We start from the raw sequence: 55,015 nt of genomic DNA, 5'->3' as shown, positions 1-55,015 counted from the left end.
AACAGGGTTGCCGCCGTGATGCCACCGAAGGGACCGATCATGTTCCAGTAGGCGGGCGTGGTGCGTCCGTGGAACAGATTGTCGCCCGCCGGCTCCAGCGCGATCGCGTGGTCGAAGGAATGGACGGTCTGGCTGGCTGGCGTGGCTGACATGTTGGGACCAAAAAAGTACGATCGTTCGATAATACTGCAAACGATGGACGGATGCTGGTGCCGCCGTCGAACTTCTCCTCCAGTCCGTTGGCTTCAGCCCTGCGTCCGCGCGTGCCGGAACGGATTCCAGCCCAGCTGGTTGCCGATCACTGCCAGCAGGATCAGCGCCATGCCGGCCACTTGCAGCGGCGTGAGCACGACCCCGAACACCAGCACGTCGATCACGATGGCCACCAGCGGGTACACGAAGGACAGCGTGGCGATCGACAGCACGTTAAGGCGCTGGAAGGCGCCGTACAGCAACGTGTACATCACGCCGGTATGTACCAGGCCCAGCGCCAGCAACGCCCCCCAGGTGCGCCCGCCAAACGTCTCCACGGCCGGGTGCGCAAGCGGGAACAGCAGGACCACCCCCATCACCATCTGCAAACCCGCGATCTGCCCTGCCGGAATGCCCTTGAGGCGGCGCGTGGCCATGGTGGTGACGGCGTACAGCAAGGCCGCCAGCATCGCCAGCGCCACCCCGTACAGCATGCCGCCGCTGGCGCCGCCGTGCTCCAGCCCGGTGATCAGCACCACCCCGCCAAAGGCCAGCACCAGCCAGGCAAGCCGCCCCGGGGCGATGGCCTCGCGCTGGAACGCCGCCGCAAGCAGCAGCAGGAAAAATGGCTGGGTGTGATAGACAACCGTGGACACCGATATGCCRCTATACGAATAGGCGGAGAACAGGGCCAGCCAGTTGAGGATCAGCGTGACACCGCCGAGCGCCAGCCAGCCCCAGTCCCGGCTGCGCATGGGCTGCCAGCCGCGGCGCAGGGCCAGCGTGCCCAGCAGGGCGGCGCCGCCGAAGATGCAGCGGAAAAACACAACGTCCAGCGGTGACTGTCCGCTGGTCACGACGAACCAGCCGATGGTGCCCGACAGCGTCATGGCGGCCACCATGCGCCACGCGCCGCCGCGCCGGACCGGTTCCGTGGCCGGTGACGCCGATGCGCCGGCCGGCGAAGCGGCGGCGGTGCCGGATTGATCGATGTTCATGGGAGTCTCCTGCGTACTTCGTGCCAATGGCCGCTATTGTTCCACCATGCAGGCAGGTCAACAATCCGCCCGATAAGCAATTACCATTTGACCTGTAGTCACAAATTCAGGAGACAGGCCATGCCAATCGCACAGCTGAACGCCATGGCGGTATTCGCCAGGGTGGTGGAATGCGGCAGCTTCTCCGCCGCCGCCCGCGAGCTAGGCATGACGCCTTCGGCCGTCAGCCGCCATGTGACACGGCTGGAGGCGGCCATCGGCGGCAGCCTGTTGCAGCGGACCACGCGCGCCTTCGCCCTGACCGAACTGGGACAAGCGGTGCACGCCGCCTGCGCGCGCATGGTGGCGGCCGCGCAGGAGGTGAACACGCTGGCAGGCGACCACGCCGGCACGCCGCACGGCCTGCTGCGGATCAGCGCGCCGGTGGTGTTCGGGCAGGCCTGGCTGGCGCCGCGGCTGCCGGCCCTGCTGGACAGCTATCCCGGGCTGGATCTGCAACTGACGCTGGCCGACCGCATGGTGGACCTGGTGGAAGAAGGCGTCGACGTGGCCATCCGCATTGCGCGCGAACTGGCGCCGGGGCTGGCGGCGCGGCCGATCCGCGCGGTGCGCTACCGGCTGGTGGCCGCCCCGGACTGGCTGGCCCGGCATGGCACGCCCACCGAGCCGGCGGCGCTGGCCGGGCATCGCTGCCTCTACCTGGGCTATGGCGCCTTTGGCGAACGCTGGAGCCTGCGGCACAAGCAGGACGGACAGACAGTGACGCTGCGCATCCCGCCGCGGGTCACGCTCAACAACAGCGCGGCGATTGTCGCCATGGCACAGGCCGGCGGCGGCATCGGACTGGTGCCCGACTTCTCCCCCGTGGCCGCGCTGGCGTCAGGCAGCCTGGTGCCGGTGCTGGACGACTGGGAAATCCTGGAGCCTTACGTGGGCACCGCTTTTGCGGTCTATACGCCGACGCGCCACCTTGCCCCCAAGGTCCGCGCCTTCATCGATCACCTTGTGATGCAGGCCGCCCTGGAGCAGGGCGCGGCGTGCGCCTAGACGAAGCTTCGCCGCGCCCTGTCCGCTCACGCTCAGGTGGAACAGACGCGGTACACCGCCAGACTGCCGCGCCAGTTCGTCCCCCAGTTGACGGTCACACCCTCGTGCATCACCACGCGGTCAAGGATGCGCAGCCCCACCTTGGACGCCAGCGACTCGAAGTCGCTGATGGTCAGGACCCGCACGTTGGGCGTGTTGTACCACTGGTAAGGCAGCGCCTCCGACACCGGCATGCGCCCGCGGAACACAGACAGCCGGTGCGGCCAGTAGCCGAAGTTGGGGAAGGACACGATGCATTCGCGCCCCACCCGCAGCGTCTCGCGCAAGACCTGCGCGGTGTTGTGGATGGTCTGCAGCGTCTGCGACAGGATCACCGTATCGAAGCTCTTGTCCTCGAACAGCGCCAGGCCGCCTTCCAGGTTCTGCTGAATCACGTGCACGCCCTTCTGCGCGCACGCCAGCACGCCGTCGTCCTGGATCTCGATGCCGTAGGCCTGCACGTCGAGCTCATCCTGCAGCACGCGCAGCAGGCTGCCGTCGCCGCAGCCCAGGTCGAGCACGGTGGAGTTGGGTTCGATCCAGCGCGCGATGGCGCGGAAGTCTGGGCGCAGCGCCAGGATATTGGGGTTGGCCGCGGCATTCATGCGCCTATCTCCTCGGCGATGCGTTCGTAGTAGGCGCGCATCAGGTTGTGATAGCGCGGGTCGTCGAGCAGGAAGGCGTCGTGGCCGTGCGGTGCGTCGATCTCCGCGTAGCTGACCGGACGCTTGTTGTCGAGCAAGGCCTTGACCAGCTCGCGGCTGCGATTCGGCGCGAAGCGCCAGTCGGTGGTGAAACTGGCCACCAGGAAGCTGGCCTGCGTGTGCGACACCGCGCGCGTGAGATCGCCGCCGAAGGCCAGCGCCGGATCGAAGTAATCGAGCGCGCGCGTGATCAGCAGGTAGGTGTTGGCATCGAAGTACTCGGCGAACTTGTCGCCMTGGTAGCGCAGGTAGCTCTCCACCTGGAACTCGACATCGAAGGAGAAGCGGATATCGTCGGTCTTCAGCTCGCGGCCGAATTTCTCCGCCATGTCCTCGTCGGACAAATACGTGATATGGCCGATCATGCGTGCCACGCGCAGGCCGCGTTTTGGCTTGACGCCGTGCGCGTAGTAATTGCCGCCGTGGAAGTCGGGGTCCGACAGGATGGCGCTGCGCGCCACCTCGTTGAAGGCGATGTTCTGCGCCGACAGCTTGGGCGTGGAAGCCACCACGATGCAATGGCGCAGCCGCTCCGGATACATCAGGCTCCAGGCCACCGCCTGCATGCCGCCGAGGCTGCCACCCATCACCGCGGCAAACTGGCTGATGCCGAACCTGTCCGCCACGCGCGCCTGGGCGTTGACCCAGTCTTCCACCGTGACCACCGGGAAGGTGGCGCCGTAGGGCTGGCCGGTGGCGGGATTGGGGCTCATCGGCCCGGTCGAGCCGAAGCACGAGCCGAGGTTGTTGACGCCGATGACGAAGAAGCGGTTGGTGTCGAGCGGCTTGCCGGGCCCGACCATGTTGTCCCACCAGCCCACGTCGCGCAGGTCGTGCGCGTACACGCCGGCCACGTGGTGCGAGGCATTGAGCGCATGGCACACCAGCACGGCGTTGGAACGCGCGGCGTTGAGCGTGCCGTAGGTCTCGACCATCAGGTCGTAGTCGGCGATCGAGGTGCCGTTGCGCAGCTTCAACGGCTCGGGAAAATGCATGCACTGCGGCTCGACAATGCCGACCGAGTCGGACGGCAGGGCCAGCGCGGCAAGAGGCGGAGCTACGTCTGTCATGGAATAGGCCCGTTGGCAAACGGGCGTAAAAAAACCCGACCGGCATTGCGTGGACGTTGCGTGCACATGACATCAAACATGGCATCAACGATGGCGCAGCCAAATCGGGTTTTGCACGGGTCTTGCGTCCCGCGTGCCGGTGCCTTGCGTGGCAGGGTACCGACCCACCTCTTTAGCCGCATTTATATTGGCTGCCGGTTTCCCCCGAATCAGTGACTTCAGGAGTTACCATGCCGCCGCGCGCCCGCAAGCCAGTCATCAAATCGGCGCGACCCGCTTATTATAGAGCAAACCAACGCGGCGGCGGCGCGCCACCGCAACCAACCCAGAACCGAGCCCGAACCGAGCCCAGCCTTGACGAAATCACCCAGCATCCTGGTCATTGAAGACGAATCCGCGATCGCGGACACCATCCTCTATGCGCTCGCGACAGACGGCATGGCGGTGGAGCATTGCGCGCTCGGCGGCGCGGCGCTGGAACGCCTGCGCGCGCAGGCGCCGGACCTGGTGATCCTGGACGTGGGCCTGCCCGACATCAACGGCTTCGAAGTCTGCCGCACCTTGCGCACCTTCTCCGATGTGCCGGTGATCTTCCTCACCGCGCGCAACGAGGAAATCGACCGCATCGTCGGGCTGGAGATCGGCGCCGACGATTACGTCGTGAAGCCGTTCTCGCCGCGCGAACTGGCGGCGCGGGTGCGGGTGATCCTGCGGCGCACCGGCATGCGCGCCGCGCAGGCCCCCCCCGCGCAGGAAGCCGCTCCGCCCGATGGCTTCACGCTCGACGCCGACGGCGCGCGCCTGGCCTGGCGCGGGCAGTGGCTCGACCTCACACGCTACGAATACCGGCTGCTCGCCTTGCTGCTGCAGCATCCCGGGCGCATCTATTCGCGCGCGCAGCTGATGGACCTGGTCTGGCATGACGCGGTCGACACCATCGACCGCACCGTCGACACCCATATCAAGACCGTGCGTGCCAAGCTGCGCGCGCTCGACGCGGAGTGCGACCCGATCCGGACCCATCGCGGCATGGGCTATTCGCTCGCACGCTGAACGGCGCCTTCCCTCCCCCTCTCACCTACGGCCACGCATGCATATCGGGCTTCGCATCTTCTTCGGCTTCTTCCTGATCGTCGGGCTGGCGGCATTCCTCACGCTGCGGGTGTTCGTGCAGGAGGTCAAGCCGGGGGTGCGGCAAGCCATGGAGGACACGCTGGTCGATACCGCGCATGTCCTGGCGGTGCTGGCCGCCGACGACATGAAGAACGGCCGCATCGCCAACGGCGCCTTCGCCCGCCGGCTGGCGCGGCTGCGCGAGGACAAAGTCGATGCCAGTGTGTGGGGCATGCACAAGGATGCGGTGGGCTACCGCATCTACATCACCGACGAACGCGGCATCGTGCGCTTCGATTCCGGCGAGGCGGCCGTGGGCGCCGACTACTCGCGCTGGAACGATGTCTACCGCACGCTGCGGGGCGAGTACGGCGCGCGCAGCACGCGCGCCAATCCGGACGACGACGCCAGCACGGTGATGCACGTGGCCGCGCCGATCCGCGACGGCAACAAGACCATCGGCGTGCTGACCGTGGCCAAGCCCAACGTGACCATGGCGCCTTTCATCGAGCGCAGCCAGCGCAAGATCCTGCTCAACGGCCTGTTGCTGATGGGCGGCGCGTTCGTGATCGGCCTGGGCTGCACGCTGTGGCTGGTGCACGGCCTGCGCCGCCTGCAGCGCTACGCGCGCGCGGTGGCTGCCGGCGAGCGCGCCGAGATGCCGCTGCGCGGCGCCAGCGAGCTGGCCGAGCTGGGGCGCTCGGTGGAAAGCATGCGCCTGCGGCTGGAGAACAAGCAATACGTCGAGCACTACATCCACACGCTCACGCATGAAATGAAGAGCCCGCTGGCGGCCATCAGCGGCGCGGCCGAACTGCTGCAGGAGGACATGCCCGCCGCCGACCGCAGCCGCTTCGTCGCCAACATCCGGCGCCAGGCGCAGCGGCTGGAGGAAATGATCCGCAAGCTGCTGGCGCTGGCGGCGCTGGAGCAGCGGCAGAGCCTGGAGACGCACGAGCCGGTTGCGCTGCTGGCGTTGATCGAGCAGTTGCTGCACGAGCTGGAGCCGCGCGCGCGCCAGCGCGGGCTGGCCCTGCGCCTGCTGCCGCCGGCCCATCCCGCGCCGGCGGTGAAAGGCGACCGGTTCCTGCTGCACCAGGCGCTGGCCAACCTGCTGGAAAACGCGCTCGATTTCGCCCCGCCGGCGAGCGTGGTGGAAATCGCCGTGGAGCGCCGCGACGGCCCGCCCAATACGATCGCCGTGCGCGTCACCGATCACGGCCCGGGCATTCCCGACTATGCATTGCCGCGCCTGTTCGAGCGCTTCTATTCGCTGCCGCGCCCTGGCGGCCAGGACAAGAGCACCGGGCTCGGCCTGTGCTTCGTGCGCGAGATCGCCACGCTGCATCGTGGCGAGATCGTGCTGGCCAATCGCGCGGAAGGCGGGGCCTGCGCCACRCTGACCTTGCCGGCCGCGTAGCGGCTTCACACTCGCCACACAATCGCTTCACGCAGGCTTCCTTGGCGGCTCACACGGGAGTCCTAAGCTCGCGGCATCGTCACTCCCGCGCGCCTGCCGCCATGAACCGAATCCTGTTTTTCAAATCCTCCATCACCGCGCTGCTGATCCTGCTGATCCTGATCCCGCTGCATCTCGTCGGCAACGCGGTGCAAGATCGCAAGCATTACCGCGAAGAGGCAGTACGCAGTGTCTGGCAAAGCTACGCCGGCCCGCAGACCCTGACCGGCCCGGTACTGGTGCTGCCGTACAAGGAAATCCTGCGCGTGGCGGACAACAGCGACCCCAAGCGGCCCAATGCCACCATGCTGCAGGCCGAGGTCGGGCAGGTGCTGGTGTTCCCCGCCACGCTGCGGGTCAAGGGCGAGGTGACGCCAAGCGAGCGCTATCGCGGCATCCACAAGGTACTGGTGTACGAGATGCAGAGCCGCTGGCAGGGCACCATCGCGCTGCCCGACCCGGGCGAGCTGCCGCGCTCGGTCGGCCATGTGGGCTTCGAGGTGGGGCAGCCCTACATCGCGATCGGCATCAGCGACACGCGCGGCCTGATGGCGGCGCCCACGTTCGAACTCGACGGCAAGGCGCTGAAACTGGAGCAAGGCGTGCGGCTGAAGAGCCTGACGCAAGGCCTGCATGCGGAGATCGACCTGCCGTCGGCCAAAGCCGCGAAACCGGGCCTCGACGGCAGGTCCGCGCAGGCGCAGCGCGTGGTGCCGTTCTCGCTGACCTTGCCGCTGCTGGGCGCGCAGTCGCTGGCCTTTACGCCGGTGGCCGACCAGAACGACATCTCGATCGACTCCGCCTGGCCGCATCCGAGTTTCGATGGCGATTTCCTGCCGCGCACCCGCAGCGTGAACGCGCAAGGCTTCCACAGCAACTGGAGCGTGACCTCCTACAACACCAAGGTCCGCAACTAGCTCGCCGGTCCGGGCGACGGCACGCTCGAATCGGTTTCCGTGACGCTGATCGATCCGGTCAACATCTACCTGCAGGCTGAACGCGCGGTGAAGTACGGCGCCATGTTCGTGCTGCTGACCTTCGCCGGCTTCTTTATGTTCGAGCTGGTCAGGCGCCTGCGCATCCATCCCATCCAGTACCTGCTGGTGGGCCTGGCGCTGGCGGTGTTCTTCCTGCTGCTGCTGAGCCTGTCCGAGCATATCGCCTTCGCGCTGGCCTACCTGGCGGCCAGTGCCGCGTGCATCGGGCTGCTGGGCTTCTACCTCTCGTTCGTGCTGCAGAGCTGGCAGCGCGGGCTGGCCTTCGCCACGCTGCTGACCGTGCTGTACGGCGCGCTCTATGGCCTGCTGCTGTCGGAGGACAACGCGCTGATGCTGGGCTCGCTGCTGCTGTTCGTGATCCTCGCCGCCATCATGGTGATGACCCGGCGCATCGACTGGTATGCGGCGGGCGCCGCCTGGCAGCCGCAGCGCGACAAGCCCGCCGCGGCCGTGGCCGCCGAAACCGCCGTGCAAGCCTGAGCGGGGGAGAACGCCATGCCCACCTACCTCCATTGCGCCCCGCCGCTCGCCCTGGCCGCCGCGCTGGGCCGGCGCAGGGTGCCGGCAAGCCTGATGCTGGCCGGCGTCGCGGCCAGCGTGCTGCCCGACGTCGACATGCTCAGCGTCTGGTATGCCGGGGTGCGCTACAGCAGCGTGCTGGGCCATCGGGGCCTGACGCACTCGATCGGCTTCGCGCTGGCGCTCGGCCTCGTGGCGGCGCTGGCGGCAAGGCGCTGCGGCTGGCGGCGCGGCATCGCCTTCCTGTTCGTGGCCTTGAGCACCGTGTCGCACCCCCTGCTGGACCTGCTGACCGACCGCGGCATCGGCACGGCGCTGTTCTATCCGCTGGCGGACCAGCGCGTGACGCTGCCGTGGCGGCCGCTGCCGCTGACCGGCGCCGGGCTGTTCGGCGCAACGCGCTTCTGGCTGGAATGCCTGTGGATCGGCTTGCCGCTGATGACGCTGGCGGCGACCGGTGTTGCGCTGCGCCAGTGGATCGAGCGCGACAAGCCGACCCGGCATCGTGCGCCCGCGCGCGCCTGTGCGGATTGAGGCCGACATGATCACCGCTACGAAACGCATGCCCGATCCGTTCCGCCTGCACAGCGGCCGGAACGCCGCATCCAACCGGCTCGACCGCCTGCTCACCGCGCCCCGCCCCGGACTGGCGCTGGCCGGCGCGCGCCGCGGACTTTGCGAGTTTCTCGCTTTCGGCGTCAAGGAAGCGCGATCGTGCCTGTTCGCGGGACTGTTCTTCCTGGCGGTCTTCGCCGTGCCGCGCGGCGGCTGGATGGGCATCCCGCGCTACGACCTGCTGCTGGCGGCGGCAGTCGCGATCCAGGCGGCGATGGTGTGGGCACGGCTGGAGACGATGGACGAACTCAGGGCCATCAGCCTGTTCCACGTGGTGGGCTTTGCGCTGGAAGTTTTCAAGACATCGGGCGGCATCCAGTCGTGGAGCTATCCTGACTTCGCCTACACCAAGGTGCTGGGCGTGCCGCTGTTTTCAGGCTTCATGTACGCGGCAGTGGGAAGCTACATCATCCAGGCCTGGCGCATCCTGGACGTGCGCGTGCGGCACCATCCGCCGTACTGGATGGCCGGCCTGATGGCGGCGCTGGTGTACGCGAACTTCTTCACGCACCACTATATCGGCGACTACCGCTGGTACCTGGCCTGCGGCATTGCCGGGCTGTATGCGCGCAGCACGGTGCGCTTCCGCCCGCTGGACCGGGAGCGCGAGATGCCGCTGCTGCTGGCGTTCGTGCTGATCGGCCTGTTCGTCTGGATCGCGGAAAACATCAGCACGTTCTTCGCGGTGTGGCGCTACCCCAACCAGCTAGGCGCGTGGTCGGCGGTGCATGTGGGCAAATGGAGTTCGTGGTCGCTGCTGATCGTGATGACGTTCACCATCGTGGCCAACCTGAAGCACATCAAGGCCAGCATTCATGTGCCCGCGGCCTGAAGCAGAGGCAGAGGAGGCCCCGGGCGGGGCCGCCCGCGGCGCCTAGCCCAGCAGCACGCGCAGTTGCGCGTCCGCATTCTCGCTCGGGAGCTTGCGGAAGCCGCTCTTGGCGTAGCGATGCCAGTGGCCCTGCACGGTCGCCATGATCAGCGCCGCGCGCACCGGCACGTCGGCGTCGGGCGGGAACGCGCCCTGGGTGATGGCAACCTTGAGGCACTGCCGCAGCGAGGCCTCGATGCGGTCCACCACCTGGTTGATGCGCTCCTGCAGGCGATCGTGCTCACCCACCAGCGCTTCGCCGGTCAGCACGCGGGTCATGCCTGGATTCTTCTCGGCGAAGGACAGCAGCATGCGCACCACGGCATGCGCCTGGCGCAGCCCATGTTCTTCCTGGGTGGTGATCTGGTTGATCAGGCCGAAGACGGTCTGCTCGATAAAGCCGATCAGGCCCTCGAACATCTGCGCCTTGCTGGCGAAATGGCGGTACAGCGCCGCCTCGGAAACACTGAGCTTGGCGGCCAGCGCCGCGGTGGTGACTTTTTCCCCGCGCGGCACTTCCAGCATTCCGGCCAGCGTCTGCAGGATCTGCACCCGCCGCTCGCCCGGACGCGGGCGTTTGCGTGCCGGCGCCCCGTCCGCGCCTGCGCCCTGCCCGGCCGCGGCCGGAGCCGCACCCGATGGGCGCCCGTTACTGTGCATCATGACCCTATTCTCCGAATTCGTCGTTGGAGTTGATGCATGGATTGTACTTTTACGTTCACATAACCGGGGCGATTTACGATGCGCGCCCGCACGCGCGGCGCCGATGCCGGCAGCGCTTGCGGCGCCGTCTTGCCTTGCGGCCGCGACGGCGGGTCCTGCGTCTCGGCCGCCACCAGCGTCACCGAATGCTCTTGCGCGGCGTGCCCGGCATGCTGCCTGTCCTCGGCGTCCAGCGTGCTGCGCAGCACGGCGTCGCCGCTGACGCCGTCCGCCGCCACGCTGGCTGGCATCGGCACATCGTGCGGGCGCGATGGCGCCAGCGTGCGCAGGTAGCCCGTCACCCAGGCGGTGCGAATGCCCGTGCCGGCATAACGCTTGAGGTGGGACAGCGTGTCTTCCACCAGCACCGCCCGGTGCGGCGCCACGCCTTGCTGGGCCAGCAGGCGGCGCAACATGCGGCGGTCCGGCTTGGGCCGCAGGTGTCCATGCACCCACATGTCCTCAATGGCGACGACGCGCTCGAAACAATGCTGGATACCGGCCACCTGCATGACGGCGCGCGCATATTGCGCCGGTGCGTTGGTCACCAAGATCTTGCGCCCCGGCAAGCGGCGCAGGTGGCCGGCCAGGCCCCGCTGCACGCGCACCATTTCCGCCAGTTCGGGGAAATCATGCGCGGCGCGCAGGAAGTCGGCCGGATCCACGCCGTGGTGGCGGATCATGCCGAGCAGGGTCGCGCCATAGCGCTGCCAGTACTTCACCCTTACCTCGCTGGCGGTGGCCTCGTCGCTGCCCAGCACGCGGGCGACATACGCCGTCATCAACTGGTTGATGGCGGGAAAGATCGCGTGCGACGCGTCGTGCAGCGTGTTGTCGAGGTCGAACAGCCAGACCGTGCGGCCGGAATTGTCGCCCGCGGGGCGGCGTCGGCGCGCACCGCGCAGGCTGCGGCGCAAGGGCGGGGAAGTAGATGGCACGCGGGAAGGAAAGAGGGGGTGAGGCGGCAGCGCGCGGCGCGCGCTGCCGGGAGATGCGTTCTAGTGCGAACGGATCATGGTACCGAACGCTTGTTCGGTCAGGATTTCGAGCAACAGCGAGTGTTCGATGCGGCCATCGATGATGTGCACCGAATTGACGCCGCTCTTGGCCGCGTCCAGCGCCGACGAGATCTTCGGCAGCATGCCGCCGGAGATGGTGCCGTCGGCGAACAGTTCCTCGATCTCGCGCGCCGAGAGGTCGGTCAGCAGGTTGCCGGCCTTGTCCATCACGCCCGGGATGTTGGTCATCATCACCAGCTTCTCGGCCTTGAGGATCTCGGCCATCTTGCCGGCCACCACATCGGCGTTGATGTTGTAGGCCTGGCCGTCGTCGGAGAAACCGATCGGCGAGATCACCGGGATGAAGGCATCGTCCTGCAGCGCCTTGACCACGGCCGGGTTGATCGCTTCGATGTCGCCCACGTAGCCGATATCGATGAAGGCGCCGGGATTCTCGCGGTCCGGCATCTTCAGGCGCTTGGCGCGGATCAGGCCGCCGTCCTTGCCGGTCAGGCCCACGGCCTGGCCGCCGTACTGGTTGATCAGCATGACGATGTCCTGCTGCACTTCGCCGCCCAGCACCCATTCGACCACTTCCATGGTCTCTTCATCGGTGACGCGCATGCCCTGGATGAAGGTGCCGACCTTGCCGACTTTCTTCAGGGCTTCGTCGATCTGCGGGCCACCACCGTGGACCACGACCGGATTCATGCCGACCAGCTTGAGCAGGATCACGTCGCGCGCGAAGCCGTGCTTGAGCTTTTCCTCGGTCATCGCGTTGCCGCCGTACTTGACGACGATGGTCTTGCCGTGAAACTTGCGGATATAGGGCAGCGCCTCGGCGAGGATTTCGGCCTTGAGGGCTGGGGCAATTGCGGCCACCGCGGTAGCGGCAGGCCCAGGGGTGTCGGCGTTCATGGCAAGGGACATCCGTGAGATTCAACAGGTATCATGGCAATTCTGACCGGCGGTGGACAACGGGTTCCAGGCATTCCAGACCCCGCATTGACCACATCCGGCCGCGGCAGGCGCCGATTTTACAAGAAACCGCGCCGCACGCGTGCAGACGCTGGTGCGGCAGTGGCTCAAAACCGGTGCATGCGTACTGCGGCGCACCATGGCGTCCTATCCACGCAACAGTCGGCTGACAGTTTCCCACCACCGGACAGCGGCAAGAAAAATGAGCCTGCACCCCGACGATCTTAACGCCCTGCGCCCCCATCTGCTGCGCTTCGCGCGGCTGCAACTGCGTGACCAGGCGCTGGCCGAGGATACCGTCTCCGACACCCTGGTGGCCGCGCTGGAGCACCCGGAGCGCTTCAGCGGCCAGTCCGCGCTGAAGACCTACCTGATCGGCATCCTCAAGCACAAGATCATCGATACGCTGCGCAGCGGCCGGCGCGAAGTGCGCCTGGCGCTCGGCGGCGACGAGGACGGCGAAGCCCAGTCGGATATCGACGCGTTCGACGCCCTGTTCGCCAAGAACGGGCACTACCATACGCCGCCTTCCGACTGGGGCAACCCCGACCGGACGCTGGAGCGTCGCGAGTTCTTCGAGATCCTGCAGCTTTGCGTGGACAAGCTGCCAGCCAAGATTGGCCGGATTTTCATGATGCGGGAATGGCTGGAACTGGAAACCGAAGAAATCTGTCAGGAACTGGAGATCACGACGACCAATGCATGGGTCATGCTGTACCGCGCCCGCATGCGCCTGCGCGAGTGCCTGGAACTGAACTGGTTCGGGCAAAAGGCGTGACCGCCTGTCCGACCAAAGGAAGCCATGTCTGATACGCCACCACGAGACTCCCTGCTGCCGAACTGCCGCGAGATCCACCGCCTGACCATGGAAGGCATGGACCGCCCGCTCAGCTGGATCGAACGCGTGCGCATGCGCGGCCACTTGGCCATTTGCGACGCCTGCACCAATTTTTCGGCCCAGATGCGGCTGATGCGCGCCGCCATGAGCCGGCTGGGCCTGGACGACGAGCCGCCCAAGGACAATCCGTGAGCGATCCGGCCACGGTGCTGACGGGACAATTGCGCCCGGTCGAGCATTGCAGCGCTTGCGGCGCCGGCTTTGTGTGCGGCTACGCCGCCGGCCTGCCGGAATGCTGGTGCGCCAGCCAGCCGCTCTTGCCCGCCCGGCGCATCGTGCCGGGCCAGCACTGCCTGTGCCCGGCGTGCCTGGGCCGCCGCCGCGAGGAGGCCGGTGGGCCGGCCTGATTAGCTGGCTGCTGGCGCCGGGCTGGCCGCGCCGGTCCCGGCGAACTGCACCACCACCACGCCCAGCACCACCAGCAAGGCGCCGGCCAGACGTCCCGGCGTCACCGCGCGCACCGCGAAGCCGGCCAGGCCGAACTGGTCCAGCAGCAAGGCCCCCGCCATTTGGCCCGCCACCACCGCCGCGATAAAGCCGCCGGCGCCCAGGCGCGGGGCCAGCAGCAGCGCCGCCGAGATATAGAACACGCCCGCCACGCCGCCTGCCCACGTCCAGGCTGGCCCGCGCGCCGCCAGCGCCAGCGCCGGCATGGGCGCCTTGAGCAGCAACAGCAGCGGCAGCACCACCATCAGGCTGACCAGCAGCGAGGCCACGGCCGCCCACAGCGGGTGGCCCAGGCTACGCCCGAGCACGGCATTGGCGCCCGCCTGGAAGGGGATCACCGCCCCGGATGCGATGGCCACCAGTACGGGGATAAGGCCGGTCAGCGCCGGCGAAAAGTTACTGATTCCTGGCATCGGGGCATCTCCATACGGACAAATATGATGCCCCCAGTGTGAAATATTGCGCCGCGAATTTCCAATTCTCGTTTCATAGCGTTAATATGCGCCGCATGAATGATCTACGCGGTATCGACCTGAACCTGCTGGTGGTGCTGGAAGCCCTGCTGGCCGAACGACATATTTCGCGCGCGGCGCTGCGGCTGCACCTGAGCCAGCCCGCCGTCAGCCATGCGCTGGGCCGCCTGCGCCAGTTGCTGGACGACCCGCTGCTGGTGCGCGGCCAGGGTGGCCTGGTGCCCAGCGCGCGCGCCCACGAACTGGCGGGGCCGCTGGCCGAGGCGCTGGCGCAGGTGCGCATCCTGCTCGGGCCGTCCGGCTTCCAGCCCGCCACGGCGCGCCGCAGCTTCCGCCTGGCCATGTCCGACTACGGCGCCATGGCGCTGCTGCCCGGCCTGCTGCGCGCGGTGCGCAAGATCGCGCCGGGGATCGACCTGGTGGTCAGCCAGGCCAGCCGCGAGGCCATGACGGCCAAGGTGGCCGACGCAGAGATCGACCTGGCGCTGGGCGTGTTCGCGCAGACGCCGGAAGGCGTGCGCAGTACCGAACTGTTCGAAGAAACCTATGGCTGCATGGTGGACGCGGCCACGGTGCGCGGCCTGGGCAAGCTGGATCAGGTCGCCTACCTGGCCCGCTCGCATGTGCTGGTGGCAGCCCACAGCGAGCGGGTGGATGCCATCGATGCCGCCGTGGCCAAGGTCGGCGGGCGGCGCAAGATCGCCTGCGTGTTGCCCCACTGGAGCGTGGCACCAGCGTTGATTGCCGGCACCAACCTGGTCCTGACCACGGCGCGCCGCAGCCTGGCCGCGTTCGAGGAAGACCCGCGCTTCGCGGTGTTCGATCCGCCCTTCCCTTTGCCGGGCTTTGTCTTCAGCCTGATCTGGCACGACCGCACCGACGCCGATCCCGGCCATAGCTGGTTGCGCGAGCGCGTCATGGCGGTGGCCGCAGGGGACGAACCCGACGACGCGATCAGCCTGCGCAGCTAGGCAGCAGCCGGGCTGCCTGGCTGCCCGTAGCGCTTCAGTGCTTGTGATCGCCGTGCGAGCCGGCGGCCGGCGCTGCGGCAGCAAGGTCGCGCACTTCGGCGTCGACCTTCTGCTCGATCACCTTGCCGCCTTGTTCGATCTTGAGCGTAAGCGGCACGGTATCGCCCTTCTTCAGCGGCGCCTTGAGACCCATCAGCATCACGTGATAGCCGCCCGGCTTGAGTTCGACATCCTGCATGCGCGGCAGGTCAAGCGCGCCGATGGCGCGCATGCGCATCACGTTGCCATCCATCTTCATCTCATGGACCTCGGCCGTGGCGGCCGCCGGCGTGCTCACGCCGACCAGCTTGGCGGGCTCGTGGGCATGCAGGGTCATGAAGACGCCGGTGGCGGTCTGCGCCGGCACGGTGCCGCGCGCCCAGGCGTTGCTGACGTCGACCTGGGCGAAAGCGGCGTTCGAGCACAGCGCGGCGAGCAGGGCGGCGGGCACCGCGGCGAGGAATCTGGCTTGCATTGGGATCATCTCCACTGAACTTCACAAAGGAATCATTAGACCATGTCGTCCATGGCGGCGCGAGCCAGGCGGCAAGCCCCGCAGCTAACCGGCCAGTCTGGCAGCGCCTGCGCCGCCGACCAATGCGGCACGGTGTCGCACAGGGCGGGCCCGGCCCTTGTCGTTGTTAAACTCGCGGCATGGATACCACCGCAGCCGTGCCGCCAGATACGGCCACCTCCCACGCCGGTCCCGCCACGAGCCACACTGCGGGCTTTGCCCCGGTGCGCCACAACCTCATGAGCCTGCGCCGCCTGTTCTGGCTGCGCTGGGCGCTGATGGGCGGGCAGTCGGTGCTGCTGGTGTCTTGCGAGGCGGTGGCCGGCGTGATCCTGCCATACAGCCCGCTGCTGGCGATCCTCTCCCTGCAAGCGGTGTTCAACCTGCTGACGGGCCTGCGCATGCGCATGCATGGCGGCCGCGGCACCATGCCCAGCGACGCAGAGCTGATGGGCCAGCTGATGGTCGACCTGACGGCGCTGTCGGCCAACCTGTTTTTCACCGGCGGTGCTACCAATCCCTTTGTGTCGTTCTACCTGCCGGGCCTGGCGATCGCGGCCGCCATCCTGCCGTGGCGCAACGTGATCGCGCTCGCGGTCTACGCGATGGCCTGCTACAGCCTGATGCTGATCGAGTATGTGCCGCTGAACCTGCGCAACCCGGACAATGCCGTCAACTACCACCTGGCGGGCATGTGGCTCAACTTCGTCGCCAGCGCGACCATGATCGCGGTGTTCGTGGCACGGTTGTCCGGCGTGCTGCGCCAGCGCGATGCCGAACTCAACCTGGCGCGCGAGCAGTTGCTGCGCGATGCGCGCGTCGAAGCGCTGAACGACCAGGCCGCCGCGGTCGCCCACGAGATTGGCACGCCGCTGGCCACGCTGGCGGTCATCGCCGGCGAGTTGCGCGCCGATGCCGCGGACCCGCGCCTGGGCGGCACGCGAGTGTCCGCCTACCTGCCGGACCTGCAGACCATGGAACAGCAGCTGGAGCTGTGCAAATCGATCCTGGCGCGCCTGCGCGACGACCACGAGACCGCGGCGCCGCAGCGCATCGATGCGTGGCTGGACGGTTACGTCGAGCGCTGGCAGTTGCGCCACCCGCATGCCCGCCTCGAAGCCAATGCCATCGGCGAGACAGCCGCGCTGTCGGTCGAGGCCGCGCGCGTCGGGCAGATTCTGACCATCCTCCTGGACAACGCCGCGCGCAGCCAGCTGGCCGCGGGGCACGAGCAGATTCCGCTGCGCCTGGCCATCTCCCTGGAGAACCACGGCGCGCTGCCTACGCTGACGTTCCGCGTGACCGACCGCGGCCTCGGCATCCCACCGTCGCAACGCGCCCGGCTTGGCGAAGCCCCGGTGGCCAGCATGCACGGCGGCCAGGGCATCGGCGTGTACCTGGCGCAAAGTGCCGCCCAGCAAATGGGAGGGCGGCTGGCCTGGCACGACCATCACGAAGGCGGCACCGTGGCCGAACTGCGCCTGCCCACCCCCTCTGCGGCGTCCTTCCCGGATGCCGCTCCGTTCGCCTCACCCCTGACAACGAATCCGCGATGACCGACGCCCTCAATAATCCCGCCGCCGACGGCGCGCCCTTCCTGGTCGTCGACGACGATGCCGTCTTCGCCGGCGCGCTGGCGCGCGCGCTGACGCGCCGCGGTTATGCGGTGCAGATCGCGCACAACCGCCAGCAGGCGCTGGCACTCGCCGCGCAAACGCCGTTTGCCTATATCACCCTGGACCTGCACCTGAGCGCGCCGCCGGAAGCCGGCAGCACCGCGCCGGCGGAGTCCGGCCTGCAACTGGTCGCCCCGCTGCGGGCCGCCTTGCCCGATGCGCGCATCCTGGTGCTGACCGGCTACGCCAGCATCGCCACGGCGGTGGCGGCGGTCAAGCATGGGGCTGACGAATACCTGGCCAAGCCGGCCAATGTGGATTCGATCCTGACGGCGCTGATGGCCGGGGTATCGGAAGACGCGGCCGAAGCCGCCATGGAGGAGCCGGTGCCGCTATCGGTGGCACGGCTGGAGTGGGAGCATATCCAGCGGGTGCTGGCCGAGCACGACGGCAATATTTCCGCCACCGCGCGCGCGCTCAATATGCACCGGCGCACACTGCAGCGCAAACTGGGCAAGCGGCCAGTGTCGCGCTAACGTCCGCTAGCGCCCGCGCTCAGAGGCGCAACTGCACGTAGTCCCAGTCCAGATCGTCCTCCCGGCCGGCGGCTTGCTCGGCCAGGCGCAGGGCGTCGCTGGCATGGCGATCGGCACGCGAGCCCAGGTCGCCGGCCTGCACCGCCAGTTCCACCGCGGCTTGCGGGGCGGCGCGAGTGTGCACGGCACGCTTGAGCGCCACGGACGCGCCCGACTGGCGCAGCGCGGGCGCCGCCTCCGGGCGCGCGCACAGGAACACGGTTGCAGCGGCGAGGCCGCACAGCACCCCGAACGAAGACAGTAGCTCGCGTTTCATTTCGGTTCTCCTGCCTGGTTGGTTTGTGAGTGGGTGGATGCGAGCCGGTGAGCGGCGGTGGCGGCGAATTCTCGAATCCGCTTGGGAGCGGTCGGGATTCCGTGACTCGCGGAACCGGCGCCGCGCCGCTAAAAACCCGCCGGACATGCATCGCGGCGGGTGGTAACCGGCCGGCTGCGATCATTGGACCGAGCCGGCCGCCACTTTGGCATTGCATCGCTGTGCGCACCAGTGCGCTTACGAATGCTTACCTGCTTTACTTTTGTCTTTTTATCTTTACTTTTTTAAGCTTTACCAGCGTGTGTCACGCTCCCACGCCTTCAGCTCATCTTCCACGCGCTCCTTCGTATAGCCGTAGCGCTCCTGAATCCGGCCGGCAAGCTGATCCCGCTTGCCCTGGATCTGAGTAAGGTCGTCGTCGGTGAGCTGGCCCCACTTTTCCTTCACCTTACCCTTGGCCTGATCCCACTTTCCTGCGATCTGATCCCAATTCATGGTCGACTCCTGGTTCGTGTTTGCTGCGATCAGCCCGCAGACGGGCTGATTGGGTATTTCGTGCGTGGCTATGACTTACTTGGCGTACTTGGCCTTCACGTTGGCCTGGCACTTGTCCTTGGCATCGCCGGACATGGCATCGCACTTTTCCTTGTCAGCCTTGTAGGCAGCTTCCACGGTGTCCTTCCTGGCATCGGCGCGCGCTTCGGCGACGTCGGTGCTGGTGCCGGTGGCGGCAGCCTTCTCGACCTTGGCCACACCGAGGGCTTGCTCGTGGGCCACCTTGGCTTCCTTCACGCATACGTCCTTGTCATTGCCCTTGCGGTCGTCGCACTTTTCCTTGGCCACGCTGTAGTCGCCATCCGCCTTGACCTTGTCCGCCTTGGCGCGCGCCTTTTCCGTGCCATCGCGGGCGGCCTCCGCGTTGGCCTTGGCCACGTCTTCGTCGCGCTTGGCTTCCTTCACGCAAACGTCCTTGGCGTTGTCCTTGAGGCTGTCGCACTGGGCGCGTGCAGCCTTGTAGTTGGCGTTAGCGGTTTTCACGGCCGCGTCGTAGTCCGCTTTGGAACCTGCTGGTGCGGCATGCGCCAGCGTGAAGGCGGCAGGGCCGGCAAACATCATCGAACACACTGCTGCGCTCAGCCATTTCTTCATCATGTCGTGCTCCTTTTCAGTGGCGGAATATTGTGGAGAGCGGCCTCGTCGCCAGGCACCTGCCTGGTGCGATCCGCGTTTGCCCACACCGTAGATACAGAGTACGTACAGGCCCTTCCCGCAATCAGGCGTCACGCTCCGAAAGCCGCGTAAGACAAATCCGACATGATTCCCGGGGCACGCAGCCCTGCGGCGCTCCGCCGCAGCGCCGAGGAGCGCCATCGGCGCTAGACTGGCGCGCTTCCCAGGAGAATCCACATGACCGCATCCCGCCTGCTGCCCGCAGTAACCATCGCGCTGGCCTCGCTCGGCGCAAGCTGGGCCCCCGCAGCGCTCGCGCACATCGTGTTCGGGCAGAAGACCGCCACCGCCGGCAGCTACTTCAAGGGTGCGCTGATGGTGGGCCACGGCTGCAACGGCAGCGCCACGCGCGCCATTACCGTGACTATCCCGGAAGGCGTGCAAGGCGCCCATCCGCAACCCAAGGCAGGCTGGCAACTGGAAGTGAAGCGCGCGCCGCTGGCCAAGCCCTATACCTCGCACGGCAAGACCGTGAGCGAGGACGTGCGCACGCTGCGGTGGTTCGCCGGCTCGCTGGCCGACGCGCATTTCGATGAATTCGTGATGTTGATGAAGCTGCCGGAGCAGGCTGGCAAGCTGTATTTTCCGGTGGTGCAGGAGTGCGAGGACGGCCGCACCGAGTGGACACAGATCCCCGCCGACGGCCAGAGCCTGCGTGAGCTGAAAACGCCTGCGGCGGAACTGGAACTGACCGCGCCGACGCCGGCGGGGCATGTGCACGCGCATTGAACGGGCGCAGCAAACGACAAAAAGGGCGCACCGTGATGCGCCCTTTTTGATCCTGACTGCTATCGACTACAGCACGTAGCGCGACAGGTCTTCGTTGCCGGCGAGATCGCCCAGGCGTTCGTCCACATAGGCCGCATCGATGGTGACCGTCTCGCCCGAGGACCTGGTGGCGTGGAAGGACAGGTCCTCCAGCAGCCGCTCCATGACCGTGTACAAGCGGCGCGCGCCGATGTTCTCGACCTTCTCGTTGACCGAGAAAGCAATCTCGGCCAGGCGGCGGATGCCGTCCGGCGCGAACACCAGCTGGACCTGCTCGGTGTTCAGCAGCGCCTGATATTGCTTGGTCAGGCTGGCGTCGGTCTGGGTCAGGATGGCTTCGAAGTCGGCAACCGACAGCGATTCCAGCTCGACCCGGATCGGGAAGCGGCCCTGCAACTCGGGGATCAGGTCGCTGGGCTTGGACAGGTGGAAAGCACCCGAGGCAATGAACAGGATGTGGTCGGTCTTGATCATGCCGTACTTGGTGTTGACCGTCGTGCCCTCGACCAGCGGCAGCAGATCGCGCTGCACGCCCTGGCGCGACACCTCGCCGCCGCCCACTTCGCTGCGGCTGGCGATCTTGTCGATCTCGTCCAGGAACACGATGCCGTTCTGCTCCACATTGGCAACCGCCTTGTGCTTGACCTCTTCGTCATTGAGCAGCTTGGCGGCTTCCTCGTCGATCAGCAGCTTGAAGGCCTCGTGCACCTTCATCTTGCGGCGCGCCTTCTTGCCCTGGCCCAGGCCCGCGAACATGGTGCGAATCTGCTCGGTCATGTCTTCCATGCCCGGAGGGCCCATGATATCCATATTGGGCGAGCCGGCGGAAACCTCGAGCTCGATCTCCTTGTCGTCGAGCTGGCCTTCGCGCAATTTCTTGCGGAACACCTGGCGGGTGTTGGAATCCTTTTCCTCGGGCTGGTTGAAGCCGATATCGCGCGGCGGCGGCAGCAGTATGTCGAGCAGGCGGTCCTCGGCGGCTTCCTCGGCCTTGGTGCGCACCTTTTTCATTTCGGATTCGCGGGCCTGCTTGACCGCCATCTCGGCGAGGTCGCGCACGATGGTGTCGACGTCGCGGCCCACGTAGCCCACCTCGGTAAACTTGGTGGCCTCGATCTTGATGAACGGCGCATCGGCCAGCYKSGCCAGGCGGCGCGCRATCTCGGTCTTGCCGACGCCSGTCGGTCCGATCATCAGGATGTTCTTGGGCGTGATTTCCTGACGCAGGGGCTCTTCCACCTGCTGCCGGCGCCAGCGGTTGCGCAGCGCGACCGCTACCGCCTTCTTGGCCTTGTTCTGGCCGATGATGTGCTTATCGAGTTCGGAAACGATTTCCGACGGGGTCATGGTATGCGACATGGTATCCGTTCAGTGGAAGACGGGCCGGAGCGCGGCGGCCCCCGGTCCCAGGCGGCCGCGCGTCGAGGGACTACGCGGCCGTCCGACGCTCATTCCAGCGTCTCGATGACGAAATTGGTGTTGGTGTAGATGCAGAGTTCGCCGGCGATGCCCAGCGACTTTTCCACAATGTCCTTGGGCGAAAGCTCGGTGTTCTCCACCAGCGCCTTGGCCGCCGACTGCGCGTAGGCGCCGCCCGAGCCGATCGCGGCCACGCCACCCTCGGGGTCGAGCACGTCTCCGTTACCGGTGATCACCAGGGTGGTGTCGCGGTCGGCCGTGATCAGCATGGCTTCGAGCCGGCGCAGCGCGCGGTCCGAGCGCCAGTCCTTGGCGAGGTCAACGGCGGCGCGGGTCAGGTTGCCCTGGTACTTCTCCAGCTTGGCCTCGAAGCGATCGAGCAGCGAGAAGGCATCCGCGGTGCTGCCGGCAAAGCCGACCAGTACCTTGCCGTTATAGATGCGCCGCACCTTGCGTGCGGTGCCCTTCATCACAATATTGCCAAGAGTGACCTGGCCGTCACCGCCGACTGCAACCTGGTTGCCGCGCCGGACGCTGACGATGGTAGTGCCGTGATACTGTTCCATGGTGGCTTCGCGAGAATATGTCTTGGACGTAGGTGGCGACGGGTGCGGGCGAATTCAAGGGCCACCGCGCCGGCCATCCCTGGCGCCCCCCGCCGGACCGAAAGCAACCAGATCAATATAGACGAGGAGGCCACAGCAAGCGCGGGGGCGCGGCGGGCCGTGGGATGAAAAACAAAAAGGCCACGCATCGCGCGTGGCCTTTTCTGCATCCGGGCTCGCGCCCCGCGGGTGGCGGCGATCAGTCCGCGTAGACGCCGGCCTTCTTGATCACCGGGCTCCACTTGCCGATTTCCGCCGACAGGAAGGCCTTCAGCGAATCCGGCGTGGCGCGCTGGGCGGGCACTGCCTCCGCACCCAGCTCGGCCATCTTGGCCCGGAAGGTCGGGTCCGTCACGGCCTTCTGCAGTGCGGCGGAGAGCTTGTCCACCACCGGCTTGGGCGTGCCCTTGGGCGCGTACATGGCGTGCCAGATCTTCACTTCGACACCAGGCAGGCCCTGCTCGGCGGCCGTCGGGATGTCCTTGAAGGCTTCCACGCGGCGGCTCTGCATGGCGGCGTACGGCTTGAGCGCGCCCGCCTTGAGCTGGCCGGCGATATTGGTGGTCTGGTCGCACATCAGGTTGACCTGGCCGCCCAGGATATCGGTCAGCGCCGGCGCCGTGCCTTTGTAGGGCACCGTGGTCAGGTCGGTCTGGATCGCGCTCAGGAAGAGCAGGCCGCACAGGTGCGAGGCAGAGCCGATGCCGGCGTTGGCCATCGACAGCTTGCTGGCATTGGCCTTGATATAGGGCAGCAGTTCCTTGAAGCTGGCGGGCGGCAGGTTCTTGTTGCCGATCATCACCATCGGCACGTCGGCGATCTCGCCCACGGTTTCGAAGTCCTTGAGCGGATCGAAGCCGAGGTTGCGGTACAGCGCCGGCGCGGTGGACATGCCGATATGGTGGATCAGGATGGTGTAGCCATCACCCTTGGCCTGCGCAACCTTCTTGGCGCCGATGGTGCCACCCGCGCCGCCCAGGTTCTCGATCACCATCGTGGTACCCAGGTGCTTGGACATGATCATGACCAGCTCGCGCGACACCTTGTCGGTCGGGCCGCCCGCGGCGAACGGCACCACCACCGAGACCGGCTTGCCGCCCGGGAACTCCTGTGCCTGCGCGCCCGCATGCATCCCCATCACGCCGACCGTCAGCGCGGCAGCCACAAACTGTGCAACTCGTTTCATGCTTTCTCCTGGATACCCTTCTGTTCCCGTACCGGCACTGCCCCGGCCGGAGTGGCGCGCCCTGTCGGGCGCGGCCGCCCCTGCGCCGCCGGCCCGATCGGGGCGGCGGCGCCGACCATGACGCGGGCGCAGCGCATACGGCCGGCGCGGCTTGGGCCGCGCGACCGGAGCGCAATGCTATCAATGTCGAAAAATGGCAAATATCCGGAAATACCCGCTAAGACATTTCTTCGCCGCGACACACCAAATGTATTCAATGCGCTACAGACAAGTCTTGAGCTGGCTCAACAGAGGCTCAACAGAAGAAGGCGAGCATTTCCTCCTGCAGCACCCCGGGCGCTTCCTCGGGAATGTAGTGCCCGCACGGGACCGCGCGGCCGCTGACATCGCTCGCCACCTCCTGCCACAGCGACAGCGGCTCGAAGCAGCGCGCCACCACGCCGTGCTCGCCCCACAGCACGCGCAGCGGGCAATCGATCTGGCGGCCATCCGCGCGGTCGGCGCGGTCGTGATCCTGGTCGATGGTGGCGGCCGCACGGTAGTCCTCGCACATGGCGTGCACATGGGCCGGATCGCGCATGGCGGCTGTGTAGGCGGCCATCGCGTCAGGCACGAAGGGACTCAGGCCGGCGTGGCGCAGGCCCATCAGCTTGTTAAGGTAGAACTCCGGCTCGGCATTGATCAGCGTCTCCGGGAACGGCGCCGGCTGGATCAGGAAGAACCAGTGCCAATAGGCGGCGGCAAACGCCATGCTGGTGCGTTCGTACATGGCCAGCGTAGGGGCGATGTCGAGCAGCATGGCGCGCGAAATCCGGCCGGGGTGGTCCACGCACAAGCGGTGCGCCACGCGGGCGCCGCGGTCATGGGCGCATAGCGCGAAGGCGTTAAAGCCCAGGCGCGCCATCACCTCCACCTGGTCCTGTGCCATCGCGCGCTTGCTGTAGTTCTCGTGGCCGGTGTTGCCCGGCGGCGCACTGCTGTTGCCATAGCCGCGCAGGTCGGTGGCAATGACGGTGAAACGGTYGGCCAGCGCCGGCGCCACCTTGTGCCAGATCAGGTGGCTCTGCGGATGCCCGTGCAGCAGCAGCAGGGGTGGGCCCGAGCCGCCCCGCACGCCGGCGATGGCGACCTCGCCGAGCTGCATGCGGAAAGGCTCGAAATTGGGAAACAGCAGGGCGCTGGCATCGTTCTGCATTCGGGTCTCCTCGGATTCTCCGGAACTGCGGCCGGTCTGCGGCGCCCATGCTTGCCCTTGCGCCTCGCGTGCCGCCTGCTGGCGATGATAGACGCAAAGCAGGCGGGCGGCGGCAAAGGCATCAAGCAGCACCGAGTTGACGCAACTGAATTGCATCACCTGGGACGCTATGGTTAAATCGGTCCATGAGCAGCAGCCCCTCCCCTACCCAGGACATGCCTTCCTCCGCCATGACACCCGCGCCGGGCACCCTGGACGCCGCCCACGAGCGCCTGCGCGAGCTGGGCGCCCGTGTGACCCAGCCGCGCCTTGGCATCCTGGCCTGCCTGATGGAAAGCCATGAGCCGCTGACCCACCAGGCCGTGATCGATCGCATGCCGGCCGACGGCGAAGCGATCGACCGCGTTACCGTCTACCGCGTGCTCGACTGGCTGGTCGAGCAGGGACTGGCCCAGAAGCGGGCCGGCCACGACCGCGTATTCCGCTTCAGCCTGGTCGAGCACGAGGCAGCCCGCGCGCAAGTGCACCGGCAGCACAGCCATTTCCACTGCAACCGCTGCGACCGCACCTTCTGCCTGGACGGCGTCAGCGCGCCGGCACAGGCCGCGCCCAAGGTGCCCAGCGGCTTTGCCGTGGAGCACGTGGAACTCACCGTCAACGGCGTTTGCGCCGAATGCGGCGCACGCACCCATGGCCGGCAAGGCTGAGCGAGGGGGCTGCTTGCCCGCCCCACACAAGAACGAAGTTATCCTGGCCACACTTGCCCGCGCAYACGACAGGCCAAGCGGCATCCCTTCCCGGAGAAAACAATGTCCAAACTGACCCCGGTCACCATCCTGACCGGCTTCCTCGGCAGCGGCAAGACCACCCTGCTCAAGCGCATCCTGAATGAGCAGCACGGCATGAAGATCGCCGTGATCGAAAACGAGTTCGGCGAAGAAAACATCGACAATGAGATCCTGGTGCAGGATGGCCGCGAGCAGATCGTGCAGATGAGCAACGGCTGCATCTGCTGCACCATCCGCGGCGACCTGGTGGCGGCGCTGTCGCAACTGATGACCCGGCGCGATGCGGGCGAGATCGATTTCGACCGGGTAGTGATCGAAACCACCGGCGTGGCCAACCCCGGCCCGGTGGCCCAGACGTTCTTCATGGACGACGAGATCGCCCAGCGCTACCTGCTCGACGCCGTGATCACCCTGGTGGACGCCAAGCACGCCAACCAGCAACTCGACAAACAGGAAGAGGCGCAGCGCCAGGTCGGCTTTGCCGACGCCATCTTCATCACCAAGGCGGACCTGGTGGCGGAAGACGACATCGGCGACCTGCGCCACCGCCTGCTGCACATGAACCCGCGCGCGCCCGTGCGCACGGCGCATTTCGGCGAAGCGCCGATCGACACCATTTTCGACCTGCGCGGCTTCAACCTGAACGAAAAACTGGAAATCGACCCGGATTTCCTGCGCGCCGAGGCCGAAGAGCACGATCACGACCATGGGCACGAGCACGCCCACGGCGAGCATTGCGGCGACAACTGCGGCCATGACCACCACGATCACGGCCACAAGCACGACCACCACCACCATCACCATCACACCGATCGCATCGGCTCTTTCGTCTTCCGTAGCGAAAAACCCTTCAACTACGGCAAGCTGGAGGAATTCCTGTCCGGCATCCTGTCGGTCTACGGGGAAAAACTGCTGCGCTACAAGGGCGTGCTCTATATGGACGCGGTGGACCGGAAAGTGGTCTTCCAGGGCGTGCACCAGTTGATGGGCAGCGATATCGGCGCCAAATGGGGCGATGAAACCCCCGGCACCAAAATGGTCTTCATTGGCGTGGACCTGCCCAAGGACGCCATCCTGAAGGGCCTGGCCACCTGCCTGGCCTGAGCCCGCCGGACCCCGCAGCCCGCCCTGGCGCCCCCCTCCACCGGAGGGAGGCGGGGATATCAGGGAAAACTCCCCGCTTTTCTCCCATATCTCCAAATTTTTTGTTCAAGTACAATAGGCTGGATTTAGTGCGGGTAACGTAGCCTTTTGTCTTTTGGTCATGGCGCCCGCAATGCAGGGCGGCGGTCGTCGTCAGCATGAGGCGGGCTGCCGGCAGGTGCGGTCGCAGTGCTTGATGCGGAGACCGCCCTCCGCTTGGGGCACCCGTCACGCGCCGTCATCGATCGACGCGAGAGAGAGGTGTCCCATGGTAGCCGCAACGAAAACGAAAGAAAGCCGCAGCAAAAGCAGCAGCGCTGCGGCCGAGACGCTGAAGGCGCAGTCCATGGAGGCTGCGCCTGCTCCCCGCGGCAGTACGGCGCACGCCGGTGCGGGCGAGGCCAAGGGAGGCACGCAAAGCAGCAAGACTGCAGCCAGCCAGAGCGAAACGTCCGCACCGCGCAAGCGGCCGGACACTGCACCCGAGCGGACCAAGACGCCGCCGGTCGCACCAACAAGAGAATCAGCAGCAACCATGAGCAGCAATAAACTTCTGACTGAAGCTGAAATCCTGAAGATGGGCGACAAGGATTACATGAACGAGGCGCAACTCGCCTTCTTCAAACATCGCCTTGAGCAGCTGCGCGACGATATCCTGAAGAACGCCGATCAGACCACCGAGCATCTGCGCGAAACGGTCATCGTGCCGGATCCGGCCGACCGCGCCACCATCGAGGAAGAGCATGCGCTGGAACTGCGCACGCGCGACCGCGAGCGCAAGTTGCTCAAGAAGGTGGAGCAATCGCTGGCCCGCATCGAATCCGGCGACTACGGCTGGTGCGAGGAAACCGGCGAGCCGATCGGCGTGCCACGCCTGCTGGCGCGCCCCACCGCCACGCTCTCGCTGGAAGCCCAGCAGCGCCGCGAACTGCGCCAGAAGCTGTTCGGCGACTGATCCGCGGCCTGCCCGCGCTGCCCGACGGCCCGGTTCTCCGGGCCGTTTTGCTTGGGCACATGCCACTGGCCGGGCACGGCGCCCTTTCGTCTTTCGCCTTTGTGGTGTCACAGTCACGGGCCTATCATTAGGAACGGCGGGATTCTTGCGGCCAACGCGCCTTGAATTGCCTGCTTTCCCGACCGCTTTCTGATACAGTCGCAACTTTGTTGCAATAACGCGTGCCGCCCTGCCCCGGCGCGCCTAGATGCCATGGCCGATCGCCTGCCCGTCACCGTGCTGTCCGGATTCCTCGGTGCCGGCAAGACTACCCTGCTCAATCATGTACTGGCCAACCGCGAAGGCAAGCGGGTGGCCGTGATCGTCAACGACCTGGCCGATGTCAACATCGATGCCCGGCTGCTTGGCGACGGCATGCTGGCGCAGGCCGGCGAGCGCCTGATCGAACTGACCAACGGCTGCATCTGCTGCACGCTGCGCGAGGACTTGCTGACCGAGATCGGCAACCTGGCGCGCGAGGGCCGCTTCGATTACCTGCTGGTGGAGTCGACGGGCGTGGCCGAGCCGCTGCCCATCGCCGAAACCTTCACCTTCGAGGACGAGCACGGCGTGGCGCTGGACAGCATCGCCCGCCTCGACACCATGGTGACGGTGGTCGATGCCGCCCACTTCCTGCAGGATTTCAACGAAGCCGATTTTCTCCAGGACCGTGGCCAGGCCCGCGACGAGGACGACGACCGCACGGTGGTCGACCTGCTGATCGAGCAGGTCGAGTTCTGCGACGTGATCGTGCTCAACAAGCTCGACCTCGTCAGCGAGACCGAGCGCGAGCGCCTCGCCGGCATCCTGCATTCGCTCAACCCGCGCGCCAGCATCGTACCGGCGAGCTTCGGCGAAGTGCCGCTGGACAGCATTCTCGACACTGGCCGCTTCGACTTCGATGCCGCCGCCGCGGCACCGGGCTGGCTGGCCGAACTGCGCGGCGAGCACGTGCCGGAGAGCGAAGCCTACGGCATCGGCAGCTTTGTCTACCGCCGCCGCCGCCCCTTCCATCCGCAGCGCTTTGCCGACCTGATCCATACCGAGTGGCTGCGCGAGCATGGCACAGTGCTGCGCTCCAAGGGCTTCTTCTGGCTGGCCACGCGCATGCACGCGGCCGGCACCTGGGGCCAGGCCGGCGGCGTATGCCGCCACGGCGGCGCCGGCGCCTGGTGGGCCGCGCTGGACCCGGCCGAATGGCCGGAGGACGAAGCAGGCCGCGCCGAACTGCTAGCCGACATGACGGTGGACGGCAAACCCGGCCCTTATGGCGATCGCCGGCAGGAACTGGTGCTGATCGGCCAGGATCTGGACCGCCCCGCGCTCGAGGCCCTGCTCGATGCCTGCCTGCTGACCGATGCCGAAATGGCGGACGGCCCCGACGCCTGGGCGCAGTATGCCGACCCGTTCCCGAGCTGGGATGACGGCCTGGAGGGCGAGGGCGACGATCACGAGCATGGTGAGGACTGCGGTTGCGATGACCACGGTCATCACCACATGCACGTTCACGGCGGGCATGGACACTAACCCCCCGCCGCTCTGGCAACGCCTGCAGCGCCGCCGCGCCCGCGGCCTCGGCCTGTGGCCGGCGCTATGGCTGGCGCTGTGCCTCTTGCTGGCCCAGCATGCCGGCCTGACGCACCGCATCCATCACGGCGGGCTGCTCAGCCCGCCACAGCAGGCGAACACCAGTAACGGCGAGTTTGACGCTGGCCACGACGGAGCCGCCGTCACGGCCTCCGGCACCGACGCGATCCAGGCCGCCGACCCCGGCCAGCCCTTCTCGCTGAAGCTGGCGGGGCACTTCTGCGTCTTGTTCGATGGCGCCACAGTGGCCGCCAGCCATTGCGGCACGCCGGTCATGCCGGCGCTCACGCACCTGCAATCGCCGGTTCCGTTCAGCGTCGGCTGGCGCCGGCCTGACCTGCGGCATCCCCAGCCTTTCCGCTCGCGCGCACCTCCGGCCGTTCACGCTCAAGCCTGAACCCCGGGCGGCGGCCACCCTGCCGCTGCTCGCCGCCTGACGCAACGCGCCACGCTTCCGAACCGCCCTGCCCGCCGCCGCCCAGCGCATTTCGCGCCGGGCGGTGCATGGCCGGCGCTCGCATGCCAGCGCCCAGCGTTCGATAGCATCCAAGAACACCGCGAGCCATGTCTTTCCGCCTCCAACAAGAACACCGCGTGCGGCGCACGCCGCTCGCCGCCATTGCGGCCCTGATCGCCTCCGCCTCCGTTTCCACCGGCGCCTTCGCGCAAGGCGCTCCCGCCGCTCCGGCACCTGCCGCCGCCCCCGCCAGCGAGGCAACGCCGGCGCCCTCGGCCACCCTGCGCGAGGTGGTCGTCACCGCCAACCCGCTGGGCAGCGAGCTCACCGACCTGGTGGCGCCGGTCTCCTCCCTCGGCGGCGATGCCCTCACCGTGCGCCAGGGCAGCACGCTGGGCGACACCCTGGACAAGCTGCCGGGCGTGTCCTCCAGCTACTTCGGCCCCAATGCCAGCCGCCCGATCATTCGTGGCCTGGACGGCGACCGCATCAAGGTGCTGCAGAACGGCGGCAGCACCATCGACGCTTCCACGCTGTCCAACGACCACGCCGTGGCGCTCGACCCGCTGGTGGCCGAGCGCATCGAGGTGGTGCGCGGCCCGGCCGCGCTGATGTACGGCGGCAACGCCATCGGCGGCGTGGTCAACGTCATCGACAACCGCATTCCCAAGGAGCCGATCGAGGGCATCGGCGGCGCGGTCGAAGCCAGCGCCACCGCCGGCGGCGACGTCGCGCGCAACTCCAGTGGCCTGATCGAGGCCGGCAACGGCCAGATCGCCATCCACGCCGATGCCTTCGTGCGCAAGACCAGCGACCTGCACATTCCCGGCTACGCCCGCAGCGCCGCCCTGCGCAACAGCCAGCCGCTTCCGGACGGCGAAAGCGAAGCCTACGGCCGCCTGCCCAACACCAGTTCGCAGCAGCAAGGCGGCTCGCTGGGCGGCTCCTACACCTGGGCCGACGGCTTCGTCGGCGCCAACTACAGCGAGTACCACAACGCATACGGCACGCCGGCCGAGAGCGACGTACGCCTCCAGATGCACCAGCAACGTTTCGCGCTGGAGGGCGAGGCTCGCAACCTGACGGCCAATACCGGCGGCTTTATCGAATCGGTCAAGGGCAAGTTCAGCTATACCGACTACGAGCACAAGGAAATCGAGGGGGGCCAGACCGGCACCATCTTCAAGAACAATGGCTGGGATGCGCGCTTCGAGGCCAAGCACGCGCGTATCGGCAACATGACGGGCGTGATCGGCACCCAGTTCGGTTCGACCCGCTTCTCGGCGCTCGGCGAGGAGGCCTTCGTGCCGACCACCGATACCGACAATGCCGCGCTGTTCGTCTTCGAGGAAATGCCGCTGACCGCCGACGGCGACCTCAAGCTCAACCTGGGCGGCCGCATGGACCACACCAGCCTGAAGTCTTACGCCAACGGCAACGACCGCTTCGCCGACGCCAGCCGCAGCTTCAACGCCGGCAGCGCCTCGGCCGGCCTGCTCTACAAGCTGGCGCCGGCCTGGTCGCTGACCAGCAATCTGGCCTACACGGAGCGCGCTCCCACCTTCTACGAGCTGTACGCCAATGGCCCCCACCTGGCCACCGGCTCATGGGAGCAAGGCGACCCCAACGCCGCCAAGGAGCGCGCCACCTCGCTGGACCTGGGCGTGCGCTTCAAGTCCGGTCCGCACAGCGCCGGCATCTCCGGCTACTACAGCCGGTTCTCGAACTACCTGGCACTCACCAACACCGGCACGGCACGCGACGCGGAAGGCGATTTCGTGACCCCAGGCAGCGCCGGCGCGCTGCCTGTGATGCAGTACATGGGCGTGCCGGCCACGATGTATGGCTTCGAGGCCGAAGGCAAGGCGCGCGTGGCGCAGAAGCTGCTGACCGGCAGCGACACCCTCGACCTGGAAACCCGCGCCGATTACGTGCGCGGCGAGAACCGCAGCACCGGCCAGCCGCTGCCGCGGCTGGCGCCGCTGCGCCTGGGCGGCTCCCTGGTCTATGGCGCCGGCCCCTGGGGCGCGCGCGCCGACGTGACCTACGCGGCCCGGCAAACCCGTGTGCCGGCCAATGACACGCCCACCGATGCCTACACCCTGCTCGGCGTGTCCATCACCTACAAGTTCAAGGTGGCGGGCTCCCAGACCCTGGTCTACCTGCGCGGCGATAACCTGACCAACCAGGATGCGCGCATGGCCACCTCGATCCTGCGCGACATTGCGCCGCTGCCGGGGCGTAGCGTCAAGCTGGGCGTGCGCACGACGTTCTGAGCACGGCCCGGGGCGCGAACGGGGGTGCAGCCCCCGCTCCGGGCCTCAGGCAATCCCGTTGCGGCCGTGCCGCGCGAATCCTTCGCGCGCGCCGAGCCGCTCGAAGTAGGCCGCCACCGCGGGGAAGGCGGGGTGCGCCAGCGGCGTGGCATACCAGCGGTTCACCGACAAGCCGATCGGGATGTCCGCGAGCGTGAAGCGCTCGCCGGCGACATAGGCGCCGGTGTCTGCAAGCTGCCGCTCCAGGATGCCGATATGCCTTGACCAACTGGCGACGGAGACGGCGATCTCCCGCTCGTCCCGGTGCAACGGCGATTGCCGAACCAGCGCCATGAAAGCGTAGCGCCACGCATTGTTCAGCTCCGTCGCCTGCCAGTCCATCCATTGATCCACCCGGGCGCGCTCCCGCGCGGTGCCTGGGTAAAGGGTGCCATCGCCGTAGCGCGACGCCAGGTAGCGGATGATGGAGTTCGACTCCCACAGCACGAAGCCATCGTCGTCGATCACCGGCACCATGGCGTTCGGATTCAGCACGAGGAATTCCGCGCTATCCGTCGCGCGATAGCCTGAACCCCAGTCCTCGCGCACGAACGGCAAGCCGAGTTCGTCGCAGCACCAGAGCACTTTGCGGACATTGATGGAGGAGGCTTTTCCGAGAATTTTCAGCATGGATGGRCGGCGCCGCTGGCGGAGTGGATGCGGCGTCCACTATACGGCGCGACTGTCAGGCCGCACAGGAACAGTTGCGCTGTTTCACGGCGAGCCACTCCGCCCGTTCGTGCCACACAGCAGGGAAAACACGCGGCAAAACGGCACGCCGGCTGTGCATGGCCGCATCGTGCCGGTGCATCCGGCGCTGCGGGTCTGCCCGCCTTGACATGGATGTCTGCGACTCCCGACAATCCCTGCACAGCATCTTGCGCATCTTGCGCATCACGCCGACCAGGGACTCATCGATGACCATCATCCGCCGCGCCCTCGGCGCCGCAGCGCTTGCCACGAGCCTTGCCTGCGCCGCCCTCTCCCCGACCGTTTTTGCCGCGGGCCTCACCATCGGCCTGTCCGGGGACATCACCTCGCTGGATCCGCATTATCACAACGTCACGCCCAACGCGAACGTGGCCGAGCATATGTTCGAAGCCCTGATTGCCAAGGACGAGAAGATGCGCTTCAAGCCGGCGCTGGCGCTATCGTGGAAGCCGGTCGACGACACCACCTGGGAGATCAAGCTGCGCCCCGGCGTGAAGTTCCACGACGGCAGCGAGTTCACCTCGGCCGATGTGGTCTACTCGCTGAACCGCCCCGCCACGGTCAAGAACAGCCCCTCGCCATACACCATCTACACCAAGGGCTTCAAGGACATCGTCGCGGTCGACAAGCTGACCGTGCGCATCACCACCCACGGCCCCTACCCGCTGGTGCCCAATGACCTGTCCACCATCTACATGGTGTCGAAGAAGGTCGCCGAGAACGCCACCAGCGAAGACTTCAACAGCGGCCGCGCGATGGTGGGCACCGGCCCCTACAAGTTCGCCAGCTTCCGCAAGGGCGACCGCGTGGAACTGACCCGCAACGAAGCCTACTGGGGCAACAAGCCGGAGTGGGACACGGTCTCGCTGCGCATCCTCACCAACGATGCGCCGCGCGTCGCAGCATTGCTTGCCGGCGACGTGCAGGTCATCGAGAACGTGCCCACGTCGGATATCCGCAAGCTCTCGGCCGATCCCGGCGTGAGCGTGTTCAAGGTGTCCACCTTCCGCATGATGTACCTGCACCTCGACACCAATCGCGATGTCACCCCCTTCGTCACCGACAAGGCCGGCAAGCCGCTGGCGAAGAACCCGCTGAAAGACCCGCGCGTACGCGCCGCGATCTCGCACGCCATCTCCCGCCAGGCCATCGTCGACCGCGTGATGGAAGGCGCCGCCGAACCCACTGGCCAGCTGGTCAACGCCACGCTCTTCGGCTATGTGCCGGGCCTCAGGCCCGATACCTTCGATGCGGCTGGCGCCAGGAAGCTGCTGGCCGAAGCCGGCTACCCGGACGGCTTCCAGCTCACGCTGCATGCGCCCAACAACCGCTACGTCAACGACGAACAGGTCGCGCAGGCCATCGCCTCCATGCTGTCGCGCATCGGCATCCAGGCAAAGGTGGAGGCCATGCCGTCCGCCACCTTCTTCACGCGCGCCAACAAGCTGGAGTTTTCCTTCTTGCTGGCCGGATGGGGTGCGGATACCGGTGAAGCGGGATCGTCGCTGAAGTCGCTGCTGGCAACCTATGACCCGGCCAAGGGCTGGGGCGCATCCAACCGCGGGCGCTACAGCAACCCGGCGCTGGACGCCAAGCTGACCACCGCGCTGACCACTATCGACGATCGTGCCCGCGAGAAGCTGCTGCAGGAGGCCACGGAAATCGGGATCAAGGACTATGGCGTGATTCCGCTCTATTTCCAGATCAATGTCTGGGCGGCGAAGAAGGGATACAAGGTAACGCCGCGGCAGGATGAGCGCACCTACGCGTTTGCCATCACCAAGGGTTGACGGGCGCAAGCTGTCGAGCTGGCCGATCTCGTATTCGATGGCCTGGCACAGACAGCTTCCCTTCGTTTCATGTCTCCTTGCCCGCGGCCGGGCCGGCATTGCGGTACCACGGCGGCACCAGCGAATACATCGCCGCCGCGCACGGCACGCCGTGCAGCACCAGCCGGTTGCGCGCGATGCATTCGAACTGCGCGCCGATCCTCCCGGCCACGGCGCGGCTGGCCACGTTGTGCTCCGCGGCGACCACCTCCAGCCGCGTCAGCCCGAGCCGGTGGAATCCATAGCAGGCCATCAGTTCCGCCGCGCGCGCGCCCAGTCCCTGCCGCTGCCGGCTCTGGCGGATCCAGTAGCCCAGGTTGGCGAAGTTGTAGTCCCGGTTGATCTGGTTGATGGAGACGCCCCCGTACAACTCCCTGCCGTCCGGCGCGAACACGCCGACATCGTAGGCCTCGCCGATGCCCATGTTCTCGGTGCACATGTCGACCCAGTTCTCCGCATCGCGCACGGTGTAGCCCGCGTGGCACCACGGCAGCCACTTGCCCACCGTGTCGAGCGATTCGTGCACGGCCGCCACGAACTGCGGCACGTCGGTATAGCGAAAGGGACGAAGCAGAAAGCCTTGGCCGTGGAGGGATTGCATGATGCGTCCTTGCGACTAGGTCAGCGGAGGAGTTGCCGGCACCCACTCCCGGCGGTGCATCGGGCGCTCCCTGCCAGTCAGTGTAGCAACCCGCCGCTCATCGCGCCTTCCTGGCTTCGGCGATCAGCAACCGGGCCTGCACGCGCGCATGCAGCAGTGCCATGTCGGCATGGCGCAGTCGGGGGTTGCGGCTGAGTGCGGCCATCACCTTGCCGGACTGATGCGCGGTAGCGATGCCGGCTTCGGCAGCGGTGTTGTCGATCAATGCATCGAGCTCCGGCTCCGACAGCGGATGGGCAATGTGGGCGGCCAGGCTTAGCGCGGTGTCGTCGAAGCGGGCGCCGTCGTCGAAATGAATCCAGCCTTCAAGCGTCACGGGCAGGCCGTGCGGGTCGAGCTCGCCGAAGCGCAGCTCGCTGACGTCGACCGCGTGATGGCGGCCGTCGACGTAGATCGAGCCGTCGATATAGCCGGGCTCCGGGTTGAGCGGGAACAGCAGGCGCCGGCCTGCCAGTCCTTCCAGGCTTTGCGAGGGCAGGCTCACGCCATCGAGACGGATCGCGGTACGCACCGGCGCGCCGCCGAGCACGAAGGGCGCCAGTTCGATCTGCAGGTCGGCGCCGTGCGCGTGGATGGCCGAGGGCAGGAGATGCGCGACCAGCGGCTGGAGCAATGCGACGGGAAAGGCAGGCATGGGCGACTTCCTCGCAAGGGATCGGGGCAGGCGCAAGCGCCAGGGCGGGGYGCCGCCGCTCAGTCCCGGTTGTACACCTCGCCGTCTGCCAGCGCCAGCGCGCCCGCTGCGGCGAGGGATTCCAGCACCCGGTCCAGGACCTGCGCCATGTCCTGCCCGGCCATGAAGCGCGCGTGAATGCGCTGCATCAGGGGCGCCTGCGCCATCCACGCCAGCAGCGTGTCGCGCGGCATGCGCTGCTGCTCCAGCAGCTTGAACTTCACCAGCACCTTGACCGCGTGCGCGGCGTTGCGCCCGGCATCGCCGCTCAGGTAGGCCAGGCGCCCGCCGGCAACGTCGAGCGCGGCGGCGACGTTCGTGAACGGCCGCCCGTGGCCGGGAATCACCACGCGCACATCCAGCCCGGCGATGCGCTCCAGCACGGCCGCCTGCTCGGCGAAACCGCTCTCGCCGTCGAGTTCCGGGAAGATCACGCCGAAGCCGCTCTCCCACAGCGCATCGCCCGAAATCAGGATGCCTTCCTGCGGCGCGAACAACATCACCGCATGGGGATCGTGGCCGGGCGCCGCCACCACCTGCCAGTCCATCCCGCCCAGGCGCAACACATCGCCGTCCTGCACCACGCCGTCGAAGCCGAAGCGGTCGCACTGCTGGCCGGTGGCGCTGTAGCTGAGGGCGTCCACATCCCACGCGCGCACCGCCCCGGCCTCCGCGGCGGGGATCAGCGTGCGCGGTTGCCAGCGGACCTGCAGCGCGGCATTGCCGCCGCAATGGTCGGAGTGCAGATGCGTGTTCACGAGGCGCCGCAGCGGCCGCCCCCGCAGGCCGGCCTCGACCAGCGCCAGCGTCTGCGGCGCATGCGTGACATAGCCCGAATCGACCAGCGCGGTGTCGTCGCCGTCCACAAAGAGGATGTTGTTGGCCGACAGCCAGCCGCGCTCGAAGACGCGCATGGTGGATGGCAGGGTGGGAGGCGCGAAGGTGGCTGGCATCGGGCTATCGGTTAGTCAGGGCTAATATCAGCGGCCGGCGGCCGGGGTGGGCGCATCGGCGCGCCCCGTTCCCACCGGCAAGTCGGCGGCGGCACGGAACGCGCCGGAGGCAAAGAAGGGGTCATGGTTCAGCCGTGCAGCCAGCATGTCGAGCGCATCGAGGCCCCAGAACAACTGGCCCTGGGCGTCGCCCTGCAGCACGGCGGTGGGCACGCCGAACACGCCGCGCGCCACGGCTTCGTCCCCGTGTTCGCGCAGGCGCGCCTTGACCGCGTCCCGCGCCAGCGCAGCGGCGGGTACGCCAAGCAGGGCGCACAGCGCGTCGAATTCCGCCTGCTGCTGCGGCACATGGCCTTGCTGCCAGACAAAGCGGAAGACCGGCGCCAGGGTGGCGTGCGTTAGCCGGCCCTCGAGTTCCAGCGCTACCGCCAGGCGCAACAAGGGCAACGGATTGAAAGGATGCACCGCAGGCATGGCGAGCCGGATGCCGTCGCGGTGCGCGATCCATGCCACATGTTCGAAGGTGAAGCGGCGCTTGGGCGCGATCTCGGCCGGGCCGACATTGCCCCAATGGCGCAGCAGCCCGGCAAACAGCAGCGGCACGTAGCGTACCGTGGCATGGGCCGGCAAGGCCCGGGGCAGCCGCTCGAACGCGAGGTAGGCGAACGGCGAGATCGGGTCGAAATACCAGTCGATGGCGTTTGTCATGGCCGGATCACTCCGTGGTGTTGGGGTGGACACGCATGGCAGCCGCCGGCGCAGTCAAGGCGCCGCCCGTGCGGCGAGTTGCGCGGCGCGCGGCGGCAACAGCAGCCAGATCCTGCGCCGCTCGGCCTCGTCGCTGCCGGACCATGCGGCAATCTCGCCGATGGTGCGCAGGCAGCCTTCGCAGTAGCCGCTGGCGGCATCCATGCGGCATACATTGCGGCAAGGCGACGGTACGGGCTGCGCGCGCTGCGCGGCTTGCGCGCCGCGCGTGAGTTCGGCGGCCAGGCGGGTGGCTTGCGACATCGGATCAGTCCCTGCCAGCCATGGGCGCCTGTGCGGCGGCGGTCGCGGCGCGGGCGATGCCGGGTGCGAGTGGCGGCTTCATGCGGAATCGCGCTGCGCCACATCGGCCACTTCGGCCCCGGTCATGCGCTGCAGCTCTTGCGGCGTGAGGTTGAACACCGCGTGCGGATGGCCGGCGGCGGCCCACAGGCTGTCGTAGCGGAACAGGTCGCTGTCGAGCAGCATCACCGGCGCCACCGCGTGGCCGATCGGGCAGACGCCGCCGATGGCGTAGCCGGTCTTCTCGCGCACGAACCTGGCGTCGGCCTTGCCGAGCTGGCCCACCACGGCGGCCACCTTGGCTTCGTCGACGCGGTTGCTGCCGCTGGCGATCACCAGCACCGGCGCGTCGTCCGCCACGCGGCGAAAGATGATGGATTTGGCGATCTCGGCCACCGAGCAGCCGAGCCCGGCCGCGGCCTCGGCCGAGGTCTTGCCGGTGGCGGGCAGCATGACCACCGGCTTGTCGTGGCCGAGGCCGGCCAGCAGGCCGGCGACGCGCTGCGCGGCTTCGGGCAACGCTGCCGTGTCCCCGGCGTTGTCAGGAGTGCGAATGTTCATGTCGGTAGGGTGCGAATGGCAATGCCTTACACGCAGGCGGGCGCGGCGTCGGCACCGGCGCCCCACTTCGTCAGCAGCGCGCGTCCGACGCGCGAGCTGTTGGCGCGGCCGATCGACTGCGAGATGAAGTCGCCCGCCCGCACCACCTGCTCCAGGTCCACGCCGGTGTGGATGCCCATGCCGTGCAGCATGTACAGCACGTCTTCCGTGGCGACATTGCCGGTGGCGCCCTTGGCATAAGGGCAGCCGCCGAGACCGGCCACCGACGCGTGGAAGATCGAGATGCCGACCTGCAGGCTGGCCAGGATATTGGATAGCGCCTGGCCATAGGTATCGTGGAAATGGCCGGAGAGGCGGTCGATGGGGAATTCGGCGGCCACCGCGTGCATCACCTCCTGCACCCGGCCCGGCGTGCCCACGCCAATGGTGTCGGCGATGTCGATCTCGTCGCAGCCGAGATCGCGCATGCGGCGCACCACATCCACCACCGCGTGCACCGGCACTTCGCCCTGGTAGGGGCAGCCCAGCGCGCAGGAGACGCTGGCGCGCAGTCGCAAGCCTTTCTCCTTGGCGGCGGCGGCCACCGGCTCGAAGCGCGCGATGGATTCTGCGATCGAGCAATTGATGTTCTTTTGCGAGAAGGCCTCGCTGGCGGCGCCGAAGATCACGACCTCATCGGCGGACGCGGCCACCGCGCCTTCGAATCCCTTCATATTGGGCGTGAGCACCGAGTACAAGGTGCCGGGCCGGCGCTGGATGCGCGCCATCACATCGGCGCCGTCGGCCATCTGCGGCACCCATTTGGGCGAGACGAAGGAAGCGGCTTCGATATTGACGAAGCCGGCATCGCTCAGGCGGTTGATCAGCTCGACCTTGACCTCGGTCGGCACCATGGCTTTTTCGTTCTGCAGGCCGTCGCGCGGACCGACTTCGACGACTTTCACATAGTGGGGCAGGTTCACGATGTCTCCTCGTTTCGGATAGCCGCGCAGGCGCGGCGTATCCGGTGCATGGCACCGGGGCGCTCCGCCCCGGTGCCCGGTTCGTTCAATAGCCGCGTTGCAGGTCGACCACGCCGGCGATCGGCTGGCCCGCGCGCAGCGCGCGGATCTTGCCCGCGATCTGTTCAATGCTGTCTTCGCGCAAGGTCAGCGCCGCAATATGCGGYGTGATGGTGATGCGCGGCTCGGACCAGAAGGGATGGTCGGCAGGCAGCGGCTCGGTGCGGAACACGTCGAGCATGGCACCGGCAACCTGGCCGGATTGCACCGCGGCCAGCAGGTCTTCCTCGACCAGGTGCGGCCCGCGCGCCACGTTGACCAGGTAGGCGCCCTTGGCGAGCTTGCCCAGCAGTCCGGCATCCAGGATGTTCTCGGTTTCCGGCGTCAGCGGCAAGACATTGACCAGCACGCGCAGCCCGTCCAGGAAGCCGGCCTGGCCAGCCTCGCCGGCAAAGCCCTGCACGCCTTCGACTTCGCGCGCCGTGCGGCTCCAGCCACGCACCGGGAAACCGAATCCGGCCAGCGACTTGGCGATCTGCGCGCCCAGCGTGCCTACGCCCATCACGCCGATGGTGAAATCGGCGCGGCGGTGCGGCTTGAGAAAACGCCAGGTACCGGCCTGCTGGGCCAGCGCGTATTCGTCCAGGCGGCGGAAGTAGCGCAGTACCGCGTGCGTCACGTAGTCGATCATCTGGGCGGCCATGCCGGCATCGTCCAGGCGCACGATGGGCACGCCGGCCGGCAGTGCGTTCGCGTCGGTGTCGCGCAGGCTCAGGATGCCATCCACGCCGGCGCCGAGATTGAAGACCGCTTTCAGGTCGGTACGCCCGCGCAGCATCTCCAGCGGCGGCCGCCAGACCACGGCGTAGTCCACCTGCTCATTCTTGCTGTCTTCCCAGGTCAGGCATTGCGCCTCGGGCAGGGCTTCGGCAAAACTGTCGATCCAGGGCTGGTAACGGCCGTCCGGTACATACAACTGCAACTTCATCTCATCTCCACTCTGGTTTTGTTTCTATTTTCGCAGAGGATGGGCGTTGCCTGCGGTTTTCTTGCGGCAGGCGCGCCCTGGAGGCGGCGGCCCGGCCGTTTCCGGCCCGGAAGGACAGCAACCGCGCGCCTTAACCGGCGTCTGCCAGCGGGCCGGTCCAGACAGGTGCCACGTGACGCTGGCCGCTGAACACATGAAAGGTATCACCTTCCGCATGGCCCTGCCCGCAGTGCAGGGCACTTGCCGGGATCGACACGGATGTCGCCGGCGGCGCACCGCACCCCCGAAAGGCGCGGTGCCGGGATCCGCAGTGCGGAACGCCTGCGATGTCACCAACCGGGCGCAGGCAAAGCGGTCACGGGGCCGGCCGGCTTACCCGGCGTAGCCCTCGGTGCGGATATCCAGCCGGGACAGCAGGGCGCGATCGCGGTCGGCCTGGGGATTGGCGGTGGTCAGCAGCCGGTCGCCGTAGAAGATGGAATTGGCGCCGGCCATGAAACACAGCGCCTGCAGCGCATCGTCCATGGTCTCGCGGCCGGCGGACAGGCGCACCATGGCGCGCGGCATGGTGATGCGCGCCACCGAGATGGTGCGGACAAATTCGAACGGGTCGATCGGCGCCGTGTCGGCCAGCGGCGTGCCCTTGACAGCCACCAGGTTGTTGATAGGCACCGACTCGGGGTACGGGTCGAGGTTGGCGAGCTGCGCGATCAGCCCGGCGCGCGCCTCGCGCGATTCGCCCATGCCGACGATGCCGCCGCAGCATACGTTGATGCCAGCCTCGCGCACATGGCCGATGGTGTCCAGGCGGTCCTGGTAGGTGCGGGTGCCGATGATCTCGCCGTAGAACTCGGGCGAGGTATCGAGGTTGTGGTTGTAGTAGTCCAGCCCGGCGTCCTTCAGGCGCTGGGCCTGCTCGGCCTCCAGCATGCCGAGCGTGACGCAGGTCTCCAGGCCCATGGCCTTGACCTCCTTCACCATCTCGATCACCGGCTCCAGGTGACGGTCCTTGGGGCTGCGCCAGGCGGCGCCCATGCAGAAGCGGCCTGCGCCGCTGGCCTTGGCGGCGCGCGCGGCTTCCAGCACATCGTCCAGTGCCATCAGCTTGCCGGCCGTGACGCCGGCATCGTGGTGCGCGCTCTGCGGGCAGTAGCCGCAATCCTCTTCGCAGCCACCGGTCTTGATCGACAGCAGCGTGGAGAGTTGCACGGCATTGGCGTCGAAATGCTCGCGGTGCACCTGCTGGGCGCGGAACAGCAGGTCGTTGAACGGCAGCGCGTACAGCGCGGCAACTTCGGCCACGGTCCAGTCTCCGGGCCTGGCCGCGGGCGCGGTCTCGGTGAAGCGGCGGGCTGTCTGGCGCAGGGTGTCGGCGGAAATGGTGGCTACGGTGTCGGTTGCGAGGGAAGTGGTGGTCATGATTGTTATCTGTTCCAGTAATGCTTTCGGTGTATTCGGTTTCTGCAAGGCGCGCGTTCAGGCGGCGGCGACCGCGGACCGCGCATGGCAGGCGGCCAGCAGCGGCGCCAGCGCGAGCTGCCCGGCGGCATCGGCGGGCGCGGCCTGCCACGGCAGCGTGCCCAGGTGCGGGGCATCCAGCGCGGCACGCAGTGTGTCGATGTTCTCGTCGGCGAGATCCATGGCCGGGTCGATACGGTTGGCGATCCAGCCGGCCAGGTGCAGGCCGCGCGCGCGCACGGCTTCGGCGGTCAGCAGCGCATGGCTGATGCAGCCAAGGCGGATGCCCACCACCAGCAGCACCGGCAGGCCGAGCATTACGGCGAGGTCGGCGGTATCCCAGCCGCCCTCTTCCGGCGGCGCCCCGTCGAGCGGCACGCGAAAGCCGCCGACGCCTTCCACCACCACCGCATCGGCCTGCGCCCGCAGCGCGGCAAAGGCGGCACGGATCGGCTCGCGCGTGATGCGGGCGCCTTCGATGGCGGCGGCGAGGTGCGGCGATGCCGGCGTGCGCAACAGGAAGGGACAGGTCAGCGCCTGCGGCACGGCCAGCGCGCTGGCGGCACGCAGCTGCGCCACGTCGTCGTTATGCCAATGGTCGCCGCGCCACTCGCTGCCGCTCGCTACCGGCTTCATGCCAACCGCGCGGTAGCCGGCGGCGCGCAGCGCGTGCAGCAAGGTGGCGCTGGCGTGCGTCTTGCCGACGCCCGTGTCGGTGCCCGTGACAAAGCAGGCGATGGCGGCACGCTCGCTCATGACGCCTCCATGTGCGGCACCACGCTGCGCAGGCTGGCCAGCAGGCGATCCACATCGGCCAGGGTGTGCGAGGCCGATAGCGTGATGCGCAAGCGGGCCGTACCCACCGGCACGGTGGGCGGACGGATCGCGCCCACGCGGATACCGTCGGCCTCCAGCGCCGCGGACAACGCCAGTGCGGCTACGTTGTCGCCCACGATCACCGGCTGGATCGCCGTGGTGCTCTCACCCAGGCGCCAGCCCGCGGCGCGGGTCAGCTCGGCCAGCCCGCCCCGCAGCGTGCGGATCAGCGTACCGAGCTGCACGCGGCGTTGCCGCCCTTCATCCCCGGCGATCAGCGCCAGGCTGGCGGACAAGGCGTGCGCCACCGCCGGCGGCGCGGCCGTGGTGTAGATGTACTGCCGCGCGGTATTGACCAGGTGGTCGATGATGGTCTCGTGCGCGGCCACGAAGGCGCCCGCCACGCCGGCGGCCTTGCCCAGCGTGCCGATATAGATGAACCGCGGCGAAGTCAGGCCCAGGTGCTCGAGCACGCCGCGCCCTTGTTCGCCCAGCACGCCGAAGCCATGCGCATCGTCGACGATGATCCAGGCGTCGTGGCGCTCGGCCAGGGCCAGCAGCTCGGTCAGCGGGGCGAGATCGCCGTCCATGCTGAACACGCTGTCGGTAACGATCAGCTTGAGCGGGCTGCTGCTGGCGGTCAGCAACCCCTCCAGCCCGGCCACGTCACGATGGGCATAGCGGCGGACTTCGGCACGCGCGAGCCGGGCGCCGTCGATCAGCGAAGCATGGTTGAGTTCCTCGCAGAAGAGCGTGGCATCGGCGCTGCCCAGCGCGGTCAGCACCGCCATATTGGCCATGTAGCCGGTGCAGAAATACAGTGCGCGCGCGTGCGGGATATGCGGCGCGTACCACTCCGCCAGTTCGCTCTCGAGCCGGTGGTGCGCCAGCGAGTGGCCGCTCACCAGATGGGACGCCCCGCTGCCCGCGCCGAACTGGCGCGCGCCGTCCGCCATCGCCGCGATCAGCGCGGGATGGTTGGCCAGGCCCAGGTAGTCGTTGCTGCAAAAGGTGAGCAAGGAGTGCATTTCGTCGCCGCAGGCGTCGCTCACGGCCTGGTGCGGAGCGCAGGCGGAATACGCAGTGCGGCGGCGGCGCGTCAGCGCCTTTGCGTCACGCTCGGCGGCGGCGAGGGTCAGGTGCTCAAGCAACATGGCGAATCTCCCTGGTGGCGCCGGCATCGTTGCCGGCGCTTTCGTTCTTGTCGAGGCCGCCGGCCAGCACCGCGTCGAGCGTGGCCTGCAGGCGGCCGGCCAGCCAGTGCGCCATGTCGGCGTCGAACACATACGGCGGCATCACGTAGAGCGTGCGGCCGATCGGACGGATCAATACGCCGTGCGCGCGCGCGGCATGATGGAAACGCGCGGAGAATTCACCAGCATTCGCGGCATATTCCTCGCGCACGTCGGCGGCCCAGATCAGCCCGCGCTGGCGCACATGCTGCAGCCGCGCATCCGCTGCCAGTCCCGCCATGGCTTGCGTGAGCCACCGGGCGCGCTGGCGGTTTTGCGCGATCACGTCCTGCCGCGCGAACAGGTCCAGCGTGGCCAGCGCCGCGCGGCAGGCGAGCGGGTTGCCCGTGTAGGAATGCGAGTGCAGGAAACTGCGGGCGCGGTCCGGGTCCCCGGCGTCCGCAACGAAGGCCTGCTGGATCGCGCTGCGCGAGAGCACCAGCGAGAGCGGCAGGTAGCCGCCGCTGATGCCCTTGGACAGGCACAGGAAATCGGGCCAGAGGTGCGCCGGCAACGGCGCGCCCGGCGCATCGCCGGCGCCGCGCGCCTGCTCCCAGGCGAAGAAGGTGCCGGTACGGCCGCAGCCGACCGCGATCTCGTCGGCGATCAGGTGCACGCGGTAGCGGTCGCACAGCGCGCGCACGCCCTCCAGGTACAGCGGATCGTGCATCGCCATGCCGGCGGCGCATTGCACCAGCGGCTCGATGATAAGGGCCGCGATCTGTCCGCCGCGCGCGTGGAGCAGCGCCTCCAGCTCGTCCAGCGCGCGCTGCGCCACCTGCGCGGCGCTCTCGCCCGGCGCGGCCTGGCGCGCGTCGGGCGACATCACCACGTGCGAGCTCATCAGCATCGGATCGTAGGCATCACGGAAGATCGCCACGTCGGTCACCGCCAGCGCGCCCACGGTCTCGCCGTGGTAGCCATGGCGCAGGCAGATGAATTCGCGCTTGCCGCCCAGGCCCGTGTTGCGCCAGTAGTGGAAGCTCATCTTCAGCGCGATCTCGACAGCCGAGGCACCGTCGCTGGCATAGAACGCATGGCCGAGCGCGCCGCCGGTCAGGGCCGACAGCCGCTCCGCAAGCTCCACCGCGGGCGCATGCGTGCAGCCGGCCAGCATCACGTGCTCCAGCGTGTCGAGCTGCTCGCGCAGCGCGGCGTTGATCTCGGGATTGGCATGGCCGAACAGGTTGACCCACCAGGAGCTGGTGGCGTCGAAATAGCGCTGGCCGCCGGTGTCGTGCAGCCACGGGCCTTCGCCGCGGGCGATGGCCAGCGGCGGCTTGCCGGCATCGGGCCGCAGCGGCGTGCACGGATGCCAGACGGCGCGCAGGCTGCGCTCGCCGAGCGTGGCGGGCGCGGGGGATGCGGAATTGGACTGGTCTTCCAAGGAAACCCTCCTTTGTTGACCGCGCGGTGGCCTGCCCGGCCGGGCAGAGCCTGGCGTGGCGGCATTTGCGTGCGGGTTGGGGAGAGTCATGGTAGGGAGCTCCCCGGCCACTTGGCAAACAGGACCGGATTTACACGTTAGCAGCGCGTTAAACGAAAAAGCGGGGAGAAGGGCGTATCGTCGCCACATCTCCATGCCAGCATGCCCTTATCTCCACACCCTGCGCCGCCAGCGGGATTGCTTGTCGGGGTAAACCTTCCGCCGGCAGGAGCCTGTTGATGCTCCCGCTGATGCTCCGGCTTATGGCAGGGGATCGAAAGGAAGCCCGATTTCCTTGAAAAACCGCCCGACTTCCGGCAGCCAGATAGGCAAGCCGGCCCGGCTGCCGAACATGGCGTGCGAATCGCCCGCGAAGGTGCCGAAGTCCACCATGCGCGTGTTCGCGGCAGCGCCATGCGCCTGCGCCTTGTAGGCGCCGAACATCTTCTCTGGGAGCGGCTGCGGCCAGTAGCTGTCGTTATCGCCATACATCCACAGCGAGGGATAGCGCGCCTGCTTGCCGTAGTCGCCAAACGCATCGATCAGGTTGAACTCCCAGCGGCTGCACGATTCATCGCGCAGCCCGCCGGCAAAATTGACCAGGCCGAGCACGCCGGGGTACGCAAGGGTGCTGAATGCCATGGTGGTCAGCCCGCCGTGCGACTGGCCAATCACAACGATGCGCGACTTGTCGACATAAGGCTGCTTGACCATGTAGTCGAGCGTGGCAACCACATCCTCGGCCTGCACGAGGCCATTGCTTTCCACATTGCAGCCCGCGCCGATATAGGCACCGCCGGATCTGGAAAAGCCCTGGCGCATCGGCAGCGCCACTACATAGCCGCGCTTGACGAATTCAGCGCTCTGGGCGGAATAGCGTGCGCGCGGCTGGAATGCCGGCTTGCCCGACGCCTTGCCGTGATTGAGCACGATCAATGGAAAAGGGCCTTCGCCGGGCGGCTTGAAGATGGTGGTTTCGAGCTCCACCGAGAACAGCACCCCCGGCTTGGGGATCATTGCGACTTGCTCCGCCATCTTGCCAGCCGCCACGGGTGAAGACGCCGGCGCGGCGTCCTGCGCGAGCGCAGGCCCGCCCACCACAAGCGCCAGCGCCACGGCCAGCCCCGCTATCGATCTCACGATTGCCTGTGCCTCTCTTGTCCCGCGCCCACCGCTCAGCCGGCCCGTTTCGGCAGCGGATGGCCGGGCAGGAGCGCATAGGGATGCTGCCAGCCCGGCAGCGCGCGCAGCCGCTCGGTCCAGGCGTGGATATGCGGATATTCCTTGCGCCAGTGCACGCCGATCTCGTCGTCGAAGTAGACATAGCCGGCCAGCGAAAAATCGGCAATCGTGAGCCGCTCGCCGAGCACATGGGCGCGCCCGGACAAATGCGCGTTGAGCACGCTCCATGCGCCTTCGCAGCGCTGCCGGAGGAACTGCAGCACCGCCGGGTCCGGCGCCTTGGCAAAGGTGCGCAGGAAGCGGTAGGTCGCGGTATAGGAGCTGAACTTGTGGTTGTCGAACAGCAGCCAGCGCAGCACTTCGGTACGCTCGGCGTCATCGGCGGGGCCATAGATGCCAAGCCGCTGCGCCAGCACGTCGAGGATGGCGCCCGATTGCGACAGTCTACGGCCGTCGAACTCGAGCACCGGCGCCTCGCCCATCTCGTTGATGGCGCGGTACTCCGGGGTGTGCGTCTCGCCGTTGAAGTAATCTACGAAGCGCGGCGCCCACAGCTTGCGGCCACGCTGCACGCCGACCGTTTCCAGCAGCAGCGCCACCTTGTAGGTGTTGCCGGATTGCGCGAAGCCGTACAGCACGTAGTCGGCATCCGGTGTCGCACCAGCGGCAGTCTTCGGTTCCGTCATGGTTTCTCCCCCAGCATTTCACCATCCACATAAAGCCAGCGCGGCGCCTCGCTGGCGTCGCGCGGCTCGCGTACGAAGCGGCTGCGCTCGTGCAGCCGCCAGGCGCGCCCGCCCACCTTGTAGCGCGCCACGAATTCCACCTCGGCGTGCGTCTCGTCCTGCTGCGCATGCGCCTTGACGGCCAGCCCGAGCCAGCGCGTACCGGTATCTGGCGCGAGATCCGCCGGGCAGGTGGACGGATGCCAGGTATGGCGCAGCCAATCCACGTCGCCCAGCACATAGGCGCTATAGCGCGAACGCATCAGCTGCTCGGCGTTGCCCGGCAGCGCCTCGCCACGATGAAAGCGTCCGCAGCAGGTGGCATAGTCGCCGCCGCCACAGGGACAGCCGCCGGCGCCGGACGCCCGCGCCTTCATCCGATCAACCCCCGCAGCTCGCGCATATCGGTGAAAATGCTGCCAGCGCCGACCGCCAGCAGCGATTCGGCGGCATTGCGCGCGGCATAGCCGAGCACGGTCATGCCCGCGGCTACGCCGGCGGTAACGCCCGTCGGGCTATCCTCGATCACCACGCAGCGCGCGGGCTCCACGTTCATGGTGCGCGCCGCCAGCAGATACACGTCAGGCGCGGGCTTGCTGCGCTCGACCTCGGTGGACGAGAAAATGTGCTCGCGCTCGTCCTGCTGGAACAGCTCGACCAGGCCGGTGCGGGTCAGCTGCAGCTTGACCTTGATGCGGTCGGCGCCGGACGCCACGCAAACGGGCAGGCCGGCGGCGGCGATCGCGGCAACCGCCTCGCGAACGTACGGTACGGCTTGCACTTCCGCCTCCAGCACGGCATTGCGCCGCGCGAACCATTGCGACAGCCAGTTCTCGGGCAACGGCGCGCCGCGCCGGCGCTCGATGTTCTCAAGCTCCTCGCGCACCGCGCGGCCGAGGAACCATTTGGTGGATTCCTCGATCGAGATGCGGATGCCGAGTTCGTTGAGCATCTCGTTGAGCACGCGGTTGACGATGGGCTCGCTGTCGACGAGCACGCCGTCGCAGTCGAAAATCACGCAGTCGAAACGGGGATGGCGGATCGGCTTGATGCTGGGGTTCATGCGGGCTTCTTTTCCTTGCTGCTGTCTGTGTTGCCGAGTGTATGGCTGTCCGTGCTGCCCACCGCGCGCAGCGCCGTCGGGCGCTTGCTCTTGAGGTGCGCCTCGATCTGGTCGAAGCGGTCGAAGCCCCAGAACGGCTCGCCGTCGATGATCACGAACGGGGAGCCGAACACGCCCTTGGCCATGGCCACGTCGATCTCGGCCTTGAGCTGGTCCTTGATCTGGAAACTGCTGGCGCCAGCATCCATGGCATGCGCGTCGATGCCCAGCGGCTCGGCCAGCTTCACCAGTTCGGCCGGCTCGGCGATGTTGATGTCATCCACGAACAAGGCGCGATAGACCGCCTTGGCGAACGCGGTGGCGATATCGTCGCCGTGATGGTTCTGCAGCCACAGCATGGCACGCGCGGCCTGCGTGGTGGGCAGCGGGAAGTGCGTCGGGCGTTTGTACTCGATATCGTGGAAGCGCGCGGTGCGCTCGAAATCGCGCCACGCGTAGTCGCCCTTGAGCGGCACGTGCGGCAGCGGCGAGCAGCCGGTGGTCTTGAAGACCACGCCGAGCAGGATCGGATGCCATGCGACGATGCGTCCGTACTTCTGCGCCAGCTCGTCGATGCGCGTGCTGGCGAAATAGCCGTACGGCGAAGAAAAATCGAAGTAGAAATCGATGGCAGCAGTCATTGTCTGGGGGCTCCTGGCGTCTGGCCGTTGGGTTCGATACTTCGGTGCTGCATTGGTGAAATGGTTCCGCGATCCGCAGGCGAGGCGTCAGGCCAGCGCCCGCGCGATCAGTATCTTCTGGATATCGCTGGTGCCTTCGTAGATCTGGCAGACGCGCACATCGCGGTAGATGCGCTCGACCGGGAAGTCGCTGACATAACCATAGCCGCCGAAGACCTGGATGGCGGCCGAGCAGACTTCCTCCGCCATCTCGCTGGCGTACAGCTTGGCCATCGCGGCTTCCTTCAGGCAGGGCCGCCCCGCATCCTTGAGCGACGCGGCGTGCCACACCATCTGCCGCGCCACCTCGATCCTGGTCGCCATGTCGGCCAGGCGGAACTGCACCGCCTGGTGCGCGAACAGCGGCTGGCCGAAGCTCTCGCGTTCCTTCGCGTAAGCCAGGGCCGCCTCGAAGGCGGCGCGCGCCATGCCGATGCTTTGCGAGGCGATGCCGATGCGGCCGCCTTCCAGCCCGGACAGCGCCATCTTGTAGCCGGCGCCCTCCTCGCCCAGCATATTGGCGGCCGGCACGCGGCAATCCTCGAAGAGGATCTGCGCGGTATCGGACGAATGCTGGCCGAGTTTTTCCTCCAGCCGCGCCACGATGTAGCCGGGCGTGGTTGTCGGCACCAGGAAGGCGCTGATGCCACGCTTGCCGGCAGCCTTGTCGGTCACGGCGAGCACGATCGCCACATCGGCATTCTTGCCGCTGGTGATGAATTGCTTGACGCCATTGAGCACGTAGTCGTCGCCATCCTTCACCGCGCTGGTACGCAGCGCCGCGGCGTCCGAGCCCACGTGCGGCTCGGTCAGGCAGAAGGCGCCGAGCATCTCGCCGCGCGCCAGCGGCACCAGCCACTGCTGCTTCTGCGCCTCGCTGGCGAAGGCCATCAACATGCTGCACACCGGGCAGTTGTTGACGCTGATGACGGTGGAGGTGCCGCCATCGCCGGCGGCGATTTCCTCCAGGATCAGCGCGAGCGACAGATAGTCGAGCCCCGCCCCGCCGTATTGCTCGGGCACCGCCACGCCGTACGCGCCAAGCGCGGCCAGCTCGCGGTGCACCGCATGCGGGAAGGTCTTGTCGCGATCCCACGCGGCGGCGTGCGGCGCGATCTCCTGCTGCGCGAACTGGCGCACGGCGTCGCGGATCATTTCCTGTTCTGGCGTTAGCAGCATGTCAGCTCACCAAGGTTGTCGCCGCTGCGGGCGTGACGAAGGATGCATCGGCCATGGCACTCACCATGGGATCACGCTGCCATCGTAGTTGCGAAAGCCGCCGTTGTCCTGCCGGGTCGCGCCGGCGATCACCGCGCGCATGCCGGAGACGCTCTGCTGCGGCGTGAGGTCGGCTTCCTTGCCGCCCATCTCGGTCTGCACCCAGCCAGGATGGAAGGCCAGGCAGGTGGCATGGCGCGCATCGAGCGAGGCGGCCTTGAGCGCCGCGTTGGCGGCGGCCTTGCTGACCCGGTAGAGCCAGCTGCGGTTGCTGTCCATGGTGCCGATGCTGCCCATGCGCGAGGCCAGCACCGCCAGTACGCCGCCCTTGCCCGAACGTCCGGTCTCGACCAGCGGCAGCAGCAACGGCAGCGCCATCATCGGCCCCAGCACGTTGACATGCATCACCTTGTCGAAATCCTCGCGGGTCACGGGCTGCGCGCCTTCGGTACGCGGGCCGATCACGCCGGCGTTGTAGATCGCTACGTCGATGGACTCGCCGTCCAGCTTCCAGCCCAGCCCGGCGACCTGGCCCGCGTCGGTCAGGTCGGCGCGCAACGCCTCCGCGCCAAGCGCTTCGATGGCCTTGATGCCGTCGTCGCTGCGCGCGACGGCCAGTACCCGCCAGCCATCGGCTCGGTACTGGCGCACGAATTCGAGACCGATGCCACGCGAGGCACCAAGGATGAGAGCGGTTGGCAAGGCAGTACTCCTTTCTCTATGTTGTTTGCGGTGTGGCTGCCGCGCGATGGCGGCAGCCACTCTGTTGCGGGCGGTACCGCGGGTTCAGACGATCTCCAGCCCCACCGCGGTGGCTTCGCCGCCGCCGATGCACAGGCTGGCCACGCCGCGCTTGCCGCCGGTCTTGCGCAGCGCGCCGATCAGCGTGGCCATGATGCGCGCGCCCGAGGCGCCGATCGGGTGGCCAAGCGCGCAGGCGCCACCGTGGATGTTGACCTTGTCGCGCGGGATCTTGAGGTCGTGCATGGCGGCCATCGGCACCACGGCGAACGCTTCGTTGATCTCGAACAGGTCGACGCTGTCCGTGGTCCAGTCGAGCTTGCGGTAGAGCTTGTTGATGGCTTCCACCGGCGCGGTGGTAAACCAGCCGGGTGCCTGCGCATGCGTGGTGTGACCCAGCAAGCGGGCCAGCGGCACCAGGCCGAGGCGCTTGGCGGTGGATTCGCGCATCATCACCAGCGCGGCGGCACCGTCGTTGATCGACGAGGACGATGCGGCGGTGATGGTGCCGTCCTTCGCAAAGGCCGGCTTGAGCGAGGGGATCTTGTCGACCTTGATGCGACGCGGGCCTTCATCCGTATCGATGACAGTGTCGCCACCGCGGCCAGGCACCGTCACCGGCGCGATCTCCCAGCGGAAATCGCCGCGCTCGGTCGCCTGCTGTGCGCGCCGCACGCTCTCCATGGCGAACGCATCCTGCGCCTCGCGGGTGAAGTTGTACTTGGACGCGCAGTCCTCGCCAAAGGTGCCCATGGAGCGGCCGCCGCCTTTCTCGTCCTTGATATAGGCGTCTTCCAGGCCGTCCAGCATCATGTGGTCGAAAATCATGCCGTGGCCGATGCGGTAGCCGCCGCGGCCCTTGGGCACCAAGTATGGCGCATTCGTCATGCTTTCCATGCCGCCGGCGATGGCGATCTCGAACGAGCCCGCGATCAGTGCGTCGTGCACGGTCATGGCGGCACGCATGCCGGAGCCGCACATCTTGTTGACGGTGGTGCAACCCACGCCCAGCGGCAGACCTGCCCCCAGCGCTGCCTGCCGCGCAGGCGCCTGGCCCTGCCCGGCGGGCAGCACGCAGCCGAACACCACTTCCTCGATCTGCTCCGGCTTGAGGCCGGCGCGCTCCACCGCGGCGCGGATGGCGGCGGCGCCCAGTTGCGGGGCGGTCAGGGCGGAGAACTCGCCCYGGAAGGCCGCCATCGGGGTGCGGGCGGCGGATACGATGACAACGGGATCATGCATGGGGTGTCTCCAATGATTAGGGGCGCGGGTTGGCGCGATACGTGGCGGCGATTGTTGGCTCTTCCTGAATCTCTCTTTGCTTGCCGATGCGTGCGAGGCCGGCGCTTAGCGGATCGACGCCTGCGGCGGATCGCCGAACTGGCGGTAGGCCGCTTCGAGCTGCTCGTGCAGTTCCTCATTGCTGCTGGCAGCCATGCCGAGGTCGCGCAGCAGGCCGTCGGACACGCCGTAGACCCAGCCGTGCACGGTGACTGGCTGGCCACGGTCCCAGGCATCCTGCAGCACGGTGGTCTGGCACACGTTGTTGACCTGCTCGATCACATTGAGCTCGCACAGCCGCGTGTGCGCGTCTTCCTCGCGGGTGATGGTGCCGAGGTAGGCGCCGTGCTTGTCGGCAACGTCGCGCACGTGGCGCAGCCAGTTGTCTGCCAGCCCGACGCGCTGGCGCTTGAGCGCGACCTTGACGCCGCTGCACCCATAGTGGCCCACCACCGTGATGTGGCGCACCTTGAGCAACTCCACGGCAAACTGGATCACGGAGAGCGCGTTGAGATCGCTGTGCGCGATGACATTGGCGATATTGCGATGGACAAACACTTCGCCCGGCGCGAGCCCCAGGATCTGGTTGGCCGGAACGCGTGAATCGGAGCAGCCGATCCACAAGTACTCGGGTGCCTGCTGGTTTGCCAGGTTCATGAAGAAACCCGGATCCTCCGCGTTCACGCGGTCGACCCACTCCCGATTGTTGCGGAACAGCTGGGCGATGGCGTCACTCATGCGACTCTCCTTGCCGGTTCTGGCTGGTCGCCGGATTTAGCCCGGGTTGAGGCTGCGGCGGCATAGCGATTGACAAAGCGTTCTGAAACGTCATAGGCATAAAAATCGTGAATTTGTCCGGCCAGCAGCCGGTCCTTGTGCCCCTGCCACATGGCAGGATCGAAGAAATCTTTGTGGTGGCGCAGGAAGGCGGCGCGCACGCGCGGGTCGCCCAGCAGGAAACTGCGGTAGGTCTCGGGGAAGATATCGTGCCGGCCCACGCTGTACCAGACCTCGCCCGACATCTCCTCCTCTTCGTTGCGCGGCTGCGGCACGTGGCGGACATTGGTGTCCGTCATGTACTCGATCTCGTCATAGTCGTAGAACACCACGCGGCCGTGGCGCGTGACGCCGAAATTCTTGTAGAGCATGTCGCCGGGGAAGATATTGGCGGCGATCAGTTCCTTGATGGCGTTGCCGTACTCCACGATGCCGTGCTCGACCTGCGCATCGGAGCCCTCCTGCAGCCAGATATTGAGCGGCGTCATGCGGCGCTCGATGTAGACGTGCCGCACGACGATTTCCTCGCCGCCGTCCTTGCCGCGCTGGTACTCGATCATCGACGGCGCGTGCAGTTCCAGCTCGCGCACCAGCGCGTCGTCGAAGCGCGACAGCGGAAATGCCACGTCGGAATACTCCAGCGTATCGGCCATGCGGCCCACGCGGTCGTGCTGCTTGACCAGCTGGTACTTCGACTTGATCAGCTCGCGCGTGGTCTCCTTTGGCGCCGGATAGTAGTCCTTGATCACCTTGAACACGTAGGGATACGATGGCAGCGTGAACACCAGCATGACCAGGCCCTTGATGCCCGGCGCGCTGATGAACTTGTCGGACGAATGCTGCAGGTGATGCAGGAAGTCCCGGTAGAACAGGTTCTTGCCCTGCTTCTGCAAACCCAGCGAGGTGTAGATCTCCGCGCGCGGCTTGCGCGGCATGACGTCGCGCAGGAAGGTCACGTACGCCGACGGGATCTCCATGTCCACCATGAAGTAGGAATGCGTGAAGGAGAACAGGATCAGCAGCTGCACCTTCTTCAGCAGCACCGTGTCGAGCGACAGCTTGCCGTCGGGCGTGTGCACGATGGGAATCGCCAGCGGGAAGGTGCGGTCGGCGTTCAGGATGCGGCCGATGATGAAGGCCGACTTGTTGCGGAAGAACAGCGACGACAGCACATGGATCTGGAAATTCGGCGCAATGCGGAAGTCGCCGAAATACTCGGTGACGGCGCGCACCACGTAGCCGATATCGCGCGTGAGATCGGCAAATGGACGCTCGATCTGGTAGTTGTGGACGATGCGCTCGAAGCACGCCGCCATGCCCGCGCGGCTGCCCGGATAGTAGGCACGGAAGGTCGGCCTGGTGGGAGACTCCTCGTTCTCGATGTACTCGGTCGAGATGGCCGGGCGCACGAAGATGAAATCGTTGTTGAAGTACGAACGGTGCAGGATGCGCGTGCACACCGAGTTGAAGAAGGTCTCGGCCAGTTCCGGCTGGTGATGGTTGGTCAGCAGCCCGATGTAGTGCAGCTTGATCTGCTGCCAGATTTCGTCCTCGATGTTCTCGGCGTCGTACTCGTCTTCCAGGATCACGCTGGTTTCGCGCACCCGCTCGTTGTAGAAGGCGATGCGGTCGCGTTGCAGTTGCTGCAGGCCTTGCCAGTCGGCCGCCTCGAACTTCACCTTGGCCTGGTGGCTGACCTCGCGGAACAGCCGGTAATGCTTGTCGAACCCGTCCAGCATGGTGCGGGCCACGTCATAGGCAATCTGCGAGGACAGCAGCTTTGGGAAGTGGGACATGACGCAGGCCGATGACGATTGGGGGTTCCGGAGATTGTAAATTGGTTCGGCGGCAGGGCGAGTGCTCTTTCGGTCAATCCGGCATGGCCGGCGCGGCGCCAGACCGGGCGCCATCGCCATGCAGCGCCGGCATCACATGGTTTGCGAGAACAACTCCCTTCCGATCAGCATGCGCCGGATTTCCGACGTGCCCGCGCCGATCTCGTACAGCTTGGCGTCGCGCCACAGCCGGCCGACCGGGTATTCGTTGATATAGCCGTTGCCGCCCAGGATCTGCACCGACTCGCCGGCCATCCAGGTGGCCTTCTCGGCGGTGTACAGGATGACCGCGGCGCAGTCCTTGCGCACCTGGCG

60 protein-coding genes and 1 pseudogene (1 of these 61 cut by a window edge) are annotated in these 55,015 nt (G+C 67.3%); 20 read left to right on the top strand and 41 right to left on the bottom strand.

Going from position 1 to position 55,015, the window contains the following annotated elements:
- Positions 1-152 carry the beginning of an acyl-CoA thioesterase gene (locus AC1DN0_RS07135; RefSeq protein ID WP_441631486.1) on the bottom strand. Its footprint begins 679 nt before the window's first position, so only the first 152 of its 831 coding nucleotides appear in the window; it begins with the start codon at positions 150-152; the stop codon falls past the left edge of the window.
- 93 nt (positions 153-245) lie between these two features.
- On the bottom strand, positions 246-1,190 hold the full coding sequence (locus tag AC1DN0_RS07130) for a DMT family transporter (protein ID WP_441631484.1): 945 nt from the start codon (positions 1,188-1,190) through the stop codon (positions 246-248).
- A 120-nt stretch (positions 1,191-1,310) separates the two neighbouring features.
- Here AC1DN0_RS07130 and AC1DN0_RS07125 point away from each other — a divergent pair, with 120 nt between their 5' ends.
- Complete coding sequence (locus tag AC1DN0_RS07125) at positions 1,311-2,237, top strand: LysR family transcriptional regulator (protein ID WP_477103456.1); 927 nt, start codon at positions 1,311-1,313, stop codon at positions 2,235-2,237.
- Between the two features lie 32 nt (positions 2,238-2,269).
- On the opposite strand, the gene metW is transcribed toward AC1DN0_RS07125, so the two are convergent.
- Positions 2,270-2,881 (bottom strand): methionine biosynthesis protein MetW, encoded by a 612-nt coding sequence (gene metW / locus AC1DN0_RS07120; RefSeq protein ID WP_441631480.1) that lies wholly within the window; start codon positions 2,879-2,881, stop codon positions 2,270-2,272.
- The gene (gene metX / locus AC1DN0_RS07115; RefSeq protein WP_477145619.1) at positions 2,878-4,050 is read right to left on the bottom strand and encodes a homoserine O-succinyltransferase MetX; all 1,173 of its coding nucleotides are present in this window, start codon (positions 4,048-4,050) and stop codon (positions 2,878-2,880) included. Before metX ends, metW begins: the two co-directional genes overlap by 4 nt.
- 354 nt (positions 4,051-4,404) lie before the next feature.
- Here metX and creB point away from each other — a divergent pair, with 354 nt between their 5' ends.
- From creB to AC1DN0_RS07090, 5 genes and pseudogenes are all read left to right on the top strand, one after another.
- Positions 4,405-5,103 carry a two-component system response regulator CreB gene (gene creB, locus AC1DN0_RS07110; RefSeq protein ID WP_441631476.1) on the top strand — a complete coding sequence of 233 codons (699 nt, stop codon included), beginning with the start codon at positions 4,405-4,407 and terminating at the stop codon, positions 5,101-5,103.
- Between the two features lie 37 nt (positions 5,104-5,140).
- A complete protein-coding gene (gene creC / locus AC1DN0_RS07105; RefSeq protein WP_441631474.1) occupies positions 5,141-6,583 on the top strand; it encodes a two-component system sensor histidine kinase CreC in 1,443 nt (480 codons plus the stop codon).
- A gap of 101 nt (positions 6,584-6,684) precedes the next feature.
- Positions 6,685-8,100: pseudogene (creD, locus tag AC1DN0_RS07100) on the top strand (cell envelope integrity protein CreD).
- A gap of 15 nt (positions 8,101-8,115) precedes the next feature.
- The gene (locus AC1DN0_RS07095; RefSeq protein ID WP_441631470.1) at positions 8,116-8,673 is read left to right on the top strand and encodes a metal-dependent hydrolase; all 558 of its coding nucleotides are present in this window, start codon (positions 8,116-8,118) and stop codon (positions 8,671-8,673) included.
- 7 nt (positions 8,674-8,680) lie between these two features.
- Positions 8,681-9,586 (top strand): DUF817 domain-containing protein, encoded by a 906-nt coding sequence (locus AC1DN0_RS07090; RefSeq protein WP_441631468.1) that lies wholly within the window; start codon positions 8,681-8,683, stop codon positions 9,584-9,586.
- 42 nt (positions 9,587-9,628) lie between these two features.
- On the opposite strand, the gene slmA is transcribed toward AC1DN0_RS07090, so the two are convergent.
- The 3 genes from slmA to argB are packed head-to-tail and all read right to left on the bottom strand — an operon-like array spanning position 9,629 to position 12,255.
- Positions 9,629-10,288 (bottom strand): nucleoid occlusion factor SlmA, encoded by a 660-nt coding sequence (gene slmA / locus AC1DN0_RS07085; protein WP_045236201.1) that lies wholly within the window; start codon positions 10,286-10,288, stop codon positions 9,629-9,631.
- On the bottom strand, positions 10,285-11,265 hold the full coding sequence (locus AC1DN0_RS07080) for a pyrimidine 5'-nucleotidase (RefSeq protein WP_441631466.1): 981 nt from the start codon (positions 11,263-11,265) through the stop codon (positions 10,285-10,287). The genes slmA and AC1DN0_RS07080 overlap by 4 nt, the downstream gene beginning before the upstream one ends.
- A gap of 60 nt (positions 11,266-11,325) precedes the next feature.
- Positions 11,326-12,255, bottom strand: coding sequence for an acetylglutamate kinase (gene argB, locus AC1DN0_RS07075; RefSeq protein WP_017226062.1), 930 nt, complete (start codon positions 12,253-12,255; stop codon positions 11,326-11,328).
- A gap of 250 nt (positions 12,256-12,505) precedes the next feature.
- Here argB and AC1DN0_RS07070 point away from each other — a divergent pair, with 250 nt between their 5' ends.
- The 3 genes from AC1DN0_RS07070 to AC1DN0_RS07060 are packed head-to-tail and all read left to right on the top strand — an operon-like array spanning position 12,506 to position 13,548.
- On the top strand, positions 12,506-13,081 hold the full coding sequence (locus AC1DN0_RS07070) for a sigma-70 family RNA polymerase sigma factor (RefSeq protein WP_035874347.1): 576 nt from the start codon (positions 12,506-12,508) through the stop codon (positions 13,079-13,081).
- 24 nt (positions 13,082-13,105) lie between these two features.
- Positions 13,106-13,333, top strand: coding sequence for a zf-HC2 domain-containing protein (locus AC1DN0_RS07065; protein WP_441631463.1), 228 nt, complete (start codon positions 13,106-13,108; stop codon positions 13,331-13,333).
- A complete protein-coding gene (locus tag AC1DN0_RS07060) occupies positions 13,330-13,548 on the top strand; it encodes a cysteine-rich CWC family protein (protein ID WP_035874353.1) in 219 nt (72 codons plus the stop codon). The genes AC1DN0_RS07065 and AC1DN0_RS07060 overlap by 4 nt, the downstream gene beginning before the upstream one ends.
- On the opposite strand, the gene AC1DN0_RS07055 is transcribed toward AC1DN0_RS07060, so the two are convergent.
- Entirely contained in the window at positions 13,549-14,061 is a 513-nt protein-coding gene (locus AC1DN0_RS07055) for a DMT family transporter (RefSeq protein WP_441631461.1), read from the bottom strand.
- A gap of 95 nt (positions 14,062-14,156) precedes the next feature.
- Between AC1DN0_RS07055 and AC1DN0_RS07050 the strand changes: the two genes are divergently transcribed.
- The gene (locus AC1DN0_RS07050) at positions 14,157-15,092 is read left to right on the top strand and encodes a LysR family transcriptional regulator (RefSeq protein WP_441631459.1); all 936 of its coding nucleotides are present in this window, start codon (positions 14,157-14,159) and stop codon (positions 15,090-15,092) included.
- A 34-nt stretch (positions 15,093-15,126) separates the two neighbouring features.
- On the opposite strand, the gene AC1DN0_RS07045 is transcribed toward AC1DN0_RS07050, so the two are convergent.
- The gene (locus AC1DN0_RS07045; RefSeq protein WP_045236206.1) at positions 15,127-15,606 is read right to left on the bottom strand and encodes a copper chaperone PCu(A)C; all 480 of its coding nucleotides are present in this window, start codon (positions 15,604-15,606) and stop codon (positions 15,127-15,129) included.
- 179 nt (positions 15,607-15,785) lie between these two features.
- Here AC1DN0_RS07045 and AC1DN0_RS07040 point away from each other — a divergent pair, with 179 nt between their 5' ends.
- Together AC1DN0_RS07040 and AC1DN0_RS07035 are read left to right on the top strand one after the other, a co-directional pair.
- Positions 15,786-17,201, top strand: coding sequence for an ATP-binding protein (locus tag AC1DN0_RS07040; protein WP_441631455.1), 1,416 nt, complete (start codon positions 15,786-15,788; stop codon positions 17,199-17,201).
- A complete protein-coding gene (locus tag AC1DN0_RS07035; protein ID WP_441631453.1) occupies positions 17,198-17,797 on the top strand; it encodes a response regulator transcription factor in 600 nt (199 codons plus the stop codon). The genes AC1DN0_RS07040 and AC1DN0_RS07035 overlap by 4 nt, the downstream gene beginning before the upstream one ends.
- A 19-nt stretch (positions 17,798-17,816) precedes the next feature.
- Here the strand turns inward: AC1DN0_RS07035 and AC1DN0_RS07030 are convergent, their stop codons facing one another.
- From AC1DN0_RS07030 to AC1DN0_RS07020, 3 genes are all read right to left on the bottom strand, one after another.
- On the bottom strand, positions 17,817-18,113 hold the full coding sequence (locus AC1DN0_RS07030) for a hypothetical protein (protein WP_441631451.1): 297 nt from the start codon (positions 18,111-18,113) through the stop codon (positions 17,817-17,819).
- A 291-nt stretch (positions 18,114-18,404) separates the two neighbouring features.
- Positions 18,405-18,608: a CsbD family protein gene (locus tag AC1DN0_RS07025; protein ID WP_045236210.1), complete on the bottom strand. Its 204-nt coding sequence runs from the start codon at positions 18,606-18,608 to the stop codon at positions 18,405-18,407.
- A 75-nt stretch (positions 18,609-18,683) separates the two neighbouring features.
- Positions 18,684-19,265: a hypothetical protein gene (locus tag AC1DN0_RS07020; RefSeq protein ID WP_441631449.1), complete on the bottom strand. Its 582-nt coding sequence runs from the start codon at positions 19,263-19,265 to the stop codon at positions 18,684-18,686.
- Between the two features lie 255 nt (positions 19,266-19,520).
- Between AC1DN0_RS07020 and AC1DN0_RS07015 the strand changes: the two genes are divergently transcribed.
- The gene (locus AC1DN0_RS07015) at positions 19,521-20,072 is read left to right on the top strand and encodes a YcnI family copper-binding membrane protein (protein ID WP_477103455.1); all 552 of its coding nucleotides are present in this window, start codon (positions 19,521-19,523) and stop codon (positions 20,070-20,072) included.
- A 66-nt stretch (positions 20,073-20,138) separates the two neighbouring features.
- Here the strand turns inward: AC1DN0_RS07015 and hslU are convergent, their stop codons facing one another.
- From hslU to AC1DN0_RS06995, 4 genes are all read right to left on the bottom strand, one after another.
- Complete coding sequence (gene hslU, locus AC1DN0_RS07010) at positions 20,139-21,470, bottom strand: ATP-dependent protease ATPase subunit HslU (protein WP_477145618.1); 1,332 nt, start codon at positions 21,468-21,470, stop codon at positions 20,139-20,141.
- Between the two features lie 89 nt (positions 21,471-21,559).
- A complete protein-coding gene (gene hslV / locus AC1DN0_RS07005) occupies positions 21,560-22,096 on the bottom strand; it encodes an ATP-dependent protease subunit HslV (RefSeq protein WP_006162714.1) in 537 nt (178 codons plus the stop codon).
- A gap of 238 nt (positions 22,097-22,334) precedes the next feature.
- The gene (locus AC1DN0_RS07000; RefSeq protein WP_276289090.1) at positions 22,335-23,321 is read right to left on the bottom strand and encodes a tripartite tricarboxylate transporter substrate-binding protein; all 987 of its coding nucleotides are present in this window, start codon (positions 23,319-23,321) and stop codon (positions 22,335-22,337) included.
- A 295-nt stretch (positions 23,322-23,616) separates the two neighbouring features.
- Entirely contained in the window at positions 23,617-24,516 is a 900-nt protein-coding gene (locus tag AC1DN0_RS06995) for an alpha/beta fold hydrolase (RefSeq protein ID WP_477145625.1), read from the bottom strand.
- A gap of 230 nt (positions 24,517-24,746) precedes the next feature.
- On the opposite strand from AC1DN0_RS06995, the gene AC1DN0_RS06990 reads away from it, so the two are divergent.
- From AC1DN0_RS06990 to AC1DN0_RS06965, 6 genes are all read left to right on the top strand, one after another.
- Positions 24,747-25,223, top strand: coding sequence for a Fur family transcriptional regulator (locus AC1DN0_RS06990; protein WP_276286661.1), 477 nt, complete (start codon positions 24,747-24,749; stop codon positions 25,221-25,223).
- A 102-nt stretch (positions 25,224-25,325) separates the two neighbouring features.
- Positions 25,326-26,408 carry a CobW family GTP-binding protein gene (locus AC1DN0_RS06985; RefSeq protein WP_441635939.1) on the top strand — a complete coding sequence of 361 codons (1,083 nt, stop codon included), beginning with the start codon at positions 25,326-25,328 and terminating at the stop codon, positions 26,406-26,408.
- Between the two features lie 574 nt (positions 26,409-26,982).
- Positions 26,983-27,402: an RNA polymerase-binding protein DksA gene (gene dksA, locus AC1DN0_RS06980; protein WP_035874393.1), complete on the top strand. Its 420-nt coding sequence runs from the start codon at positions 26,983-26,985 to the stop codon at positions 27,400-27,402.
- A 252-nt stretch (positions 27,403-27,654) separates the two neighbouring features.
- Positions 27,655-28,968: a zinc metallochaperone GTPase ZigA gene (gene zigA / locus AC1DN0_RS06975; protein ID WP_441635935.1), complete on the top strand. Its 1,314-nt coding sequence runs from the start codon at positions 27,655-27,657 to the stop codon at positions 28,966-28,968.
- Complete coding sequence (locus AC1DN0_RS06970) at positions 28,958-29,425, top strand: hypothetical protein (protein ID WP_441635933.1); 468 nt, start codon at positions 28,958-28,960, stop codon at positions 29,423-29,425. The genes zigA and AC1DN0_RS06970 overlap by 11 nt, the downstream gene beginning before the upstream one ends.
- 167 nt (positions 29,426-29,592) lie before the next feature.
- On the top strand, positions 29,593-31,761 hold the full coding sequence (locus tag AC1DN0_RS06965; RefSeq protein WP_477103454.1) for a TonB-dependent receptor: 2,169 nt from the start codon (positions 29,593-29,595) through the stop codon (positions 31,759-31,761).
- A 45-nt stretch (positions 31,762-31,806) separates the two neighbouring features.
- Here AC1DN0_RS06965 and AC1DN0_RS06960 read toward each other — a convergent pair whose 3' ends face one another.
- Entirely contained in the window at positions 31,807-32,430 is a 624-nt protein-coding gene (locus AC1DN0_RS06960; RefSeq protein WP_441635929.1) for a glutathione S-transferase family protein, read from the bottom strand.
- Between the two features lie 55 nt (positions 32,431-32,485).
- Entirely contained in the window at positions 32,486-32,728 is a 243-nt protein-coding gene (locus AC1DN0_RS06955) for a hypothetical protein (protein ID WP_441635927.1), read from the bottom strand.
- Between AC1DN0_RS06955 and AC1DN0_RS06950 the strand changes: the two genes are divergently transcribed.
- Complete coding sequence (locus AC1DN0_RS06950) at positions 32,718-34,301, top strand: ABC transporter substrate-binding protein (protein ID WP_441635925.1); 1,584 nt, start codon at positions 32,718-32,720, stop codon at positions 34,299-34,301. The genes AC1DN0_RS06955 and AC1DN0_RS06950 overlap by 11 nt on opposite strands.
- 67 nt (positions 34,302-34,368) lie before the next feature.
- Here AC1DN0_RS06950 and AC1DN0_RS06945 read toward each other — a convergent pair whose 3' ends face one another.
- From AC1DN0_RS06945 to AC1DN0_RS06835, 23 genes are all read right to left on the bottom strand, one after another.
- Positions 34,369-34,941 (bottom strand): GNAT family N-acetyltransferase, encoded by a 573-nt coding sequence (locus AC1DN0_RS06945; RefSeq protein WP_441635923.1) that lies wholly within the window; start codon positions 34,939-34,941, stop codon positions 34,369-34,371.
- Between the two features lie 97 nt (positions 34,942-35,038).
- Complete coding sequence (locus tag AC1DN0_RS06940; RefSeq protein WP_441635921.1) at positions 35,039-35,635, bottom strand: GatB/YqeY domain-containing protein; 597 nt, start codon at positions 35,633-35,635, stop codon at positions 35,039-35,041.
- A gap of 59 nt (positions 35,636-35,694) precedes the next feature.
- Positions 35,695-36,627, bottom strand: coding sequence for an MBL fold metallo-hydrolase (locus AC1DN0_RS06935; RefSeq protein WP_441635919.1), 933 nt, complete (start codon positions 36,625-36,627; stop codon positions 35,695-35,697).
- Positions 36,628-36,654: 27 nt separating this feature from the next.
- Positions 36,655-37,335: a 2-hydroxychromene-2-carboxylate isomerase gene (locus AC1DN0_RS06930; protein ID WP_441635917.1), complete on the bottom strand. Its 681-nt coding sequence runs from the start codon at positions 37,333-37,335 to the stop codon at positions 36,655-36,657.
- 54 nt (positions 37,336-37,389) lie between these two features.
- A complete protein-coding gene (locus AC1DN0_RS06925; RefSeq protein WP_441635915.1) occupies positions 37,390-37,638 on the bottom strand; it encodes a DUF1289 domain-containing protein in 249 nt (82 codons plus the stop codon).
- A 78-nt stretch (positions 37,639-37,716) separates the two neighbouring features.
- Positions 37,717-38,238: a YbaK/EbsC family protein gene (locus AC1DN0_RS06920; protein WP_035874416.1), complete on the bottom strand. Its 522-nt coding sequence runs from the start codon at positions 38,236-38,238 to the stop codon at positions 37,717-37,719.
- Between the two features lie 26 nt (positions 38,239-38,264).
- Positions 38,265-39,200 carry a hydroxymethylglutaryl-CoA lyase gene (locus tag AC1DN0_RS06915; RefSeq protein ID WP_477103453.1) on the bottom strand — a complete coding sequence of 312 codons (936 nt, stop codon included), beginning with the start codon at positions 39,198-39,200 and terminating at the stop codon, positions 38,265-38,267.
- An 85-nt stretch (positions 39,201-39,285) separates the two neighbouring features.
- The gene (locus AC1DN0_RS06910; RefSeq protein WP_441635911.1) at positions 39,286-40,227 is read right to left on the bottom strand and encodes a 2-hydroxyacid dehydrogenase; all 942 of its coding nucleotides are present in this window, start codon (positions 40,225-40,227) and stop codon (positions 39,286-39,288) included.
- Positions 40,228-40,599: 372 nt separating this feature from the next.
- Complete coding sequence (gene bioB / locus AC1DN0_RS06905) at positions 40,600-41,646, bottom strand: biotin synthase BioB (protein WP_441635909.1); 1,047 nt, start codon at positions 41,644-41,646, stop codon at positions 40,600-40,602.
- Positions 41,647-41,703: 57 nt separating this feature from the next.
- Positions 41,704-42,441, bottom strand: a complete 738-nt coding sequence (bioD, locus tag AC1DN0_RS06900; protein ID WP_477103452.1) for a dethiobiotin synthase — start codon at positions 42,439-42,441, stop codon at positions 41,704-41,706.
- A complete protein-coding gene (gene bioF, locus AC1DN0_RS06895) occupies positions 42,438-43,655 on the bottom strand; it encodes an 8-amino-7-oxononanoate synthase (protein WP_441636643.1) in 1,218 nt (405 codons plus the stop codon). The genes bioD and bioF overlap by 4 nt, the downstream gene beginning before the upstream one ends.
- Positions 43,645-45,120, bottom strand: a complete 1,476-nt coding sequence (gene bioA, locus AC1DN0_RS06890; protein WP_441636641.1) for an adenosylmethionine--8-amino-7-oxononanoate transaminase — start codon at positions 45,118-45,120, stop codon at positions 43,645-43,647. Before bioA ends, bioF begins: the two co-directional genes overlap by 11 nt.
- Before the next feature lie 300 nt (positions 45,121-45,420).
- Complete coding sequence (locus AC1DN0_RS06885; protein WP_441636647.1) at positions 45,421-46,290, bottom strand: dienelactone hydrolase family protein; 870 nt, start codon at positions 46,288-46,290, stop codon at positions 45,421-45,423.
- A gap of 44 nt (positions 46,291-46,334) precedes the next feature.
- Complete coding sequence (locus tag AC1DN0_RS06880; protein WP_441636639.1) at positions 46,335-47,027, bottom strand: glutathione S-transferase family protein; 693 nt, start codon at positions 47,025-47,027, stop codon at positions 46,335-46,337.
- The gene (locus AC1DN0_RS06875; RefSeq protein ID WP_441636637.1) at positions 47,024-47,443 is read right to left on the bottom strand and encodes a YchJ family metal-binding protein; all 420 of its coding nucleotides are present in this window, start codon (positions 47,441-47,443) and stop codon (positions 47,024-47,026) included. The genes AC1DN0_RS06880 and AC1DN0_RS06875 overlap by 4 nt, the downstream gene beginning before the upstream one ends.
- Complete coding sequence (locus AC1DN0_RS06870; protein WP_441636635.1) at positions 47,440-48,129, bottom strand: HAD family hydrolase; 690 nt, start codon at positions 48,127-48,129, stop codon at positions 47,440-47,442. The genes AC1DN0_RS06875 and AC1DN0_RS06870 overlap by 4 nt, the downstream gene beginning before the upstream one ends.
- The gene (locus tag AC1DN0_RS06865; RefSeq protein WP_441636633.1) at positions 48,126-48,809 is read right to left on the bottom strand and encodes a 2-hydroxychromene-2-carboxylate isomerase; all 684 of its coding nucleotides are present in this window, start codon (positions 48,807-48,809) and stop codon (positions 48,126-48,128) included. The genes AC1DN0_RS06870 and AC1DN0_RS06865 overlap by 4 nt, the downstream gene beginning before the upstream one ends.
- Positions 48,810-48,896: 87 nt before the next feature.
- On the bottom strand, positions 48,897-50,027 hold the full coding sequence (locus tag AC1DN0_RS06860; RefSeq protein WP_441636631.1) for an acyl-CoA dehydrogenase family protein: 1,131 nt from the start codon (positions 50,025-50,027) through the stop codon (positions 48,897-48,899).
- A gap of 60 nt (positions 50,028-50,087) precedes the next feature.
- Positions 50,088-50,768: an SDR family oxidoreductase gene (locus AC1DN0_RS06855; RefSeq protein WP_045236239.1), complete on the bottom strand. Its 681-nt coding sequence runs from the start codon at positions 50,766-50,768 to the stop codon at positions 50,088-50,090.
- An 84-nt stretch (positions 50,769-50,852) separates the two neighbouring features.
- Positions 50,853-52,049, bottom strand: coding sequence for an acetyl-CoA C-acetyltransferase (locus tag AC1DN0_RS06850; protein ID WP_477145617.1), 1,197 nt, complete (start codon positions 52,047-52,049; stop codon positions 50,853-50,855).
- A 105-nt stretch (positions 52,050-52,154) separates the two neighbouring features.
- Positions 52,155-52,826, bottom strand: coding sequence for a carbonate dehydratase (can, locus tag AC1DN0_RS06845; RefSeq protein WP_441636627.1), 672 nt, complete (start codon positions 52,824-52,826; stop codon positions 52,155-52,157).
- Complete coding sequence (gene aceK, locus AC1DN0_RS06840) at positions 52,823-54,661, bottom strand: bifunctional isocitrate dehydrogenase kinase/phosphatase (RefSeq protein ID WP_441636625.1); 1,839 nt, start codon at positions 54,659-54,661, stop codon at positions 52,823-52,825. The genes can and aceK overlap by 4 nt, the downstream gene beginning before the upstream one ends.
- Before the next feature lie 132 nt (positions 54,662-54,793).
- Positions 54,794-55,015, bottom strand: a 222-nt coding sequence (locus AC1DN0_RS06835; RefSeq protein WP_477111534.1) for an acyl-CoA dehydrogenase family protein, incomplete at its 5' end; no start/stop codon positions are given.

The organism is Cupriavidus sp. 05N39, from assembly GCF_056397325.1.
The sequence above is the reverse complement of the archived record's forward strand: the minus strand, read 5'-3'. Positions and strand labels throughout refer to the sequence as shown.

Excerpts from the sequence above, each read along its gene's own strand:
- AC1DN0_RS07020 (WP_441631449.1), bottom strand. The coding sequence starts at position 19,265 with ATGATGAAGAAATGGCTGAGCGCAGCAGTGTGTTCGATGATGTTTGCC.
- bioD (WP_477103452.1), bottom strand. The coding sequence starts at position 42,441 with ATGAGCGAGCGTGCCGCCATCGCCTGCTTTGTCACGGGCACCGACACG.
- AC1DN0_RS06960 (WP_441635929.1), bottom strand. The coding sequence starts at position 32,430 with ATGCTGAAAATTCTCGGAAAAGCCTCCTCCATCAATGTCCGCAAAGTG.
- AC1DN0_RS07045 (WP_045236206.1), bottom strand. The coding sequence starts at position 15,606 with ATGCAAGCCAGATTCCTCGCCGCGGTGCCCGCCGCCCTGCTCGCCGCG.
- aceK (WP_441636625.1), bottom strand. The coding sequence starts at position 54,661 with ATGTCCCACTTCCCAAAGCTGCTGTCCTCGCAGATTGCCTATGACGTG.
- AC1DN0_RS06875 (WP_441636637.1), bottom strand. The coding sequence starts at position 47,443 with ATGAAGGCGCGGGCGTCCGGCGCCGGCGGCTGTCCCTGTGGCGGCGGC.
- zigA (WP_441635935.1), top strand. The coding sequence starts at position 27,655 with ATGGCCGATCGCCTGCCCGTCACCGTGCTGTCCGGATTCCTCGGTGCC.
- AC1DN0_RS07040 (WP_441631455.1), top strand. The coding sequence starts at position 15,786 with ATGGATACCACCGCAGCCGTGCCGCCAGATACGGCCACCTCCCACGCC.
- AC1DN0_RS07015 (WP_477103455.1), top strand. The coding sequence starts at position 19,521 with ATGACCGCATCCCGCCTGCTGCCCGCAGTAACCATCGCGCTGGCCTCG.
- AC1DN0_RS06870 (WP_441636635.1), bottom strand. The coding sequence starts at position 48,129 with ATGAACCCCAGCATCAAGCCGATCCGCCATCCCCGTTTCGACTGCGTG.
- AC1DN0_RS06880 (WP_441636639.1), bottom strand. The coding sequence starts at position 47,027 with ATGACGGAACCGAAGACTGCCGCTGGTGCGACACCGGATGCCGACTAC.
- dksA (WP_035874393.1), top strand. The coding sequence starts at position 26,983 with ATGAGCAGCAATAAACTTCTGACTGAAGCTGAAATCCTGAAGATGGGC.
- AC1DN0_RS07095 (WP_441631470.1), top strand. The coding sequence starts at position 8,116 with ATGCCCACCTACCTCCATTGCGCCCCGCCGCTCGCCCTGGCCGCCGCG.
- AC1DN0_RS07050 (WP_441631459.1), top strand. The coding sequence starts at position 14,157 with ATGAATGATCTACGCGGTATCGACCTGAACCTGCTGGTGGTGCTGGAA.
- AC1DN0_RS07035 (WP_441631453.1), top strand. The coding sequence starts at position 17,198 with ATGACCGACGCCCTCAATAATCCCGCCGCCGACGGCGCGCCCTTCCTG.
- hslV (WP_006162714.1), bottom strand. The coding sequence starts at position 22,096 with ATGGAACAGTATCACGGCACTACCATCGTCAGCGTCCGGCGCGGCAAC.
- AC1DN0_RS07000 (WP_276289090.1), bottom strand. The coding sequence starts at position 23,321 with ATGAAACGAGTTGCACAGTTTGTGGCTGCCGCGCTGACGGTCGGCGTG.
- AC1DN0_RS07055 (WP_441631461.1), bottom strand. The coding sequence starts at position 14,061 with ATGCCAGGAATCAGTAACTTTTCGCCGGCGCTGACCGGCCTTATCCCC.
- AC1DN0_RS06955 (WP_441635927.1), bottom strand. The coding sequence starts at position 32,728 with ATGATGGTCATCGATGAGTCCCTGGTCGGCGTGATGCGCAAGATGCGC.
- AC1DN0_RS07125 (WP_477103456.1), top strand. The coding sequence starts at position 1,311 with ATGCCAATCGCACAGCTGAACGCCATGGCGGTATTCGCCAGGGTGGTG.
- AC1DN0_RS06935 (WP_441635919.1), bottom strand. The coding sequence starts at position 36,627 with ATGCCAGCCACCTTCGCGCCTCCCACCCTGCCATCCACCATGCGCGTC.
- AC1DN0_RS07090 (WP_441631468.1), top strand. The coding sequence starts at position 8,681 with ATGATCACCGCTACGAAACGCATGCCCGATCCGTTCCGCCTGCACAGC.
- AC1DN0_RS06860 (WP_441636631.1), bottom strand. The coding sequence starts at position 50,027 with ATGCTGCTAACGCCAGAACAGGAAATGATCCGCGACGCCGTGCGCCAG.
- AC1DN0_RS06950 (WP_441635925.1), top strand. The coding sequence starts at position 32,718 with ATGACCATCATCCGCCGCGCCCTCGGCGCCGCAGCGCTTGCCACGAGC.
- AC1DN0_RS06965 (WP_477103454.1), top strand. The coding sequence starts at position 29,593 with ATGTCTTTCCGCCTCCAACAAGAACACCGCGTGCGGCGCACGCCGCTC.
- bioF (WP_441636643.1), bottom strand. The coding sequence starts at position 43,655 with ATGTTGCTTGAGCACCTGACCCTCGCCGCCGCCGAGCGTGACGCAAAG.
- argB (WP_017226062.1), bottom strand. The coding sequence starts at position 12,255 with ATGTCCCTTGCCATGAACGCCGACACCCCTGGGCCTGCCGCTACCGCG.
- AC1DN0_RS07070 (WP_035874347.1), top strand. The coding sequence starts at position 12,506 with ATGAGCCTGCACCCCGACGATCTTAACGCCCTGCGCCCCCATCTGCTG.
- AC1DN0_RS06945 (WP_441635923.1), bottom strand. The coding sequence starts at position 34,941 with ATGCAATCCCTCCACGGCCAAGGCTTTCTGCTTCGTCCCTTTCGCTAT.
- metW (WP_441631480.1), bottom strand. The coding sequence starts at position 2,881 with ATGAATGCCGCGGCCAACCCCAATATCCTGGCGCTGCGCCCAGACTTC.
- bioB (WP_441635909.1), bottom strand. The coding sequence starts at position 41,646 with ATGACCACCACTTCCCTCGCAACCGACACCGTAGCCACCATTTCCGCC.
- AC1DN0_RS06865 (WP_441636633.1), bottom strand. The coding sequence starts at position 48,809 with ATGACTGCTGCCATCGATTTCTACTTCGATTTTTCTTCGCCGTACGGC.
- AC1DN0_RS07065 (WP_441631463.1), top strand. The coding sequence starts at position 13,106 with ATGTCTGATACGCCACCACGAGACTCCCTGCTGCCGAACTGCCGCGAG.
- AC1DN0_RS06940 (WP_441635921.1), bottom strand. The coding sequence starts at position 35,635 with ATGCCTGCCTTTCCCGTCGCATTGCTCCAGCCGCTGGTCGCGCATCTC.
- can (WP_441636627.1), bottom strand. The coding sequence starts at position 52,826 with ATGAGTGACGCCATCGCCCAGCTGTTCCGCAACAATCGGGAGTGGGTC.
- AC1DN0_RS06970 (WP_441635933.1), top strand. The coding sequence starts at position 28,958 with ATGGACACTAACCCCCCGCCGCTCTGGCAACGCCTGCAGCGCCGCCGC.
- AC1DN0_RS06990 (WP_276286661.1), top strand. The coding sequence starts at position 24,747 with ATGACACCCGCGCCGGGCACCCTGGACGCCGCCCACGAGCGCCTGCGC.
- AC1DN0_RS06920 (WP_035874416.1), bottom strand. The coding sequence starts at position 38,238 with ATGAACATTCGCACTCCTGACAACGCCGGGGACACGGCAGCGTTGCCC.
- AC1DN0_RS06985 (WP_441635939.1), top strand. The coding sequence starts at position 25,326 with ATGTCCAAACTGACCCCGGTCACCATCCTGACCGGCTTCCTCGGCAGC.
- AC1DN0_RS07030 (WP_441631451.1), bottom strand. The coding sequence starts at position 18,113 with ATGAAACGCGAGCTACTGTCTTCGTTCGGGGTGCTGTGCGGCCTCGCC.
- AC1DN0_RS06930 (WP_441635917.1), bottom strand. The coding sequence starts at position 37,335 with ATGACAAACGCCATCGACTGGTATTTCGACCCGATCTCGCCGTTCGCC.
- AC1DN0_RS06925 (WP_441635915.1), bottom strand. The coding sequence starts at position 37,638 with ATGTCGCAAGCCACCCGCCTGGCCGCCGAACTCACGCGCGGCGCGCAA.
- AC1DN0_RS07025 (WP_045236210.1), bottom strand. The coding sequence starts at position 18,608 with ATGAATTGGGATCAGATCGCAGGAAAGTGGGATCAGGCCAAGGGTAAG.
- slmA (WP_045236201.1), bottom strand. The coding sequence starts at position 10,288 with ATGATGCACAGTAACGGGCGCCCATCGGGTGCGGCTCCGGCCGCGGCC.